Raw genomic sequence first — 56,001 nt, forward strand, 5'->3', positions numbered from 1 at the left:
CAGCCGCCATGAACGCCCACATCCCCACCCCCGAGGACACCGGCCGTCGACGCGTGCTGCTGAAGCTCTCCGGCGAGGCCTTCGGCGGCGGCCAGCTCGGCGTGAACCCCGACACGATCAACGCGATCGCCCGCGAGATCGCCGAGGCCGCGAAGTCGGTCGAGATCGCGATCGTCGTCGGCGGCGGCAACTTCTTCCGCGGCGCCGAGCTCAGCCAGCGCGGCATGGACCGCAGCCGCGCCGACTACATGGGCATGCTGGGCACCGTCATGAACGCCCTCGCCCTGCAGGACTTCCTCGAGCAGGCCGGCGCGGAGACCCGCGTGCAGTCGGCCATCGAGATGACCCAGGTCGCCGAGCCGTACATCCCGCGCAAGGCCGTGCGCCACCTGGAGAAGGGCCGCATCGTCATCTTCGGCGCCGGCGCGGGCCTGCCCTACTTCTCCACCGACACGGTCGCCGCGCAGCGCGCGCTCGAGATCGGCGCCGACGCCGTGCTGGTGGCCAAGAACGGCGTCGACGGCGTCTACTCCGCCGACCCGCGCACCGACCCGACCGCGGTCAAGCTCGACGAGCTGACCTACCAGGACGCGCTGGTGCGCGGTCTCAAGGTCGTCGACTCGACCGCCTTCAGCCTCTGCATGGACAACCGGATCGACATGGTCGTCTTCGGGATGGAGCCCGGCGGCAACGTCGCGGCCGCCATCCGGGGCGACAGCATCGGCACGCTCGTCCGCAGCTGAACGCCCCGGGTCGCCCAGGGCGGCCTGGCTACGATGGAACCGAACGAAGGAGCACCATGATCGCGGATGTGCTGTCCGACACCAAGGACAAGATGAGCAAGGCCGTCGAGGTCGCCAAGGACGACTTCGGCACCGTGCGCACGGGACGGGCCAACCCGGCCCTGTACCAGAAGGTCCTCGTCGACTACTACGGCAGCCCGACTCCGCTCGGCCAGCTCGCCGGCTTCCAGCAGCCCGAGGCGCGCGTGCTCGTGATCACGCCCTTCGACAAGTCCGCGCTCAAGGACATCGAGAAGGCGCTCGTCGCCGCCTCGCACCTCGGCGGCAACGTCAGCAACGACGGCACGATCATCCGCACCGTGCTGCCCGAGCTCACCGAGGAGCGCCGCAAGGAGTACGTGAAGCTCGCCCGCGACAAGGGCGAGGCCGCCCGCGTGGTCGTGCGCAACCTGCGCCGCAAGGGCAAGGACGACCTCGACGCGCTCAAGAACGAGGTCGGCGAGGACGAGATCGCCCGGGCTGAGAAGGAGCTCGACGCGGCGACGAAGTCGACGATCGACGCCATCGACGAGGCGCTGAAGAAGAAGGAAACCGAGCTGCTCGCGGTCTGAGCGCTCGAACGAGGGGTGGGGATGTCGGAACCGTCCGATGACGGCCGTGGAGTCGAGGGCGCCGCGCCGCCATCGGTCGACCCCGTGAACGCGTCCGATCCGACGGCCGCGGCGCCCGCCCTCGAACCGCATCCGCAGGACCCCGGCGCCGTCGCCCACGCGCAGCGCCGGGGCACGCGCGCCGAGTTCGAGCAGTTCGCGCAGGACCGTCGCGCCGAGATCGAGGCGCAGCTGGTCGCCAAGCGGGCGCAGCTCGACGCCGTGAACGAGCGGATCGAGGCCCGCACCGGCCGCAACCTCATCATGGCGATCGTCATCGGCGTCGCGCTCGGCGGCAGCATGCTGCTGAGCCTCGTCTTCGTCAAAGAGCTGTTCATGCTCGTGGCGGTCGTGCTCATCGCGTTCACCACCTCCGAGCTCTCGACGGCCCTGCGGGCGGCGGGGCGCGACGTGCCCCGCATCCCGACCGTGGTCGGCGGCGTGCTGGTCGTGCCCGCGGCCTGGTTCTTCGAGGGGCCGGGGCAGTGGTACGGCGTGCTCGGCGCGATCGCGCTGGTCAGCGTCTGGCGACTGGTCGAGACGGCCGTGCCGACCGCGCGGGCCACCCGGCGCAACCTCGTGCTCGATCTCGCCGCGGGCGCCTTCGTGCAGGCGTACATCACCCTGCTCGGCACCTTCGCCGTGCGGCTCACAGCCGCGGAGGGCGGCCAGTGGTGGACGCTGGGCTTCATCATCCTCGTGGTGCTCGTCGACACGGGCGCGTACGCGAGCGGGCTGCTGTTCGGCAAGCACCCGATGGCGCCCCGGATCAGCCCGAAGAAGACGTGGGAGGGCACGATCGGCGCCACGCTGATCACCCTCGTCGGCGGTGTGCTCATCGCGCAGTTCATGCTCGGCCAGCCCTGGTGGGTCGGCCTGGTCCTGGGCGGTTCGATCGTGGTCGCTGCCACGATCGGCGACCTCAGCGAGTCGCTCATCAAGCGCGACCTCGGGGTCAAGGACATGAGCACGTGGCTGCCCGGCCACGGCGGCTTCCTCGACCGGCTCGACTCGCTGTTCCCCTCCGCGGTGATCGCATATGCGATCTTCCTGCTGGTGGCATGATGGTGCCGTGACCGACACCTTCCCCCGCGTGCGCAAGCACGAGCGCGGTTACGCCGCCGAGGAGGTCGAGGAGTTCCTCGCCCGGGCCCGTGAGGCCTACGCCGCCCCGCGGGGCGAGCAGACCGCGATCGGCGCCCAGCAGATCCGCGACACCACCTTCACCATCGTGCGCCGCGGCTACTCCGCGACCCACGTCGACGCCGCGCTCGAGCGGCTCGAGGACGCCTTCGCGACCCGCGAGCGCGAGCGTGCGCTGCACGCCGACGAGGTGGGCTGGTACGGCGACGCCCGCGGCCTCGCGCAGATCGTGCTCGACCGCCTCTCCCGGCCGGCCGGCCAGCGCTTCGCGCGCTCCAGCGTCTTCGCGCAGGGGTACCGCCGCCGCGACGTCGACCGCTTCGCCAACCGCATCTCGCGGTACCTCGAGAACGGCAAGCCGCTGAACCTCGAGGATGTGCGGACGGTCACCTTCCGCGCCCAGCGCGGGGGCTACCGGGAGCGCCAGGTGGACTACCTGCTCGACAGCGTCGTCTCGGTGATGCTGGCCGTGCGCGCTTCTTGAGCGAATCCGGATCCCGGCGTCCGGGAACCGTCCAGGTGCATCCGTTCACCGATTTGTTACCATTGGGGCACTGTGGGTAAGCATGCACTGACGCGCGTCCCCCAGACCGACCCGAGCTCGACCCGACGGGGACTGGTCCGTGGCGGCGCCCAAGCGACCATCAGGCCGACGCGCGCGAGCGCGGCGACGGCCTCCATCATCGACCGCCGGGGCAACCCGGCACAGCGTTTCGGGTTCGTCATGTTCGCGGTCACCGCGCTCGTGGCCGCACTCTTCGTGAGCCCGGAGCCGACCGCGTACGCGACCGCCATGTCGGCCGAGTGGCGGCCGCAGGCGCAGAGCGTCGAGGTCTCGGCCACGGCCAGCGCCGAGGTCGTCCGCGACGGCTTCACGTACACCGAGCCGGAGCCCGAGCCCGTCGTGGTCGCACCGACCACGGGCAGCACCGGCGGCAGTGGCAGCGGTGTGGCTCCGGTGGCCGGGACGCCCGACCCGGGCAGCGCCAAGGCGATCGCCGCCGACATGGTGGCCGCCCGCGGCTGGGGCACCGACCAGTACGACTGCCTCGTCTCCCTGTGGAACAAGGAGTCCGGCTGGAACGTCTATGCCCACAACACCTCGAGCGGTGCCTACGGCATCCCGCAGGCGCTGCCGGGCAGCAAGATGGCCTCGGTCGGCGGCGACTGGGCGTCGAACCCCGCGACCCAGATCACCTGGGGCCTCGGCTACATCTCGGGGCGCTACGGCACGCCATGCGGTGCCTGGGCCAAGTCGCAGGCCTCCGGCTGGTACTGACCCCGCAGCAGCTTCCCCGAACGGGCCGTCCTCGCACGAGGGCGGCCCGTTCGCGTATGCGCCGCGGCTGCCGCGCGTGCTCTCGTTCAGTGTTGGGGCGGTTCGGCGACGTCGGGGCATGCGTCCGCACGCCCCGATGTCGCCGAACCGCCCCAACGCGGGCGCCGTGGGGCGGGCGCGTGGGGCGGGGTGCAGGGTCGCTGTCTAGACTCGAGGGCATGCCCCGCTCGAACCGACCCCGTCGTCGCGCGGGCGGAGGGCACGCCGAGCCGGAGCGCGACATCGAGAGCGTGCTCATGGGCAACCGCCGCACCGAGAGCCGTCGGGGCCAGGCGTTCAGCGTGCAGCCGATCTCCGCGGCGAAGGCCGTGAAGGCCTACAGCTGCCCCGGCTGCGGCGGCGCGATCGAGGCCGGGGTCGCGCACCTGGTGGTGTGGCGCATGGACGGCGTGCTGGGCGACGCGGCGGACCTCGCCGCGCGCCGGCATTGGCACGAGCACTGCTGGAGGACCGCATGACCGAGATCCGCGGCGGCGTGGAGCTGCCCGCCCTGCGCGAGGACGTCGAGCTGCGCACGGCCGACGGCCTGACGCTCGTCGGCGAGCTGGCCGTGCCCGAGGGGCGCCCGCCGGCCGCGACGCTCGTGTGCCTGCATCCGCTGCCCACGCACGGCGGTTTCATGGACTCGCACATCCTGCGCAAGGCCGCGGCCCGGCTGCCCGAGCTCGCCGACCTGGCCGTGCTGCGCTTCAACTTCCGCGGCGTGGAGTCGCCGCGCGGTCGCAGCGAGGGCGCGTTCGGCGAGGGCGACGACGAGCGGCACGACCTCGCCGCGGCGATGGACCTCGTCGCCGAGCGCGGCCTGCCGCATCCGTGGCTGCTGGGCTGGTCGTTCGGCACCGAGGTGGCGCTCAAGCACGGCCGCGCGCATCCGATCGTCGGCGCCGTGCTGCTCTCGCCGCCGCTGCACCGCACGAGCGACGCCGAGCTCGCCGCCTGGGCCGGCAGCGGCGAGCGCCTCGGCGTCATCGTGCCCGAGCTCGACGACTACCTGCGCCCCGCCGAGGCGGCCGAGCGCTTCGCCGTCGTGCCGGAGGCGCAGCTGACCGGCGTCGAGGGCGCCAAGCACCTGTGGGTGGGGAGACCCAGACCCGTCAGGCGCTCACGGAGATCCTGCGCGTCGTGCGCCCCGAGGCGCTGCCGCTGCCGACCAGCTGGCCCTGAGCGGCTCGTCGCCGACCCGGCGAGCGGATGCGCGCATCCGCTCGCTCCGACCGGCTACAGCTCGTTCTGCCGCGGCACCCAGACCTGCTTGACGATGATCAGGATCGAGGCGGCCACCGGGATCGCGACGAGCGCGCCGAGCACGCCCGCGAGGGTGCCGCCGGCGAGGGCCGCGATGACGACGATCGCTCCGGGCACCTTGACGGCGCGGTTCATGATGTTCGGGCTGAGCACGTAGGCCTCGATCTGCATGTAGACGAGGTAGTACCCGGCCGCCCAGAGCACCGCGGGGAACGGCAGGAAGGCCGTGGTCGCGACGATGATGATCGAGCCGGTGATCGTTCCGACCAGCGGCACGAGCGAGCAGAGGAAGGCCACGAAGGCGAGCAGCGCGGCGAACGGGGAGCCGAGGATGCTGAGGAAGATGAAGCTCAGCACGCCGTTGCACGCGGCCAGCGAGGCCTGCCCGACGACGTAGCGGCCGACCGCCTGCGTGACCTGCTCGGAGATCTCGATGAAGCGCTTGCGCTTCGACGCGGCGACGAGGCCGTAGAGGCCGCGCTTGATGGTCTTCATCGACGAGGTGAAGTAGAGGGTGAGGATCAGCACCACGATCACGCCGAAGACGCCCGAGCCGATCGCGATGCCGACGGCGAGGATGCCGTTGCCGACCTCGATGATGTTCTCCGGGTCGCGGAAGAACGCGACCACGTCGTCGCGCACGTTGCCGAGGTTCACCCAGTCGCCCACGTAGCCCTGGGCCTCGTCGATGAACTCGTCGAAGGTGAAGCTCTGGAAGTAGTCGGTGATCTGCTGGATGAGGCCGGAGGTCTGATTGACGATCACCGGGATCACCGCGAAGAAGAACCCGACGAGCCCGCCGACGAACGCGGTGAGCACGATGAGGATGGCCGCCCAGCGCGGCACCCTGCGCTTCTCGAGCCAGGAGATGATCGGCTCCAGGCCGAGCGAGATGAAGAGCGCGACGGCGATGTAGGTGATGATCGTCGCCAGGCTCGACACGGCGCCGCCGATGACGAGGGCGACGAGCACACCGAGCCCGCCGAGCAGACCGACCTTGAACGCGTTGTTGATCTTCACGGACTGCTCCTCGTCGGCCTCGCGGTCAGTCCTGGTCGTCGTACTCGCTCGACGAGACCTGCTCGGCATTGCTCAGCACGCTACGCAGGTTCGTGAAGTATCCCGCGACCGCCTCGCGCTCGATGCGGATCCTGGCCAGGCGCTCCTCCGCATCCGCGACCAGCGCATCCGTGCGCTCCTGCGCCTCCGCGACGAGCGCGGCGGCGCGGGCCTCGGCGTTGGCGAGGATCTCGGTGGCGAGGTCGTCGGCGCGCTGCCGCGAGGCCCTCTCGTTCGCCTCGCCGGCGGCCTCGAGCGTGTCGGCCTCGAGCCGCTTGTCGGATGCGCGCCGCAGGGCGTCGGCGAGCTGCGCGTTCGCCTCGTCGAGGTACTTCTGCGTCTGCGCGACCGCCTCCTGGTGCTTGGCCAGATACTCCTTCTCGGCCGCGTCCCTGCGCGAGGTGAGCTCCATCTCGAGGTCCATGCGGGCCTGCTCGGTCTCGCGCTGCAGCGCGGCGCGGGCCTCGCCGTCCTGATGCTCGAAGGCGGCGCGGGCCTGCTCCTGCTCGTGCTCGGTGCCGGCCCGGCGCTCCTCGAACTCGCGCTCGAAGTCGGTGCTGCGCTGCTCGATCTCGGCCTCGAGCGCTGCGCGGCGCTGACCGAGCTCGGCCTCCTGCAGATTGCGGCGCTGGTCGAGGTCGGCGTGCTCGCGGGTGGCCCGCTCGGCGAGCTCGTTCTCGAGGGCGGTGAGGCGCTCGGCGAGTGCGTTCTCCTGCTCGTTCCGGCGCTGCTCGAACTCGGCCTCCCATTCCGAGCGGGTGCGGGCGAGCTCGGCCTCCTGCGCGTTCCTGCGCTCGGCGATCTCGTCCTCCTGCTGGTTGCGGCGCCGGTTGAGGTCGGCCTCCTGCTCGGCGCGGGCCTGCGCCAGCTGCGCCTGCTGCTCCGAGCGGATGCGCGCCAGCTCGGCCTCCTGCTCGCCGCGCGCCTGCGCGAGCTCCGCGTCCTGGCGGTTGCGGCGCTCGGTCAGCTCCGTCTCCTGCTCGGCGCGCAGGCGGGCCAGCTCGGTCTCCACCGAGGTGCGGGCAGCCTCGAGCTCGGCCTGCACGTCGGCGCGGCGGCGCTCGACCCCCGCCGTGAACTCGATGCGGTCGCGCTCGGTGTCCCGCGCGAGCTGCGCCGCAGCCTCGCGGGCCGCGACCGTCTCGCGCTCGACGACGACGCGCAGCTCGGCGGCCTCGCGCTCGGCATCGGAGCGCAGGGTGCCGGACTCGCGGGCGGCGGTGGCGCGCACCTCGGCGGCCTCCGTGGCGACGGCGCCGCGGATGGCCGCAGCCTCGCGGAGGGCGTCGTTGGTGGCGGTCTCGGCCGTGTCGCGCGAGCGGCGGAGGGCCGCCTCGCTCTCGGCACGAGCCTGCTCGAGCGTCGATGCGGCCTTCTCGGTGGCCTCGCGCACCAGGCGCTCGGCGTACTCGCGCGCCTCATCGCGCGCGGCGACGGTCTCCTTCTGCACGGCGGCGCGCAGCTTCTCCGCGTCGATGTCGGCCTGGCCGATGAGGCGGGTCGCCTGCTCCTCGGCGAGGCGCAGGGTGGTCTCGAGGCGGGAGCCGAGCCCGCTGTAGGTGGGGGTGCCGACCTCGTCGAGCTCGGTCTGCAGCTCGCCGACCTGGGCGCCCAGCTGCTTGAGCTCCCTGTTCGCCTCCGCCTTCTCGGTGTTGGCCTTGATGAGCTCGCGGCGCAGCTCCTGCATCGCCTTGTCGACCTCGTCGCGGTTGTACCCGCGCACCTGGATCGAGAAGCTCGACTCGTCTGTGGCCACCATGTCTCCTTCGGGCGCTGCGTGGGGCAGTCGTCGCGGGGCGTCCGCGGACAGGTCGAGTGTAGTCAGGGGCACCGTCGCGGGGTGACGGGGCGGGGGCCGCGGGGAGGTGGCGCCCAGGCGCATCCGCTACCGTTGCTCCGTTCTCCGCCCATCCGGGACCCCCTACCCGAGAGGATCACCCATCGTGCGCTTCGTGCTGGCCATCGTGAGCTTCGTGCTCGCGGCCCTCATGATCGGCTGGGGCATCGGTCAGCGGACCATCCTGGCGGGGCCCGAGAGCGCGACCTCCTCCGTGCGGACCGAGGCGGCGCCGCTCACGGTCGTCGACGGCGAGGCCGTCGAGCAGCTCGGCATCGAGCTCGACGCGCTCTCCCCGTCGCGCTCCATGACCGTGTCCGGCGAGGGCGAGCTGCTCGTCGCCTACGGGCGAACGGTCGACGTGCTCGCCTGGGTGGGCGACACCGACCACAACCTCGTCACCGCCGACCTCGAGTCCGGCGAGCTCGTCAGCGAGCTGGTCACCGGTGCCGAGAGCGAGGCGCCCGACCCGCGCGGCTCGGACCTCTGGTTCGACGAGGTCGACGGCGTGGACGCCGTCGAGCTGACCAGCGGCGTCCGCTCGGACATGAGCGTGCTGTTGGCCACGGACGGCACCGCCCCGGCGCCGGACGCCATCTCCGTGCAGTGGCCCATCGACGACAGCACCCCCTACGCCGTGCCGCTCATCGTCGCCGGCAGCGTCATGCTGGTGCTCGGTCTCGCCCTCTACATCTGGGCGCTCGTGCACCTGCGCCGGGGTCAGGGTCCGCGCCGCAAGACCGCCAAGCAGCCCAAGGGCCCGAAGCCGCCGAGGCGCCCGAAGCCCGGCGTGCTCGGCGCCGGCCGCCCGCCGGGGCCGCAGCTCGAGTCGCCGCGCGGACGCCGTGCGACCCGCAAGCGCATCGCGCTGCTGCCGGCCGGTATCGCCGTGGCCGCGCTCGCGGGCTGCACCGGCACGCCCTCCCTCGACGTGGACGCCAGCCCGTCGCCGTCGGCGTCCGAGTCGGCGGGGCCCGCGGTCGAGCCGCCGGTCGTCACGCAGGCGCAGGCCGAGCGCATCCTGGCGCAGGTCGCCGAGGTCGGCGCCGCGGCCGACGAGGCGCGCGACGCCGATGCCGCCTCGGCGCGCTTCGACGGCGCGGCGCTCGACGAGCGCCGCGGCTACTACGCACTCCTCGCCGCCGAGGCCGAGGAGCCCGCGCCGCCCGTCATCCCCGCGTCGGTCGTCGAGGTGACGCTGCCGCAGGCGACCGAGGCGTGGCCGCGCACCGTTTTCGCCGTGCTGCGCGACGAGGCCGACGCCGAGGCGTCGCAGGTGGCGGTCGTGCTCACGCAGAACAGCCCGCGCGAGAACTACAAGGTGCAGTACGCCGTCGCCTTCGCGCCCGGCGCCCAGTTCCCCGACGTCGCGCCCGCCAGCATCGGCGCCGCACGGCTCTCGCCCGACGACCAGCTGCTCGCCGTGCCGCCGTCGCAGCTCGGCGCCGCCTACGGCGACGTGCTCATCAACGGCGACTCGAGCGGTTCCGCCGGCCTCTTCTCGGAGGAGGCCGACGGCCTGCGGACGCAGATCGGCCAGCAGAATCGTCAGGACACCCGCGACGCGCTCGGCGAGAACGGCACCTTCGACACGCGGATCGAGGCGGGCACCGGCGAGACCATCGCCCTCGCCACGAACGACGCCGGTGCCATCGTGGCCGTCTCGCTGAAGGACGTCTACGAGGTCAAGCCCGTCGACAGCGGCGAGATCAACCTCGGCGAGACCACCGCCGCCGTGCTCGACAAGGAGTCGACGACCACGGGGGTCCGCTCGACCTACGGTCTGCAACTGCTCTTCGCCGTCCCACCGTCCACCGCCGCCGACCAGACCGTCCGGGTCCTCGGCTACAGCAACGGCTTCCTGGAAGCCTCGGAGCTCGAATGACCGACCTGCCCCCTCCGTCGCCTCGCTGCGCGGAGCCGTCGACCTCTCGTCCCTCGCACGCCGCGCCGCCCCGCCGCAGCAGGCCGCCCCGCCGGCCTCCGATGCCGCCGCCGCTCCCGGCGGGGTCGATGTCGTCGTGGAGGGCACGGATGCGGGCTTCGCCTCGATCCTCGAGCTCTCGAACACGGTGCCCGTCGTCGCCGAGCTCTACGCCGGCTGGTCCGAGCAGAGCCAGCAGCTCGGCGCCCTGCTCGAGCGCCTGGTGCGCGCCGCCGCGGGCCGTCTCGTGCTGGCCCGCATCGACGCCGAGGCCAACCCGCAGCTCGCCCAGGCGTTCCAGGCGGATGCGATCCCCACGGTCGCCGCGGTCGTCGCCGGCCGCCCCGTCTCGCTCTTCCAGGGCCTGCCGGCCGAGGAGCAGGTGCAGGGCGTGCTCGAGCAGCTGCTGGAGCTCGCCGCGCAGAACGGCGTCACCGGCAGCATCGAGCTCGATGGCGCCGAGGCGCCGGCCGAGCCCGAGCAGCCGCCGCTGCCGCCGCTGCATCAGGAGGCCTTCGACGCCATCGACCGGGGCGACTACCCCACCGCGATCGCCGCGTACAGGAAGGCCATCGCGCAGAACCCGGCCGACCACGACGCCGCCGCCGGTCTCGCACAGGTCGAGCTGCTCGAGCGCCTCGCGGGGCGCACGGCCGCGGAGATCCGCCAGGCGGCGGGTGACGCCCCGGGCGACGTCGACGCGCAGCTCGCCGTCGCTGACCTCGACCTCAGCGGCGGCCACCTCGAGGACGCCTTCGGGCGTCTGCTCGAGCTGTTCCCGAGTCTCGACGCCGCAGGCAAGGAGCAGGTGCGCGTGCGTCTGCTCGCGTACTTCCAGGTGGCCGGCGGGGACGACCCCCGGGTCGCCGCTGCGCGCCGCCGGCTCACCTCGCTCCTGTACTGAGCGCCGCGGTGGTCTTTCGCGGATCTTGAGCCTCCAGGGTGGTGACCGCGAATGCTTCCCCTTTCCTTCGGGGGGACAGCAGGCTGCATGTGGATGCGAGTGCATAGAGTCGGAGCCATCAGGCAACGAGCTGCGATCCGCTGAAGACAGCGAGCCGCGGATCGGGCCGGCCCTCGGATCGAGGGCATCCGCTTCTTCCCGGCTGCGCATCGTCTTCGGCGATCTCGCGCTGCGATCGACTCGAAAGGCATCATCATGCACAAGCTCGTCAAGGCCACCATCGCCGCCGCTGCCGGTATCGCCCTCCTGTCGGGAGGCGCGGGCACCTTCGCGATGTGGAACCAGTCGGCCAACGTGTCGGTCTCGTCCATCCAGTCCGGGTCGCTCTCGCTCACGCCCTCCTCCACCGCGGGGGCCTGGTACAACGCGGCCGGCCAGAAGATCGACATCGCGACCTACCGCATCGTCCCCGGGGACACCATCTCCTTCAAGCAGGACCTGACCATCAGCGGCACCGGCACCAACCTCGCCGCCGAGCTGTCCTGGAACGCGCTGCAGAGCACCAGCCAGATCGCCGGCGCCACCGCCGAGCTCTCGGTCACCGGCGCCGGCCTCACCAAGAAGAGCGACACGGTCTACACCGTCGCCGTCACCAACGGCACCATCTCGACCACGGCGAACGCGACCGTTACCCTCAAGTTCGACGCGAACGCCACCGGCGGGCAGAACTCGACCGCGGCCTTCAGCAACATCGCCTTCACCCTCGCCCAGGTCGCGAAGGCCTGATCCCCGGACGACAGCAGCAGCGAGCATCGGAGAGGAGGTGCGCATGTCCCGGTCACGGAGGCAGCGCCCCTCCTCTCGTTCCGCCTCCCGGCATCGCCGGGCGCGCGGCACGGTCGACATCGGCCGCTTCCTGGTGCGCGGCACCCTCGCCACGGTCGTGGTGGCGTTCGCCGCCCTCCTGGGCCTCGGCGGTACCGCCGCGCTGTGGAGCAGCACGGCGAGCGTCTCGGTGCCCTCCGTGACCGCGGGATCGATCGACATCACCCAGTCGACGCTCGCGGACGCCACGGTCGTCTACGCCAACGGCACCGCTCGCAAGACCACCTCCCTGGTCGTCAAGAACACCGGCTCGGCGTCGGCGACCGTCAGCGCGGGCGTCGCGATCGCCGGCGACACCGGACTGGCCTCGGCCATCGCGGTCAATCTGTGGCGGGTCTCCGCCGCCTCGTCCTGCACCGAGACGGCCGCCAGCTCCGGCGACGCCATGAGCTGGTCCGCACTCGGCCGGGTCTCCTCCACGGTCGCCGCGGGCGAGACCCAGGTCTACTGCCTGCGCACCTCCCTCACGTCGGCTCAGATCTCCTCCTACGCCGGCAAGGCCTACAGCGCGACGCTGACCCTGACCGCGAAGCGCGGCGGATGGACGAGCGTCGACTCGCTGGGCAAGGTCGCGCAGAGCGTCAAGGCGGTCGCCGCCTCGGCGCCGAGGTTCACGTGCAACGACAACAGCGGCTGGAACACGAACGTCGTCTGGTCGAACCCGAGCGGCGTGCCCGACACCGTGAAGTACCAGGTGCGCACCGGTTCGACCGTTCTCGGCAGCAACGGCACCTACTGGAACACGCAGGACTGGATCGAGCGCGAGGCGTTCTCCAACCTCGCCAGGAACCGCACGTACACCGTGGACGTCATCCGCACCGACACCGGTGCGACCATCGCGACCGGGGCCATCCGCTACGACTCGGAGGGCAAGACATGGTGCGCCTGAGGGCCGCTGGGCGAGCGCTCGTCGGGGTCGTGGCCGCGGCGCTGCTCGCGGGTTCCGTCGCGAGCGCCGCGCCGGCCACCGCGAGCACGACCACCGACGGTCTCGAGCTGAGCCTCGACGGCACCACCTGGTCGACGACGATCCCCGAGGCGCTCTTCGACGAGCTGCCCGTGCTGGTGCCCGGCGACACGGTCACCCGCGAGCTCATGGTCCGCAACACCACCGGCACCGACGCGCTGCTGCGCATCGACGCGGTCGAGGTGCGCATCGACAACCCCGATTTCGCCCGTTCGCTGCACATCGGAGCCGCGGTGGCGCAGGAGACGGGGCGTGCCCAGTCCCGCGCGGCCATGGTGCCGCTCGACGGCGACGGACGCTGCACGAGCGTGCTGCCGGGGGACCGGATCGAGGCGTCCGGCGTCGCGACCGTGATCGTCATGCTCGCCTTCGACGAGCACGCGCCGCCGCCCGCCCAGAACTCCTCGGCCGGCCTGTCGCTGCTGCTGTCCGCGTCGCGGGACATCGGCCAGGACATCACGGCGCAGGCCTGCCCGCTGAGCGGCATCCAGCTGCCCGTCCTCGCACTGCCCGACGACACGGAGGCCGCCGCCGCCGGCTCCGGACCGACCCGGACGGCCGCCGCCGAGCCGGATGAGCCGACCGGTGCGGCCGCGCTGGCGCTGGCGCTCACGGGGACGGCGGGCGCACCGATGCTCGCCGCCGCCGCCGCGGTCACGATCCTCGGCGTCGCCGTCGCCGTCATCGGCAGACGACGAGAGCGCCGCGAGTGAGCGGCCGTCGCAGCCGTCGCGGCGTCATCCACTTCCTGCTCCTCGGCGTCTCCGCCGGGGTGTTCGCGGTGGTCGCCGCCATCGCCGCACTCGTGCTCATCGTCCCCGCGGTCACCGGCTCGGTCGCACTGACGGTGCTCACCAGCTCGATGGAGCCCGGGCTGCCGCCGGGCAGCATGGTCGTCGTGCGTCCGACGGACCCGGCGGACGTGCGCATCGGCAGCATCATCACCTTCCAGTGGGAGTCCGGCAACCCCACCCTCGTGACGCATCGCGTCGTCGGCGTCATCACCGACGCCGACGGCGGTTACGCCTTCACCACCCAGGGCGACAACAACGACGAGCCCGACCCGAACCCGGTCGGTCAGGAGCAGTTGCGCGGGGTGGTCTGGTACTCGCTGCCGCTGCTCGGCTGGGTCGCCAACCTGACCTCCGGGGAGCTGCGTCCCATCCTGGTGCCGGTCCTCGCCGGTGCGCTCTTCGTGTACGCCGCCGTGCTGGTCGTGCAGGCGCTGCGCGGGCGGCGGCCGGCCCTCGCGCCCGAGGCGGGGGCCTCGGCCGGACGTCGTGCCCGGGTGCGAGACGGCGCGAGCGCCGCGCAGCAGCCCGAGGGCGGCCGCCGCGCCACCTTCGTCGCTCCGTCCGACGAGCCGCGGCCCGCGCACGGCCGGCGCTCCGCGTCGGCGCCCCGCGTGCGCGAGCAGGAGGCGCGGGCACCCGGCCTGCGCGAGCAGGAGGCCGCCGCGCCCATGGGCGACGCCCGCGCCGACGGCGAGCAGCCGCCCATGCGGCCGCGGGGCGCGCGGCGCGCACGTCGCTGACCGGTCCCGCATCCGCTCGTCGGACGGTCTGCCGAGCGGATGCGGGCACCGATCACTCGGCGGGCGCCAGCCAGAGCGCGCCGAGCGGCGGCAGCGTGAGCACGGCGGAGGCGGGGTGCCCGTCGTGCGCCTCGTCGAAGGCCTGCACGGCGCCGAGGTTGCCCACGCCGGAGCCGCCGTAGACCTCGGCGTCGGTGTTGAGCACCTCGTTCCACGTGCCGGCCTGCGGCAGCGCGATGCGGGCGTCGTGCACCGGGTTGCCCGAGAAGTTGAAGACCGCGACGATCGGACGGCCCTGCCGGTCGCGCCGTGCGAAGGCGAGCACCTCGCCGTCGCCGCCGAGCATCTCGAAGCCCGAGCCGTCGTGGTCCAGCTCCCAGAGCGCGGGCGTCGCCCGGTACAGCGCGTTCATGCGCGCGACCAGGTCGAAGAGGCCGCGGTGCACCGGCTGGTCGAGGATCCACCAGTCCAGCCCGCGGGACTCGCTCCACTCGCTGGGCTGACCGAACTCCTGACCCATGAAGAGCAGCTTCTTGCCCGGGTGCGCCCACATGTAGGCCAGGTAGGCGCGCACGTTGGCGAGCTTCTGCCACTGGTCGCCGGGCATCTTCGTCAGCAGCGAGCCCTTGCCGTGCACGACCTCGTCGTGGCTGATCGGCAGCATGAACTGCTCGCTGAACGCGTAGACGAAACCGAACGTCAGGTCGTTGCGGTGATGGGTGCGGTACATCGGGTCGACCGCGATGTAGCGCAGGGTGTCGTTCATCCACCCCATGTTCCACTTCAGCCCGAAGCCGAGCCCGCCCTGGTCGGTCGGCTGGGTCACGCCGGGCCAGCTGGTGGACTCCTCGGCGATCATCATGATGCCGGGGCTGCGCTTGTACGCGGTGGCGTTGACCTCCTGCAGCAGGCCGATGGCCTCGAGGTTCTCGCGACCGCCGTACTGGTTGGGCAGCCACTCCTCGCGCGAGTAGTCGAGGTAGAGCATGCTCGCCACGGCGTCGACCCGCAGGCCGTCGATGTGGAACTCCTCCAGCCAGTAGAGGGCGTTCGCGACGAGGAAGTTGCGCACCTGCGAGTCGCCGAAGTTGAAGATCTTGGTGCCCCAGTCGAGCTGCTCGCCGCGGCGCGGGTCGCTGTGCTCGTAGAGCGCCTGCCCGTCGAAGTCGGCGAGGGCCCACTCGTCCTTCGGGAAGTGGCCGGGCACCCAGTCCATGATCACGCCGATGCCCGCCTGGTGCAGCCGGTCGACGAGGTAGCGGAAGTCGTCGGGGTGGCCGAAGCGGCTCGTCGGCGCGTAGTAGCCGGTCACCTGGTAGCCCCAGCTCGGCGCATAGGGGTGCTCGGCGACGGGCATGAACTCCACGTGCGTGAAGCCCAGCTCGCCGACGTACTCGATGAGGTGGTCCGCCATCTCGCGGTAGCCGAGGCCGGGGCGCCACGAGCCGAGGTGCACCTCGTAGACGCTCGCCGGGCCCGTGTGCGGGTCGCGGGCGGCGCGTTCGCGCAGCCAGTCGCCGTCCTGCCACGCGTAGGAGCTCGTGCCGACGACGCTCGCGGTGTGCGGCGGCGTCTCGGTGTAGCGGGCGAGCGGATCGGCGCGCGTCACCCAGCGCCCGTCCTGCGTCAGGATCTCCCACTTGTAGGTGGTGCCGGCGCCGACGCCGGGGACGAAGAGCTCCCAGACGCCGTTGCCGTCGAGCCGGCGCATGGGATGGCGCGCGCCGTTCCACTCGTTGAAGGAGCCGACCACGCGCACGGCCTGGGCGTGCGGCGCCCACACCGAGAAGCCGGTGCCGACGACGCCCTCGTGCTCGCGGTGATGCGCGCCGAAGACCTTCCAGACCTCCTCGTGGCGGCCCTCGCCCCACAGGTGCAGGTCGAGCTCGCCGATCGTCGGGGTGAAGCGGTAGGGGTCCTCGGTCTCCCAGACCGGAGCGTCGCCGTAGACGGCGCGCACGGTGTACGTCCCGTCGACCGTGGTGACGAGCTCCCAGAGCCCGTCCTTCGTGTGGTCGTAGTCCGCGGTCGTGCCGTCCTCGAACACGGCGGTGACGCGGTCCGCGAGGGGGCGCACGACCCGCAGCACCCAGCGCTCGACGCCGTCGGGACCGGTGGCGAGCGGGTGGCGGCCGAGCCAGTCGTGTGGGCGCGGCTCCGCTCCGCCGACGATCCGGCCGATGAGGTGCTCGTCCAGGGCGGGCGGTGCGATGCGGGCGCTCATGCGTCCTCCTTGTCGAGCGGCGACACCGAGAAGAGGTGCACCGGGTTGTGGAAGGCGTCGAGGCGCACGTAGTTGTGCTCGCCCCAGGTCCAGACGTCGCCCGTGAGCAGGTCGGTGACGGCGAAGCGCTCGGGCAGGCCGAGCGCCTCGAGGTCGAGGTGCACCTCGGTCTCGCGCACCGAGTGCGGGTCGACGTTGGCCACGACGATGACCGTGTCCGCCGTCGCATCCGGCGAGTGCTCCGCGGCGAGGTGCTTCGAATAGACGAGCACCGCGTCGTCGTCGCTCCAGTGCACCGTCAGGTTGCGCAGCTGCTGCAGCGCCGGGTGCTCGCGGCGGATCTCGTTGAGGCGGGCGAGGTAGGGGGCGAGCGACTCGCCGCGCTCCTCGGCACCGGCCCAGTCGCGCTCCTTGTACTCGAACTTCTCGTTGTCGATGTTCTCCTCGGCACCCGGCCGGGCGACGTTCTCGACGAGCTCGTAGCCCGCGTAGACGCCCCAGGTGGGGCTGCCGGTCGCGGCGATGGCGGCGCGGATGCGGTAGGCCGCCGGGCCGCCGAACTGCAGGTACTCGGTGAGGATGTCGGGGGTGTTGACGAAGAGGTTCGGGCGCAGGAAGTCGCTCGTCTCGCGCGAGAGCTCGGTGAGGTACTCCTCCAGCTCCTCCTTGGTGTTGCGCCAGGTGAAGTAGGTGTAGCTCTGCTGGAAGCCCGCCTGCGCGAGCGACTGCAGCATCGGCGGTCGGGTGAACGCCTCGGCGAGGAACACGACGTCGGGGTGGCGCTCGTGGATCACGCCGAGCAGCCACTCCCAGAAGTCCAGGGGCTTGGTGTGCGGGTTGTCGACCCGGAAGATGCGCACGCCCTGCGCGATCCAGTGCTCGACGATCCGCAGCACCTCCGCGCGGATGCCCTCCGGGTCGTTGTCGAAGTTGACCGGGTAGATGTCCTGGTACTTCTTCGGCGGGTTCTCGGCGTAGGCGATCGACCCGTCGGGCCGGCTGGTGAACCACTCCGGGTGCGACGTGACCCAGGGGTGGTCGGGGGAGGCCTGCAGGGCGAGGTCGAGGGCGACCTCGATGCCGTTCGCCTGCGCCTGCTTGACGAAGAAGCGGAAGTCCTTGAGCTCGCCGAGGTCCGGGTGGATCGCGTCGTGGCCGCCCTCGGGCGCACCGATCGCCCAGGGCGACCCGGGGTCCCCGGGCGCCGGCGTGAGGGTGTTGTTCGGGCCCTTGCGGTGGCTCGTGCCGATCGGGTGGATGGGCGGCATGTAGAGCACGTCGAAGCCCATCGCCGCGACCGCGGGCAGACGCTTCGCCGCCGTGCGGAAGGTGCCCGACTTCCACGAGCCGTCGCGCTGGCGGCGCGCCCTCCGAGCGCGGGAAGAACTCGTACCAGCTGCCGAGACCGGCCCGCGAGCGCTCGACGCGCAGCGTCTGCTCGGCGCTGTCGGTCACCAGGGTCGCGAGCGGCTCGGCGGCGATCGCCGCGGCGGCGGCGCCGGTGCTCACGCGGTGCAGGCGCTCGAGCGGCGGCAGCGACACGTCGCGCAGCACCTTCAGCGCGTCGCGGTACGGCTTGCCCTTGCGGCTGGCGAGCAGCTGCTCGCCCATCACGAGCACCAGATCGACGTCGAGATCCGCGCCAAGCTTGATCTCGGCGGTGTGCAGCCAGGTGGCCCACTCGTCGCTGTACCCGCGTACGGTCCAGCGCCAGTCGCCGACCTCGTCGAGCCGCACCTCCGCCAGCCAGCGATCGGTGCCCTTCGCGGTCAGGCGCATCGGGATCGTCCGCTGCGTCCCATCCGGGCCCGTCAGCAGCAGGCGCACGCCGAGCTCGTCGTGGCCCTCGCGGAAGACCGTGGCGCGGAACGGCACGACCTCCCCGGCGTAGGCCTTGGGCGACCAGCGCCCTTCGGGAGAAGCGGGAGCGAGGTGGCGGATGGGGATGCGCCCGATCCGCGGCGCCGAGGTCTCTGCCATGCGCTCAACGTAGCGGAGGGGTGTCGGGGAGGGGAGGGCTCTCACGTCGCATCCATCCGCCGTCCGCCTCGGGGCCGGATGGCCGCGCCGAGCCTCAGCGACCGATCGCCGCGAAGCGTGCGCCGGTCGCCCGACGCAGGTCCTCCGGCGCGAGCTCGAGGTCGAGGCCGCGACGGCCCCCGGAGACGAGCATGCTCGGCAGGGCCTGCGCGGAGGCGTCGACGACGGTGCGCAGCCGGGTGCGCTGACCGATCGGGCTGATGCCGCCGACGACGTAGCCGGTGTGGCGCTCCGCGACGGCGGGCTGCGCCATGACGGCCTTCTTGCCGCCGAGCGCCGCGGCCAGCGCCTTCAGGTCGAGCTGGCCGCTCACCGGCACGACGCCGACGACCAACTCGCCGTCCAGGTCGACGAGCAGCGTCTTGAACACCTGCTCCTGCGGGAGGCCGAGCGCCGCGGCGGCCTCCTGCCCGAAGTCGGTGACGGCAGGGTCGTGCGTGTAGCCGCGCACCGTGAACGGGATGCCCGCCGCCGCGAGCGCGACGGTCGCCGGGGTGCCTGCGGAGCCCTTCTTCGCCATCCGCTCAGCCTAGGAGCGCGTGCGCGGCCGGCGGCCTGCGGGGCGTGAAGCCGCCGTGCGCGGCAGGCCGGCGAAGGAGGCCGGCGCCCACGTCGCGCGCATCCGGTCGCGCGGGGTCGCGGCGCGTCGCAGGCCCCGAACGACGAGCGCGCCGAGGTCGCCGGAGACGTCGCCGGTCTCGGTGCCCGGGTGCTCGGCGAAGCGCATCCGCTCGACCCGGCGCAGCAGCTCCGCCACGGCGGCGCGGGCCTCGACGTCGTCGGGGCGCAGCAGGCCGAGCAGGCGCTCGGCGCTGCCCTGCGGCGACTCCTCGCCCGCGGGCACCGAGCCGAGGTCGCGCGCCGTGGCCAGCGCCTCCCGCCACGCCGACTCGGTGCCGGAGCGCCGCGAGTCGAGGCGGTTGGAGCGCAGACCGATGCGCACGAGCATCGGGCCGAGGACGATGCCGAGGCCGATCAGCAGGATCGCCGAGATGACGCCGGTCGCCAGGTTCACGCCGTCCGACGGCGCGGGGGCAGCGCCCGCGGTGCTGCTCGGCGAGGGGCTCGGCGCGCCCGATGCGGGTGGCGGCAAGGCTTCGTCGGAGGGCTCCGGGGTGAAGCTCGGCGAGGCGCTCGGGGTGGCCGACGGCTCGGTGGTGACGTCGGCGCGGCCGGGGGTGGGCTCGAACGGCGTCCAGCCCAGGCCCTCCAGGTAGAGCTCCGGCCAGGCGTGCAGCGCGTTCGCCGGCACGACGAAGCGGTCGCCGGCCTCGAGATCGGGCAGCCCGGGCAGGTAGCCCACCGCGATCCGGGACGGGATGCCCAGCTCGCGTGCCATGACCGCCATCGCGGAGGCGAAGTGCACGCAGAAGCCGCGGCGCACCTCGAGGAAGTCCTCCAGCACCTCGATCTGGTCGTCGCGCACGCCGGGCGCCGGGGAGGACTCGTCGTAGACGAAGTCCGTCTCGCGGAAGAAGGCCTGCAGCGCCGCGCCCTGCGACGCCGCCGTCGTCGCCCCCTCGACCGCACGGCGCGCGGTCTCGCTCACGATGTCGGGGGTGTCGTCGGGCACCTGCAGGTACCGCTCCACGTCGTCGGGCTCGCCGGCGTCGGCATCGATCTGGGATGCGTCGGGCTGCAGGGCGAGGCTGGTCACCGAGTAGGTCTCGCCACCGCGCAGCTGGGCCCCGGAGACGTTGGGTCCGTCGGTCGAGAGCCGCCAGCCGTCGTCGAGCCCCTCCGCGTCGATCGGGCGCACGGGCAGGGGCAGCAGGTCGCCGCGCAGGGACTCGATGGTGATGTCGGTGCGCACCTCGTCGCGGGCCACGGCGTCGTCCAGCCCGGCGACGGGGCCGAACTCGGGCGGCCCGTCCCGACGATCGCCGCGGTCGGCGGGACCCCACACGCCTCCCTCGAACTCGTCGATGTGGCTGATCGCGAGGTACTGCGGCCCGCCCGTCGACGTGTAGCTGAGCACGGTCTGGTCGCCGGCCGCGCGCAGGTCGGCGCTGAGGTTGAGCAGCGGCGAGGCCTGGTTCGAGAGCCCGGGCAGCGCGATCTCGCTGCGGTGCGGGCCGAGGGTCGGCGCCAGCAGCCCGGCGATCGCGGCCACCGCGACCACGGCTACGCCGGGCAGCACCATGCCGCCGCCCGCGCGCCGCACCCGGTCGAGCCAGAGCAGCAGCAGGAAGGCGGCGCCGGTGGCGACGAGCACCGGCCCGTCCACCTCCCAACGGGTGACCGACGGCGGCACGATCAGCACGCCGAGCAGCGGCAGGCCGGCCAGCGCCGGCTGCCGCAGCGTGACCGCCAGCAGCTCCACGAGCAGCGCGAGCAGGCCGATGCCGGCGGTGAGCACGGGGTCGAAACCGGCGGGCACCTCGAGCGGGGCCGAGCGCACGGCGAGCTCAGCGCCCGCCTCGGCGAGGCCTCCGCGCAGCGCCGTGAGCGTCGGCGTGTTGGGCAGCAGCCCCGCGGTCGCCAGGTGCCCGAAGTGCATCGCGGTGGTCGCGACCACCACGGCGACGAGGCCGCCCAGGAACGGCAGGAACCAGGGCAGCGCACCCAGCCCGGGCACGGGCACCCGGCGCAGCAGGCTGGTCGCGGTCAGCCCGATCGCGGCGGCGACCATGCCCGCGAGCCACCAGTCCTGGCCCAGGAAGAGCATGCCCAGACCGGATGCGGCGGCGCCGGTCGCGACGAAGGACGCGAGGGTGACCGGCAGCGTGCGACGGCTGCGGGCGCGCAGGCGCTCGGCGCCCCGCTCAGCCATCCCGTCCCTCCCGCCCTCGGATCTCCGCGGCGACGAGGTCCTCGAAGAAGTCGGGGGCCTCGCGGGTCGGGTCGTCCGACCACGCGAACGCGACCTCGCTGCGCAGATCCATTACACCCACCCGCCAGCCCTGGTCGCGCAGCGCGACGGCGACCGGCTCGTCCTCGTCCATGAGCAGCAGCGTGCCCGCGCCGGCGCGCGAGCGCAGCGCGCCGAGCGCGCCGAGCTCCTCGTCGCCGTGCGCGCCGGTCACGCCGAAGACCGGCTGCGGGCCCTCGGCGAGCTCGGCCGAGACGGAGCGCAGCAGCGCCTCGTGCGCATCCGCTCGGTCGTCCGACAGGTCGACCCGGGCGAGCCGCAGCAGCACCGCTTCGAGCCCGTCGTTCCCCGTGCCGTCGCCGGTGCCCCCGTCGAGCAGGCGCACGCGCACCCCCTGCGCGTCGAGGAACGCGGCCAGCGAGGCGAGCGCCTCCACGGCCCACTCGAAGCGCGACAGCGCCGTCAGGCCGAGCAGCTCGCGGCGGTTGCGCTCGAGGCGCGGGTCCGCGGCGAGCGCGCGCTCGGCGGCCGTGAGGTAGCTCTCGGCGCGGGTGTCGAGCAGCAGCAGCGAACGGGAGCGCTCCTGGTGCTCCTCCTGCCGCACCATCAGCTCGCCGTGGTGGGCGGTGGCGCGCCAGTGCATGTGCCGCAACGGGTCGCCGGGACGGTACTCGCGGGCGGTGACGTCGCGCACCGTGCGGTCGCTGCGCAGCTGCCGCCGCGCGCTGACGCCCTGGTCGAGCTGGGCGGCGTACGCGACGTCGAGCAGCGGCGTGATGCGCGGGGTGACGACGAGCGAGGCGGAGCCCTCCGCGGTGCGCTCGGAGCGCGCGAGGCCGAGCGGATCGGTCACGACGGCGCGCAGCGGTCCGACGGTGTAGTCGCCCCGCTCGCTGGTCTCGATGCGATAGGCGATCACGGCGGCGCCCTCCCCGCGGCCGGGGATGCGCGGGGTGCGGCCGCCCGCATCCGCCGTGAAGGGGTCGTCGAAGACGTCCGTCCAGTCGCCGGGCGGCATCGGGAGCGTGCGCGGGTTGCGCAGCTGCAGCCGCACCTCCACGGCACCGCCGGCCGGTACGAGCGCGCGATCGAGGCGACGGTCCACGGTCGGCCTCGGGCGCAGCAGCAGCACGAGCAGCACGGCCGTCGCGACGGCGGCGAGCAGCAGCGCCCCGGCGTAGCCGAGCACGGTCGAGCGCTGCAGCAGGCCGACCGTCAGCAGCGCCACCCCGGCGAGCGCGAGCGCCGCGCCGCGGAGCGTCGGCCGCACCGCCCAGCGCAGCAGCGGCCGACGGGAGCGAGCGGATGCGGAACCGGCCACCCCGCGCACGCGGGCGCGTCGGCGCTCCGCCGAACGGCGGCTGCGCGGGGTGCCCGCGGGTCGCGGCACCTTCGAGGGACGGGCCACGCGGCTCAGGCCGTCGGCACGGGGACGCGGTTGAGCAGGCCTTGCACGACGACTTCGAGGAAGTCCATCTCGCCGAGCCCGCTGAGCGACAGCGACTGCCGGATGGGCAGCATGCGGTGGGCGAGCACCGGCACCGCGAGCGCGGCGACGTCGTCGGGCAGCACGAAATCGCGGCCGTCGAGCAGCGCGTGCGCCTTCACGGCGCGCACGAGGTGCAGGGTCGCGCGCGGGCTGGCGCCGAGCCGCAGGTCGGGGTGGTCACGCGTGGCGTGCACGAGGTCGACGAGGTACTGCTCGACCGGCGGCGCGATGAAGACGTCGCGCGCCGCGGCGATCATGGCCTGCAGCTGCGCGACCGTCACCACGGGCCGCACCTGGTCGAGGGGTCGACCGTGCCGCGGTGCCGCAGCATCTCGAGCTCGGCGGCCACGTCCGGGTAGCCGAGCGAGATGCGCGCGAGGAAGCGGTCGCGCTGCGCCTCGGGCAGCGCGTAGGTGCCGTCCATCTCGACCGGGTTCTGCGTGGCCACGACGAGGAACGGGTTCGGCAGCTCGTGCGTGACGCCGTCGACGGTCACCTGGCGCTCTGCCATCGCCTCGAGCAGGGCCGACTGCGTCTTGGGCGAGGCGCGATTGATCTCGTCGCCGATCACGACGTTGGCGAAGACGGCGCCGCGCTGGAACACGAAGGCGCCCTGGCGCTGGTCGTAGATCGACACGCCGGTGACGTCGCTCGGCAACAGGTCGGGGGTGAACTGGATGCGGCTGATGGTGCCGCCCACCGCGCGCGAGAGCGCCTTGGCGAGCATGGTCTTGCCCACGCCGGGCACGTCCTCGAGCAGCAGGTGCCCCTCGGCCAGCAGCACCGTGAGGGCCGTGCGGGTGGCCTCCGGCTTGCCGTCGATGACCTTGCGCACCTCGTCCAGGATGCGACCGGCCGCCTGCTGGGCTTCGGGGATGTTCAACGGGGCCTCCTGGTCAGGATGGGCAGCGCGATCGCGGCGAGGAGCGCGAGCACGCCGAGGGCGAGGGTCGTGGGGGCGAGCTGCACGAGCAGCCGCGCGAGGCCGGCGGCGGTGTCGTCCTCGGGGTGGAAGGTCATCTCGAGGAGGCCATCGGGGTTCAGCATCGTGCCGAAGCCCGAGAACTCGATGCGGCGCAGCAGGCCCTGCGACCAGATGCCGCCGAGCACGGCCAGGAGGATGAGCGCGGCGCCGAGGGCGTAGAGCGCGCCGATCGCGGGGTTGCGGCGCATGGCGGGCGCTTCGGCCGGCGCGTCGTCACCCGCGCTCTCGAGCAGCACGATGCGGTTCCCTTCGCGTGCCGACGGTGTGCGCGGCGGCGAGGCGGGGACCTCCGTGTCCGGCAGCGGGCTTCGAACGGATGGGCGCGGCGGCCGCATCGGAACGGGCGCGGTCGGCTGCCCTCCGCCCGGCTGCGTCCCGTCCGGTCGCTGGAAGGCCGCGGGGTAGCGCGGATCGCTCACGCGGACGCCCGCATCCGCATCCGCTGCTCCCAGACGACCGCCTGCAGGGCGAGCGCGCCGAGCACTGCTGCGATCCCGGCTCCGATGCACACGGGCACGAGCTCCGTGGCGAGCTGACCGGCGGCCAGGGTGCGCAGGAACTGCTCCTCGGTCATGCCGCTGGCGAGCTCGGAGCCGTATCCGGCGTACATGCCGAGCAGGTTGTCCTTCCAGAACAGCGCGTGCAGCACGATCCCCACGGCGACGAGCGCGACACCGCCCGCGTGCAGCGCGATCACCCAGGGGTTCGGCACCCGTCGGCGCCGGGCGGCGCCCTCCTGCTCGCTCATGGAACCCCCTCCGTGCAGCGTGGTCCCACTCTACGAGCCCCGGGCTGCGGGGTCCGCCCCTCGAACGGAGGATCATCCGCTGGACGGAGCGGCGGATGCGCGCTGGGGACGCGCATCCGCCGGGACCGTCAGGCGCGGTGCGCGCGGCGGCGGGCGATGACGAGACCGGTGCCGGCGGCGATCGCGAGGACGCCGAGGGTCAGGCCGGTCGCTGCTGCGGCGTCGAGGCCCGTCTCGGCGAGGCGATCGGGGTCGGTGCCGGTGCCCGGCTCACCCGTGCCGCCGGTGCCCGTGCCCGTGCCCGTGCCGGTGCCGGTGCCGGTGCCGGTGCCGGTGCCGGGGGCGGAGGGCTCGGGCGCCGGGGCGGGCGCCGACGGCTCGGGGCTCGGCTCGACCGGCAGATCGACGGCGACGAGCTGTCCGCGCACGGTGCCCGCCGTGTAGGCCGCGGTGTGCGTGTCGCCGGTGAAGCCGGCCGGGTTCGCCTCGATCTGCGCGAGCGTGAACCCGGTGCCCGTGTCGGTGCCGTCCGGTGCGACCCCGGTCGTGAACGGCCCCTGCAGGCAGCCGCTGGAGGTGCGGGTGCCGCTGCCGTCGTCCACGGGGTTCGGGAAGGCGATGCGGGGCGGGCCGGGCTGGCCGACGGCGGCCTCGTGGATGTGCGTGGCGGTCTTCGCAGGGCTCTGGTACTCGCCGGTCACACCCGTGAGCGTGATGTCGTAGCAGATGATCTCGAGGTCGCTGTTGATGCGGAACTCGAACCTGCCGCGGGCGTCGGGTTCGCCCGGGGCCGGCGCGCCGTCCGGGCCGATGACCGCGCCCGGCACGGCGTCCACCACGAAGGCGCTCGTGAACGAGTCGGGCTCGGGCACGGCGGTCTCGGCGTTGGCCGGCGTCGTCGCCGCCAACGCGAGGGCGGCGGCTGCCGCGCCGCCGATGGTCAGATTCCGGATGGTTCGCTGCTTCGACATGCTGGCTGGACCTCTCGACCGGCGCCCCCGGATGGGGCTGCTCGACAGGGCGTACGCGCGCGGGAGCCGAAGCGTTCATCCGCTGCCCGGATCCGTCGATGAACGCGTCGAGCGGATGCGGCGTACCCCTGGTGGGAGCCGCGAGCGCCGCGGATAGTCTGGAGGTCGAACGATGACGATCGTCGCGACCCCGGGCGCGGCAGGACGGAGCCCGATGAGCGAGCAGCGGCCCGCCTTCGAGCTGCGCGACGCCTTCGCCGAGCACGGCCCGTCGCTCCTCGGCTTCGCCGTCAACGCCCTCCGCGATCGCGGGCTCGCCGAGGACTGCGTGCAGGAGACGTTCCTGCGGGCCTGGCGCGCCCGCGAGCGCTTCGACGGCGATCGCGGCAGCGTGCGCACCTGGCTCTTCGCGATCATCCGCCGTGTCGTGCTCGACGCCCATCGCAGCCGCGCCCGTTCCCCGCTGCTCGTCCCCGAGCACGACGCTCCCGAATCCGTGCACGAGACCGACCCGCTCGAGCGGATCGGCATCGTGGACGGTCTCGCCCAGCTCAGCGCGCCGCACCGCGATGCGGTCGTCGCGATCCACGTGACCGGCCTCAGCTACCAGGAGCTCTCCGAGCGGACCGGCGTACCCGTGGCGACCCTCCGCACGCGCGTCTTCTACGCGCTGCGGGCCCTGCGCACCGCTCTCGACGAAGTGGACCCCACCCCATGAACGACCTCGAACCCGACCGCCGGGCGGAGCTGATCGCCGCCGCCCTCGCCGGTGAGCTCACGCCCGACGAGGGCGCCGAGCTCGACGCGCTGCGCGCCGACGACCCCACCATCGACGCCGAGTTCGCCGAGCTCTCGGCCGTCGCCCACGCCCTGCCCGCCGTCGAGCGCTGGGACGACGTCGCGCCGAGCGCGTCGCTCGCGGCACGGATCGCAGCGCTCGACGACGGGGGGATGGCGGATGCGCCGGTCACCCCCATCCGCTCGTCCCGCCGCCTGATGCGCCCGCTGCTGCTGGCCGTCGGCGCGGCCGCCTGCGTCGGCCTCGGGCTCGGCGGCGGGCTGCTGCTCGCGGCGCCGCCCGCCGCGGTCGAGGGCCCGCCCGGGACGCTCGGCGCGGTGGAGGAGGTCGCCTTCGAGGGCGCGCCGGAGTCGGTGGAGATCGACGCGGCGCTCGTCGCGCACACCTGGGGTACCGAGACGGTGCTGACCGTCGAGGGCCTCGACGCGGGCGACGCGTTCACCGTGGTCGTGGTCGGCGAGGACGGCGAGGAGGTCGAGTCCGGCACCTTCCTCGGGTCGACCGTGCCCATCGAGTGCCGGCTCAACGCCGCCGTGCTGCGCGAGGACGTTGCGGCGGTCGCCATCCGCGCGATCGACGGCGGGCAGATCGCGGTGGCCGAGGTGCCCGCCGTCTGAGCCGCTACACGCGAGCTCGGTAGAGCCGCATGGACGTGCCCGCCATCTGCAGCATCTGCCCGGGCAGGTGCTCCTCGAGGTGTCCGTCGATGTCGCGCGGCGTCTCCTCGGCGCTGTCCCAGAGCAGCTGATAGCCCTCGAAGCCGTCGTGATGGGGCAGGCGCACCAGGGTGTCGTCCTCGAGCGCGTGCACGACGAGCAGGATGCGGTCGACCGCCTCCTCCTCCGGCGTGGACTCGGCGAGGTACTGCAGCGTGCGGTTCGCCGGGTTGTTCCACTCGTCGGGGCTCATCGAACCGCCGAGCGCATCGAACCACCGCATCCGCGAGGCGCTGGGCACGACCTCCCCGGCACGGCCGTAGCGGATCGGCCGCAGGGCGGGGTGCTCGCGCCGTAACCGCAGCAGCCGCTGGGTGGTGAGCCAGAGCTCGTTCTGCCACGGCTCGCGCTCGGACCAGTCGACCCAGGCTACCGGTGAGTCCTGCACGTAGGCGTTGTTGTTGCCGCCCTGGCTGCGCCCGAACTCGTCCCCGGCCGTCAGCATCGGCACGCCCGAGCTGAGCAGCAGGGTGCCGAGCAGGTTGCGCATCGCCTTGCGACGCACGCGCTCGATGCCCTCGTCGCTCGACGGGCCCTCCCAGCCGTGGTTGTAGGAGTTGTTGTTCGTCGAGCCGTCGCGGTTGTTCTCGCCGTTGAGCAGGTTGTGCTTCACGTTGTAGCTCACCAGGTCGCGCAGCGTGAAGCCGTCGTGGGCGGTGATGAAGTTGACGCTGGCGAGCGGACCGCGCTCGTGCGCGAAGGTCATCGAGCTGCCGGCGAAGCGGGTGGCGAAGCGGCCGATGCCGCTGCCGGCGTCGCCGGTGTGCCGGGCGCGCGAGATGTCGGTGAGCCAGAAGTCCCGCATCCGGTCGCGGTAGCGGTCGTTCCACTCGGCCCAGCCGTTCGGGAAGTTGCCGGTCTGCCAGCCGCCGAGCCCCACATCCCACGGCTCGGCGATCAGGGCGAGGTCGCGCAGCTCCGGGTCGGACACGATGGCGTTGATGAGCGGATGCTCGCGGTCGAACTCCACCTTCGCGTCGCGCCCCAGCGTGGCCGCCAGGTCGAAGCGGAAGCCGTCCACGCGGCACTCGGACGCCCAGTAGCGCAGGCTGTCGAGCACCATCCGCTGCGCGGCCGGCGTCGCGGTGTTCACCGTGTTGCCGACGCCGGTGACGTCGATGTAGTCGCCCGCATCCGTCTGCCGGTAGTAGTGGGCGTTGTCGATGCCGCGCAGGCTGGAGGTCGGGCCGAGCACGCCCTCCTCGGCGGTGTGGTTGTAGACCACGTCGAGGATCACCTCGAGCCCGGCGCGGTGCAGGGCCTTGACCATGCCCTTGAACTCGCGCAGCACCTCGTCCGGGCCCACCTGCCGGGCCCGCTCGGTCGCATAGGGGGCGTGCGGCGCGAAGAAGCCGAGGGTGTTGTAGCCCCAGTAGTTGACCATGCCCATCCGCAGCAGCCGGTCCTCGCTCGTGAAGGCGTGCACGGGCAGCAGCTCGACGCTGGTGACGCCGAGGTCCTTGAGGTAGCGGATCGTCTCGTCGTGCGCGAGGCCGGCGTAGGTGCCGCGCAGGTGCTCCGGCAGCATCTCGTTGAGCTTGCTGAGGCCCTTGAGGTGCGCCTCGTAGATCACCCGGCGGTCCGGCGCGATGCGCGGGCGGTTCACGCCCTCCCAGTCGAACGCGGTGTCGACGACCTGGCTGCGCCAGCCGCCCTCGGGGAGGGCACGATCGCCTTCGCGTACGGGTCGACGAGGTGACGGTGCGGGTCGAATCGGTGCTGCGGATCGGTGGGGCCGGTCGCGCGGATCGAGTACTGCCGGCCCGGGGCGAGGCGGCTCGTGCGGGTCGACCAGACGCCGTGCGCGTCGACGGTCATGGGTTTGGTGAACTCGATGCTGGCGGGGTCGTCGGCGGCGAAGAGGCAGAGCTCCATCGCGGTCGCGGACGCGGACCACACGCGCAGCTCGGGGCCCTTCGACGTCATGACGACGCCCAGGTTCCGGAGGGGGTCTGCGGGGGACATGCGCTTTAGAGTAGTCAGCGCGCGCGACGTTCCTGTGACGCGACTGTGGAGGTGCCGTGCCCGTCTATCTCGACCACGCGGCGACCACGCCGATGCTGCCGGCGGCGATCGACGCCTACGCGGAGGCCATGCGCCTGGTGGGCAACCCGGCCTCCATCCACACCCCAGGCCAGCAGGCGAAGCGGATGCTCGAGGAGTCCCGCGAGCGGATCGCCGCCTCCCTCGGCTGCGACCCCGTCGAGGTGCTGCTGACCTCGGGCGGCACCGAGGCGGTCAACCTCGCGATCAAGGGGCTCTTCTGGGCGCGCCGCGAGCACGGGCGCCGCATCCTGGTGCCCGAGGGCGAGCACCACGCGACCATGGACACGGTCGAGTGGCTGGCGGCGTCGGAGGGCGCGATCCTCGAATGGATCCCCCTCGATGGGCGTGGTCGCATCCGCTTGGACGCCCTCGAAGCGGCCCTCGCCGCGCACGACGACATCGCCCTGCTCACGCTGCTGTGGGCCAACAACGAGGTCGGCACCATCCAGCCGGTCGAGGGCGCGGCGGCGCTCGCCGCGGCGCACGGGGTGCCGGTGCACGCCGACGCCGTGGCCGCGTACGGTCAGCTGCCCCTGCGCTTCCACGGTTCCGGGCTTGCGGCCATGAGCGTGAGCGCCCACAAGATCGGCGGGCCCGTCGGCATCGGCGCGCTCGTGCTCGCCCGCGACGCGTCGGTCGTGCCGCTGCTGCACGGCGGCGGGCAGCAGCGGCGGATGCGCTCCGGCACCCAGGACGCGGCCGCCGCGGTCGCCTTCGCGGTCGCCGCCGATCTCGCGGCCGACCCCGATGTCGACGACCTGCTCGAGCTGCGCCACCGCCTCGTGCGCGGCGTCTCGCGCGTCGTGCCGGAGGCGACCTTCCGCGGCGACGTGATCGACCGGCTGCCCGGCAACGCGCACTTCACCTTCCCCGGCACGCAGGGCGATTCGATGCTCTTCCTGCTCGACATGGCCGGCATCGCCATCTCGACCGGCTCCGCGTGCCAGGCCGGGGTCAGCGAGACCAGCCACGTGCTGCTCGCGATGGGCCTGCCGGAGGAGGAGGCGCGCGGCGCCGTGCGCGTGACCCTGGGCGCCACCACGACCGAGGCTGACGTGCAGGCCTTCCTCGACGCCCTGCCGGGCGCCTTCGCCCAGGCCGTCAAGGCCGGCTTCAGCGAGCGGGCGGTGCGCTGAGGGCGATACCGTCCTCGCGTGGCTCCGCGCACCTCCACGAGCGCCGCTCCTCTGCATGGGGGCGCTTCGGCGACATCGGGGCACGCGGGCGCGCGCCCCATCGTCGCCGAAGCGCCCCGAAGCACCATGATGAGACCCTTCCGCGGCCGCTCGGGCGACCCGAGTGCCCGGACCGGCGGATGGCTGATCGCCCCCGGACCTCGTGCGGTGCGACGACCCCGGCGCCGGCTCGCGTCCGTCGCCGCCGGCGAGCGGTGCGACGACACCGCAGCGGGCCGCGCGCCCCGCCCATCCGCTGGGCGCCGTCCTGTGACGGTCGCGTTAAACCTGCCGCGCGGGGCGTGACCCCGGCGCGGGGGTCGGGCAGACTGAGCGGATGAACGCACCGGCGCCGCTGCTCTCCATCCGCGACCTCTCGGTCGGCTTCGAGACCTCGAGCGGCTTCGCGGACGCGGTCGTCGGCGTCGACCTCGACATCGCCGTCGGCGAGACGGTCGCCATCGTCGGCGAGTCCGGCAGCGGCAAGTCGACCACGGCGATGAGCGTGCTCGGCCTGCTGCCCGGCACCGGTCGGGTCACGAAGGGCTCCATCCGTTTCGACGGCGACGAGCTCGTGGGCCTGCCCGAGGCGCGCATGCGCCAGCTGCGCGGCGGCTCCATCGGCCTGGTGCCGCAGGACCCGATGTCGAATCTCAACCCGGTCTCGAAGGTGGGCGTGCAGGTCGCGGAGGTGCTGCTCGCGCACGGGCAGGCGACGCGAGCGGATGTGGACGCGAAGGTCGTCGAGGCCCTCGAGCGCGCCGGCCTGAACGACGCCGAGCGGCGGGCCAAGCAGTACCCGCACGAGCTCTCCGGCGGTATGCGGCAGCGCGTGCTCATCGCCATCGGCCTCGCCTGCCGCCCCCGCCTGCTCGTCGCGGACGAGCCCACCAGCGCTCTCGACGTGACCCTGCAGCGGGTGATCCTCGACCAGATCGACGCGATGACCGCCGAGCTCGGCACGAGCGTGCTGCTCATCACCCACGACCTCGGGCTCGCCGCCGAGCGGGCGCAGCGCGTCGCCGTCATGCACCGCGGCCGCATCGTCGAGACGGGTCCCGCAGCCGAGATCCTCGCGAACCCGCAGCACGAGTACACGCAGCGCCTGGTCGCAGCGGCACCGGGCATCGCCGCCGCGCCGCGCGTGCGCCGCGAGCTCGCGGTGGGCGACGACATCGTGCAGCTGCGCGACCTGACGAAGATCTACCCCGTGCGCGGTCGCAAGGAGGACTTTACGGCGGCCAAGGCGGTGAGCCTCGACATCCCGCGCGGCAGCACCGTCGCGATCGTGGGGGAGTCCGGCTCGGGCAAGACCACCACGGCCCGCATGCTGCTGCAGGTCGTGGAGCCGACCAGCGGCACGATCAGCTTCGACGGCCGCGATCTGGCGACCTTCGACAAGCGCGAGCTGCGCGACTTCCGCCAGCGCGTGCAGCCGATCTTCCAGGACCCGTACTCCTCGCTCGACCCGTCGTTCACCGTCGGGCGCATCATCGAGGAGCCGCTCAAATTCCACCGCCGCGGCAGCGCCGCCGAGCGCCGCGCCCGCGTGCGCGAGCTGCTCGAGCAGGTGGCGCTGCCCGCCGGCACCGCCACCCGGTACCCGGCGGAGCTCTCCGGCGGCCAGCGCCAGCGCGTCGCGATCGCCCGCGCCATCGCGCTGCAGCCCGAGCTCATCGTCTGCGACGAGCCGGTCTCGGCGCTCGACGTGCTGGTCCAGGCGCAGATCCTCGACCTGCTCGCCGAGCTGCAGCGCGAGCTGGGCCTGAGCTACCTCTTCATCAGCCACGACCTCGCGGTCGTGCGCCAGATCAGCGACCTCGTGGGCGTGATGAAGGACGGCGAGCTCGTCGAGGCCGGCCCCACCGAGCAGATCTTCGCGTCGCCGCGCCACGAGTACACGAAGCGCCTGCTCGCCGCCATCCCGGGCGCCCGCCGCTCGGCGTAGCTCCGCCCCGCCCCTCAGCCCGGCGTCCCCCACCCTGTGCGATTCGGAGGCGTTCGGCGTGCCCCGGACCCCACCTGGCCCGGCACGGCGGGGAGCTCGGCGGGCCGAGCAGGCTGATCTCCTCCGAATCGCACGGGCGACCGGTGCGACGACCTGCGCGATCGGAGCGCCGCACGAGCGCATCGCCGTGCGATTCGGAGGACGACGGCCCCGATCGGCAGCGGAAGGCGCCGGATCACGGGCGCGCTCGGACCGAGGACCCGCCGATGTCCTCCGAATCGCACACGTCGCGGGCGGGGGTGGAGGCGGAACAGCACCGGCGAGCCGACCTGGTGGCCGCGCGCGGAGCGCGCCCCTGCCGGGCTCCCCACCGCGGGTCGAGCGCGGAGCGAGCCCCTACCGGGCTCCCGACCGCGGGTCGAGCGCCTCGCGCAGGGCCTCGCCGAGCAGCGTGAACCCAAGCGCCGTGATCGCGATGCAGATGCCCGGCAGGAAGGCCAGCTGCGGCGCGATCGCGAGCTCGTTCTGGGCGTAGGTGAGCATCCGTCCCCACTCCGCCGTCTCGGGCCGGCCGCCGCCGAGACCGAGGAACGAGAGCGCCGCCGCCTCGATCACGGCCGTCGCCAGCGTCAGCGTGCCCTGCACGATGACCGGGCCCATGCTGTTGGGCAGCACGTGGTTGACGGTGATCGCGCCCTTGCCGAGCCCGAGCGTGCGGGCCGCGAGCACGTAGTCGCTCGACGACTGGGCGAGCATGGTCGAGCGCAGCAGCCGCGCGAAGATCGGCACCTGGCTGGCGCCGATGGCGATCATCACGGCGCTGGGGGTCTGCCCCAGCACGGCGGCGATGCTCACCGCGAGCAGCAGGTTCGGCACCGAGAGCAGGATGTCGACGACGCGCATGATGACGGCGTCGACCCAGCCGCGGAAGGTACCGGCGATCGCGCCGAGCAGCATGCCGCCGATGAGCCCGAACGCCGTCGAGACGAGCCCGATGATCAGCGACGCCTGCGCGCCCCAGATGAGCTTGGAGAGCACGTCGCCGCCGAAGCGGTCGAGCCCGAGCGGGAAGCCGGGCACCTCGCCGATGCCGGGGATGCTCGTCGGCGTGATCTCGCCGCGGCCGGGCAGCGCCGTGCCGGCGTAGGGGGCCAGCACGGGCGCGAGCACCGCGACGAGCACGAAGAGCCCGACGATGACGGCGCCGGCGATGCCCTGCGGGTTGCGGCGCAGCCTGCGCCACGCGTCGCGCCACAGGCTGGTGCCGGCGTCGCCCTCGGGCGTGCCGGGGGCGGCGGGCGCGGGGGCGCCGGAGGCGGGGGAAGAGCGGTCATTGCACACGCACCCTGGGGTCGATGAGGCTGTAGCTGACGTCGACGATGAGGTTGATCAGCGAGTAGAGGATCGCGATGAAGATGATGAACCCCTGCAGCACGGGGAAGTCGCGACGGAACACCGCATCCGCCAGGAACTGGCCGATGCCGGCGAAGTTGAACACGGTCTCGGTGAGCACCGCGCCCGAGATGAGCAGGCCCAGCTGCAGGCCGATGGTCGTGACGACGGGCAGCATCGCGTTGCGCAGGATGTAGCGGTCGCGGATGATGCGCGGCAGCAGCCCCTTCGCCCGCGCGGTGCGCACGTAGTCGGCCCCGTACACCTGCAGCACGCTGGCCCGCGTGATGCGGGCGATGATCGCGAGCGGGATGGAGGCGAGCGCCAGCCCCGGCAGCACGAGGTGCACGATCGCATCCCACGCCGCGTCCAGCTCACCCGTGAGGAGGCCGTCGAGCACGTAGTAGCCGGTGGCGTGCGTGGCGTCGATGCGCGGGCTCTGCCGGCCGTCGGGCGGGAACCAGCCGAGCTGCACCGCGAAGATCCACTTGAGGATGAACGCCAGGAAGAACACGGGCACGGTCACGCCGAGCAGGCTCACGACGACCGACACGTGGTCGACGGTCTTGCCGTAGTACTTCGCGCCGAGGTAGCCGAGCGGGATGCCGACGGCGATCGCGATGGCGAGCGCCACGAGCGCGAGCTCCACCGTGGCGGGGAACCGGGTGGCGAACTCGTCGAGCACCGGGCGGTTGGTCTGCACCGAGTTGCCGAAGTCGCCGGTGAGCAGCCGCCCGATGTAGGTGAAGTACTGCTCGATGATCGGGCGGTCGAAGCCGTAGGCCTCGTTGATCTGGGCGATCGCCTCGGGCGTCGCGCGCTCGCCGAGCAGAGCGGATGCGGGACCGCCGGGCAGCGCGCGCACCCACGCGAACAGCAGGATGGAGAGGCCGAGCAGGGTGGGGACGAGCAGGAGGAGTCGCTTGCCGATGACGCGGAGCATCGGGACCTTTCGGGACGGGGGAGCGGAGGCGCCGGGCGGCGCCCGCGCTCGAGGCTGGAGCGTGGGCGGCCGCTGCGCCGCCGAGGGGCGGCGCAGCGACCGGCACGGCTCAGTCGGCGAGCTCGACGAGGTTGTAGACCTCGTCGTTCACGGGGCTCACGGGGTAGCTCTCGACGCGCGGGCTGAACGCCAGCGACGGCGCCGGGTGCGCGAGCGGCACGCCGGGGATGAACTCGGCGATCTGCTCGTTGATGGCCTCGTACTGCGACACGGCCGCCTCGGGGTCCGCGGCGGTGCGCGCCTCGGCGAGGGCGGTGAACAGCTCGGGGTTGTCGAAACCCCACTCGAAGGAGTCGCTGCCGAAGAAGACGCCGAGGAAGTTGTCGGTGTCGTTGTAGTCGCCCGTCCATCCGAGCAGGTGGATGCCGTGGTCGGTGCCGCCCTGCATGCGGTCGAGGTACTCGCCCCACTCGTTCGCCTGCGGGTTCACGGTGATGCCGACGTCCTCGAGCATGCCGCTGATCGCCGTGAACGTCGTCTCGGGGTTGGGCATGTACGGCCGCGAGATGTTCGTCGGGTAGTTGAACATGAGCTCGTAGCCCTCGGGGATGCCTGCCTCGTCGAGCAGTTCGCGCGCGCGCTCCGGGTCGTAGTCGTACGTCGTGACGTCGTCGTTGTAGCCGGCGACCACGGGCGGGATGAACTGGTCGGCGACCTCGGTGCCCTCGGGCAGCGTCTGCGAGACGAGCGCCTCGCGGTCGATCGCGAGCGTCAGCGCCTCGCGCACGCGCGGGTCCGAGAGCTCGGGGTTCGAGTCGCTGCGCTGGTTGAACGCCAGGTAGAGGATCGTGAACGGGTCACGGCTCTCGATGCGGAAGTCATTCTCCTCGAGTACGCCGACGTCGGAGGGCGACACCAGGTCGTAGCCGTCGATCGTGCCGGCCTCGAGCGCCTGGCGGCTCGCGGTCGGGTCGCCGGAGACCTGGAAGGTGATGTCGGTGACGTCGCCCTGCTCGCCCCAGTAGTCCTCGTAGGCGCTGAGGGACACGGAGGCGCCGCGGTCCCAGGAGTCGAAGACGAACGGACCCGTGCCGGTCGGGTGCTCCTGCGCGTACTCGGTCATGGTGGGCGCCTCGAGCGTGCCACCGAGGTCGTCGGCCTGGTACTCCTCGAGCGCCGTGGGGCTCTGCATGGCGAACGCGGGCAGCGAAAGGGACGGGATGAATCCGGCGAAGGCGCTGCTGAGGGTCACCGACGCCTCGAGGTCGCCGGTCGCCTCGCAGGTCACCTCGAGGCCGACGTCGCGGAAGAGGTTGCCGTAGTAGTACGAGGCGGCGGGCGACGCCGCCGGGCCCTCGAAGTCGCGCCAGCGGTCGAAGTTGAAGCAGACGGCGGCGGCGTCGAAGGCGGTGCCGTCGTGGAAGGTGACGCCCTCCTTCAGGGAGAAGACGTAGTTCAGGCCGTCGTCCGAGATGTCCCACTCCTCGGCGAGCAGCGGCTCGGGGTCGGCGCTGCCGGCCTGCACGCCGACGAGCCCCTCGAAGATCTGCCGCGAGACGCGGAAGGACTCGCCGTCGCTGGCGAAGGCCGGGTCGAGGCTGACGGGCTCGCCCGAGACGCCGAAGACGAAGGCACCCGCGTCGCCGCCGCCGCCGCCCTCCTCGCGCTCGCTCTGCACGCATCCGGTGAGGGCCACGGCCCCGGTGGTCAGCACTGCGGCGGCGATGAGCCCCCGTCGTCGTGCGCTGTGTCGCATCGTTCCTCCGTCGGAGGGAGCATTCGATCTCGGAGCCACGCTGCTCCCCATCCCGGGGCCCCTCGGCGACGACGCTAGGCGTCGCACGTTTCGCGGCGGTTTCCTGCCTCGAACGGGGGTGCAACATCGCGGGGTCGTCCCCCATGAGCGTGGCACGCTCATCCGCTCGTGTCCATGCGGCTGCTTACACTGGACGGATGCGGGTGCTGGCGGCTATGAGCGGAGGCGTGGACAGCGCCGTCGCGGCCGCGCGAGCCGTCGAGGCCGGTCACGACGTGGTCGGCGTGCACCTGGCGCTGAGCCGCATGCCCGGCACGCTGCGCACCGGCAGCCGCGGGTGCTGCACGATCGAGGACTCGATGGACGCGCAGCGGGCCGCGAACGTGCTCGGCATCCCGTACTACGTGTGGGACTTCAGCGAGCGCTTCAAGCTCGACGTCGTCGACGACTTCGTGGCCGAGTACACCGCCGGCCGCACCCCCAACCCCTGCATGCGGTGCAACGAGCGCATCAAGTTCGCCGCCCTGCTCGAGAAGGCCGTCGACCTGGGCTTCGACGCCGTCGCCACCGGCCACTACGCGAACATCGTCACGGATGTGCACGGCAACCGCGAGCTGCACCGCGCCTCGGCCTGGGCCAAGGACCAGTCGTACGTGCTCGGCGTGCTCACGAGCGAGCAGCTGGCGCACGCCATGTTCCCGCTCGGCGACACCCCCTCGAAGGACCTCGTGCGGGCGGAGGCGGAGCGTCGCGGCCTCGGCGTGGCCGCCAAGCCCGACAGCCACGACATCTGCTTCATCCCCGACGGCGACACCCGCGGTTGGCTCGCCGATCGTCTCGGCGCCGAGGACGGTCCGATCCTCGACCGCTCGGGCGCGCAGCTCGGCACGCACTCCGGTGCCCATGCCTTTACGGTCGGGCAGCGCAAGGGCCTCGACATCGGCTACCCGAGCGCCGACGGCCGCCCGCGCTTCGTGCTCGAGGTGCGGCCGAAGACCAACACGGTCGTGGTCGGTCCGAAGGAGGACCTGGAGGTCTCGCTGCTCGCCGGCCGCAAGGTCAGCTGGGCCGGGCTCGACCCCGTGGCGTCGGGCTTCTCCGCGGGCCTCGAAGCGGGCGAGACCGCCGAGTTCGCCTGCGAGGTGCAGATCCGGGCGCACGCCGACCCCGTGCCGGCCCGCGCCCGCATGGCGCTGGTCGACCCCGCCGACTACGCGGACGGAGCGGATGCGATCAGCGCCTCCCGCGCCGACCAGACCGACGCGCGCCTCGAGCTGCGCATCGTGCCGGACGCCCCGCTCGGCGCGGTCGCCCCCGGCCAGACCGCGGTGCTCTACGTCGGCACGCGCGTGCTGGGGCAGTGCACCATCGACCGCACGGTCAGCGCGGTGCCGGCGGGCGCATCCGCCTGACCGGATGCGGGGTAGGCGCTTCCTGAGCGCCGCCTCCCAGCGCGCGCGGCTGCGCGAGGGCGCGGGCGTAGGTTCCGAGCCGTGAGCGAGACGACGAGCGTGCGCAGCCTGGTCCCGGCCCGGATGGACCGCCTGCCCTGGACCCGCTTCCACTGGATGATGGTCATCGGTCTCGGCTTCAGCTGGATCCTCGACGGCCTCGAGGTGCAGATCGTGTCCCTCGGCGGCTACGAGGCCTCGCTCGGCATGACGGCGCAGGACGTGGGCATCGCCGGGTCCGTGTACCTGGCCGGGCAGGTGGTCGGCGCGCTGGTCTTCGGCCGCCTGGCCGACAGCCTGGGGCGCAAGAAGCTCTTCATCCTCACCCTCGCCATCTACCTCGGGGCGAGCGCCATCGCGGGCCTCTCCTTCGAGCCGTGGTTCTTCTTCATCTTCCGCTTCTTCGCGGGCATGGGCATCGGCGGCGAGTACGCGGCCATCAACTCGGCCATCGACGAGCTGATCCCGGCGAGGTACCGCGGTCGCGTCGACATCGCGATCAACGGCACCTACTGGGGCGGTGCGGCGCTCGGCTCGTTCGCCGGCATCTTCCTGCTCGACACGAGCCTGTTCGCGGAGGACCTCGGTTGGCGCATCGCCTTCTTCATCGGTCCCGTGCTGGGCCTCGGGCTCATCGTGCTGCGGCGGCACATCCCCGAGAGCCCGCGCTGGCTGATGACGCACGGGCGCGAGGAGGAGGCCGAGGCGACGGTCACCGAGATCGAGCACCACGTCGAGCACCAGACGCATCACACGCTCGAGCCTGTGCCCGACTCGAAGGCGATCGACATCACGCCCGAGAAGAGCACCTCGTTCCGCACGCTGGCGCGCACGGTGCTGCGCGAGCATCCGACCCGGCTGCTGCTCGGCATGACGATGATGGTGACGCAGTCGTTCCTCTACAACGCCATCTTCTTCACGTACTCGCTCGTGCTGCAGAACTTCTACGACCTGCCCGTGGCGAGCGTGCCGCTCATGTTCTTCCCGTTCGCCATCGGCAACCTGCTCGGCCCGCTGCTGCTCGGTCCGCTGTTCGACACGTGGGGCCGCCGGCAGATGATCTTCACGACCTACACGCTCTCGGCGGTCGTGCTCGCGATCAGCGCCTTCCTGTTCAGCCAGGAGGCGATCTCGATGGGCGTGCACATCGCGTTCTGGTGCGTGTCGTTTTCTTCGCCTCGGCCGGCGCCAGCTCGGCCTACCTGACGGTGAGCGAGATCTTCCCGCTCGAGATCCGCTCGCAGGTGATCGGCTACGTCTTCGCCGTCGGCCAGGGTGCCGGCGCGATCGCCCCGGTGCTCTACGCCTCGCTCATCGGCGACGGCAGCGACCGCGGGCCGCTGACGATCGGCTACTACATCGGCAGCGGCGTCATGATGATCGGTGCGCTCGTAGCGGTCGTCTGGGGCGTCGCCGCCGAGCGCAAGGGGCTCGAGGACATCGTCGACCCGCTCACCAAGTCGACGCCGACGGCGAAGTAGGCGCCGCTGGGCGGGGACTCGACGAGCGGATGCGCGTCGGTGGTCGCTCCTAGAATCGGTCCGTGACCGAGGAACCCAGCCTGGAGCAGGCGCGCGACGAGGCCGAGGGTCTGACGGCCCGCATCCTGGAGCTGCGCGCGGCGTATTACGACCGCGACGCGCAGATCGCCAGTGATGAGGAGTACGACGGCCTCGTGCAGCGGCTCGAGGAGATCGAGCGGCTGTTCCCCGAGCTGCAGAGCCAGGACAGCCCGACGCAGACCGTCGGCGGCGGCGTCTCGGAGCTGTTCGATCCGGTCGTGCACGCCGAGGCGATGCTGAGTCTCGACAACGTGTTCAGTGAGGAGGAGTTCCTCGACTGGGCCACCAAGGTCGAGCGCGACTCCGGGCGCAAGGTCGCCTTCCTCTGCGAGCTGAAGATCGACGGGCTGGCCATCAACCTGCGCTACGAGCGGGGCCGCCTAGTCAGCGCGGCGACGCGCGGCAACGGCCAGGTGGGCGACGACGTGACCGCCAACATCCGCTACGTGCCCGGCATCCTCGAGGAGCTGCAGGGGAGGGGCACCCCGAGCTCGTCGAGATCCGCGGCGAGATCTTCCTCGCCACCGCGGCTTTCGAGCGGCTGAACGAAGGGCTGGTGCGGTTCCGCGAGCGCTACGTCGCGCGCGCCGAGCAGCGCGCAGCGGCCAAGGGCCGCCCCTTCGACCGCGAGAAGGCGGAGGATGCGGCGAAGCGCCGCTTCCCGGCCCTCGCGAACCCGCGCAACGCGGCCAGCGGCGGACTGCGGCAGCAGATCGACAAGAAGGACGACGAGCTCGACCGGGAGGCCGGTCTCGCCCGCCTCGAGTCGCTCTCGCTGTACGTGCACGGCATCGGCGCCTGGCCCGACCCGCCCTTCGCCGCGCAGTCCGAGGTGTACGGCCTGATCAGCGGATGGGGGCTGCCGACGAGCCCCTATTTCCGGGTGCTGCCGGATGCCTCGGGGGCCGCGGAGTTCATCCGCGCCTACGGCGGCGAGCAGCGGCACAGCGTCGAGCACGAGATCGACGGCGTCGTCGTCAAGGTCGACGAGCTCGCCCTGCACGCGGAGCTCGGCGCCACCAGCCGCGTGCCGCGCTGGGCGACGGCCTACAAGTACCCGCCCGAGCAGGTGAACACGAAGCTGCTCGACATCGTCGTGAGCGTCGGGCGCACCGGCCGCGCGACGCCGTTCGCCGTGATGGAGAAGGTGCGCGTCGCGGGCAGCGAGGTGCGTCAGGCGACGCTGCACAACCAGGACGTCGTGAAGGTCAAGGGCGTGCTCATCGGCGACACCGTCGTGCTGCGCAAGGCCGGCGACGTGATCCCGGAGGTGCTCGGGCCGGTCGCCGAGCTGCGCGACGGCACGGAGCGCGAGTTCGTCATGCCGAGCGACTGCCCCGAGTGCGGCACCGCGCTGCGCCCGATGAAGGAGGGCGACAAGGACCTGCGCTGCCCCAACGCGCGCAGCTGCCCGGCGCAGGTGCGCGGTCGGGTCGAGCACATCGGCAGCCGTGGCGCGCTCGACATCGAGGGGCTCGGCGAGGTCGGCGCGGCGGCGCTGACGCAGCCGGAGGTGCCCGAGGTGCCGCCGCTCGTGACCGAGGCACGGCTCTTCGAGCTGACCGCCGACGAGCTCATCGGCATCGAGGTCATCGTGCGCGACGCCGAGACCGGGCTCGAGAAGGAGGACGACGACGGCGTCGTCCGTCGCCGTCTGCCGTTCCAGAAGGTGCGCTACGACTACGCGCCTGAGGCGGTCGATTTGACGAAGGCGGAGCGCCGGGCCGGGAAGCACACGAAGACGCACCCGTACGTCGAGCCGAGCGCCCAGCTCGTCAAGCTGCTCGCCGAGCTCGAGAAGGCCAAGACCAAGGACCTCTGGCGTCAGCTCGTCTCGCTCAACATCCGCCACGTCGGCCCCGTCGCCTCGCGCGCGCTGGCCCAGTACTTCGGCTCGCTCGACGCCATCCGGGCGGCGACCCGCGACGAGCTCGCCGCCGTGGACGGTGTGGGCGGGATCATCGCCGATGCGCTCGTCGAATGGTTCGAGGTCGACTGGCACCAGGAGATCGTCGAGCGCTGGAGCGCCGCGGGCGTGCAGTTCGCGATTCCCCGGCACCCCGGGCCCGGCGCCGCGGCCGCTGCGGGCGGTGTGCTCGCGGGGCTCACCGTCGTCGCCACCGGCTCGCTCGAGGGCTACACCCGCGAGGGCGCGCAGGAGGCGATCCTCGCCGCGGGCGGCAAGGCCGGCTCGAGCGTGAGCAAGAAGACCGACTTCGTCGCCGCGGGCCCCGGTGCGGGCTCGAAGCTCGCCAAAGCGGAGGCGCTCGGCCTGCGCATCCTCGACGCGGCGGCGTTCAAGCTGCTCGTCGAGCAGGGGCCCGACGCGCTGCCGCCGGCGCCCGGCGCCGAGGGGGCCCCGGCGGACGGCGCCGCGCAGGACGGCACCGAGGGGACCGAAACCGCGGAGGAAGGCACTGCCGAGAACAGCGACGCGACGACGGAGTCCGAGCGGTAGCGAGATCGGGCGTCACCGCATCCGCTGCTCGACCGGGCCGGAGCGACGTCAGCCCTGCGAGCCGCCCCGCCGCGTCGCCGCGGCCGCGGCGCGCACCGCCGAGGCGACGCCGAGCCCGGTGAACGTCAGCACCGCGCCGAGCACGAGCAGCAGCGGCAGCGTCCACGCCCCGGTGGCGTCGTGCGCGACGCCGAGGACGGCCGGGGAGGTCGCCGCCACGGCGTAGCCGATGCCCTGCACGATGCCGCTGAGGGCCGCGGCGTGCCGGTTCGAGACGGCGAAGCTCACGATGACCACGAACACCGTCGTGAAGCCGCCGCCCTGGGCGATGCCGCCGAGCGTGCCCCACAGCGTCCAGAGCTCCGGGGCGAGCAGCAGCCCGAGCGGCACCGACGACCACAGCACGCCGAGCACGAGGAACGTGCCGAGCGGACGGATGCGGGCCAGCAGCAGCGGCGTCAGCAGCGAGCCGATCACGGCGGCGAGCTGGAACAGCGAGGCGCTGGCGCCGGCGGAGACGGTGTCGGCGCCGGTCTCGTCCCGCAGGATCGTCGGCGCCCACGCCGTCGTCGCGTAGTAGGCGAACGCCTGCCCCGAGAAGGCGAAGCCGACGAGCAGCACGGTGAGGCTGCGCCAGCTGCGGGGCGGGGCCGCGGGCTGGGTCGCCGGCGCAGGCGCTGCGGCGGGCAGCACCGCGCGGCGCGGGCCGACGAAGAGGGTCCATGCGACGAGGGCGACGACCGCGAGCGCGATCCAGGCGAGCACCGCCAGCTGCCAGCCCAGCGTCGCGGCGATCGGCGCGGTGCCGAGCGACGTGATGGCGGAGCCCACGTTGAGGGCCGCGGTGTACACGCCGGTCGCGAGGTTCACGCGCGCGGGCGGCACGTCGCGGCGGATCACCACCGGCAGCACGACGTTGCCGATCGTGATGGCGGCACCGATCACGACCGTGCCCGTGATCGCCCAGCCGACGCCGTCGATCGAGCGCACCGCGGTGCCGATGCCCACACCGACGAGCGTCACCGTGACGGCGGCGTCGATGCCCAGCCGCCGGATGAGCAGCAGCGAGAACGGCACGAGCACCGAGAAGCAGAGGATCGGCAGGCTCGTCAGCAGGCCCGCGGTGCCCGCATCGATACTCAGGTCGGCCTGCACGGCGTCGATGACCGGCGCGATCGCCACGATCGGGCCGCGCAGGTTCAGCGCCACCAGCACGACGACGAGGATCACCAGCCACGGCGAGGCGCGGCGCAGGGTGCGGCCGTCACGAGGTGAACGTCGCGACGAGTCCGAACTCGGCGTTCTCGACGGTCAGCACGCCGTCGGTGGTGTCGGCCGGGAACCCGAAGCCGAGCAGGGTGAAGAGCACGTCGTCCTGGGCGGCGGTCTCTGCGGGGCACTCCGGGGTCTCGGCTGGGAAGCCGTCGAACTGCACCTGGCCGTCCGTCACCGCGTAGTCGAGCGCGATGTCGCGGCAGCCCGTGCTGCCGCTCGTGCGACCGTCCGCCCCGAACGTCAGCGAGGGGGCCGCGCCGTCGGGTCCGGGTGCGATGGGCACCTCGGCGCCCTGGGCGGTGACCGACTGGAGGTTCCAGGTGGTGCCGGCCAGCGCATCCGCTGCTCCGCCGGTCGGTGCGGGGTCGAAGCGCAGCTCGCCCTCGTCGCCGGCGAGCACCAGCTGACCGTTGTCGCGCGCCGCCGTGGTCGCACCGAGCAGCAGGCCGAAGTAGGCCGTCTCGAGCTCCATGACCGCGTCGTCGCAGGTCTCCTCGGCGGGGATCAAGCTCAGCACCTCGAGGTTGGCGGTGTCGCCGGCGATGGCGGCGCCGTAGGCGTTGCACGGGCCGATGCCGCTGAAGCCGTCGGCGGCGGCGGTGAGCGTCACGGTGGTGCCGGCGAAGTTGAGCTGCCCGCCGCCCCGCGTCGCCGCGGCGAGGGTCCACTGCCCCTCGACCACCGGCTCGAGCGGGTCGCCGGTCGCGGCGCAGCCGCCGAGGGCGAGCGCGGCCGCGGCGAGCAGCGCCGGGGCGCCGTGGCGCAGGCGGGGCGCGGGCATGCGAGACCTCTTCCGGAGCGGGGGTTGCCACCACCTTAAGCGATGCGCGCTCCGGCTCGGTCCGCGGGCGTCACAGGAACTGTACGGAATTACGGAATACCGTAATCGCATGGACCACGAGCGGATGGACGCCCTCGAGCGCCGGATCGCGGCACTCGAGCAGCGCGGCGAAGCGGGGCCCGACGCCGCCGTCGAGGCGGGGACGTTCTGGGCGCTGCAGGGCCTCAAGGCCCGCACTCCGGAGCCCGGCGCGGTGCTGTTCACCGGAGCGGTGTCCACGCCCGCCGGCGCCGCCGAGTGGCAGCAGGGCCATGCCGTCGACGACCTGCTCGACGAGGAGTGGGCGGAGCGCTCCGCCGCCCTCGCCGCCCTCGCCCATCCGCTGCGCCTGCGCCTGCTGCAGGCGATCGTCGGCGGCACCGCGACCGCCGCCGAGCTCGGGGCTCTCGAGGGCGTCGGCACGAGCGGGCAGGTGTACCACCACCTCGGCCAGCTCGTCGCCGGCGGCTGGCTCGCCGCCCAGGGCGCGGCCGCTACACCGTTCCCGCCGGCCGGCTGGTGCCCCTGCTCGTGACCATCGCCGCCGCGCGCGGCATCTGACAGGAGGACGACATGAAGCCCGCCCGCATCATCGCCGGCATCGCCGCCGCCGGCGTCCTGGCCGCCGGACTGCTGACGATGCCCCGTCCGCCGGCCACCCCGACCGAGGCCACCGGCGACACCGCGCTGGGGGAGCGGCTGCTCGCCCTGGCCGGCGACGGCTACCACCCGCGGCTCAGCGCGGTCGTGGTCGACGATGTCAGCGGGGAGCCCTCGACGCGCGCCGCGCACCTGGGAGCCGACGACGGCACCGAGTACGAGATCGGCTCCGTCACGAAGACGATGACCGGTGCGCTGCTGGCGGTCGCCGTCGGGCTCGGCGAGGTCGAGGAGGGCACCCGGGTCGGCGACCTGCTCGAGATCACGGGCGACGCGGGCGACGTGACCCTGCTCGAGCTCGCGACGCACACGTCCGGCCTGCCGCGGCTGCCCGCCGAGCCGGGTCTGATGCTGCGCGCGATGCTCGCGCAGTTCACCGCCGCCGACCCCTACGCGGGCACGACGGCCCGCGACGTGGCGGTCGCCGCCAGCAGCAGCTCGGTGGAGGGCCGCGGCTCCTACGAGTACTCCAACCTCGGCGCGGCCCTCCTCGGCCACGCGCTCGCCGCGGCGGCCGGCACCGACTACGGCGACCTCATCCGCTCACGCCTCATCGAACCGCTCGCGCTCGATGCGACCCATTACCCGGGCGGCGAGGTCGCAGCGGATGCGCCGCTGGGCTTCACCGCATCCGGCCGCGTCGCCGACGCCTGGGCCGACGACGGCTACGGGCCGGCGGGCGGCGTGCGCGCCACCGCGCCGGACCTCGCCGCCTACGCCGTCGCGACCGTGCGTGGCGAGGCTCCCGGCTCGTCCGCGACGGAGCCCCGAGCGGATGCGGGCGGCGACCAGCGCATCGGCTACGGCTGGCACACCGACGCCGACGGCCTGCTCTGGCACAACGGCGGCACGGGCGGCTTCTCGAGCATGGTCGCCTACGACCCGGCGTCCGACCGGCTCGCGGTGGTGCTCGGCGCCTCCACCGCCTCGGTGGACGCGATCGCCGAGGGGCTGCTCTCGTGAGCGAGCTGCTGCCCAGCCTCATCGGCCTGGGCATCGCCGCCGGCTACGCCGTGATGTTCTCGCTCGCCGCCGCCGGTCGCACGAAGGGTGCGCGCAACCGCCTCGACGGGCTCGCGCAGGCCTCCTGGGCGCTCTTCGGCCTCGTCGTGGCCCACCGCGTCGTCGTCTGGACCGCCGTGCCGAACGTGCTCTGGATGCTGCCCGTCGCGATCGCCGCCGCCGGCGCGGCCCTGCTCGTGCTGCGCTGGCGCGGGCTGCCGACGCTGCCCGAGAGCCGCGGCGCGCGTGTCGCCGCGGTGGCGCAGGTCGTCGTGATGACCGCGGTCTCGGCGGCGCTCATCGCCGTCTGACCGTAGACTCGCAGGGTTCCCCCGACCCCTCGACCGTGGAGTGGCATGTCCGAATTCAGCACGGAGCAGGTGCGGCACCTCGCCGGCCTCGCCCGCATCGCCCTGACCGAGGATGAGCTCGGCCGCCTGGCCGGCGAGCTCGGCGCGATCGTCGACAACGTGGCCATCGTGCAGCGCGCTGCCGGGCCCGACGTCGTCGCGACCAGCCACCCCATCCCGCTCGTCAACGTCTACCGCGACGACGTGCCCACCGAGACCCTCACCGCGGCGCAGGCCGTCGCCGGTGCGCCCGAGCACGACGGCTCGCGGTTCAAGGTCAGCGCGATCCTGGGGGAGGAGCAGTGAGCGACCTGACGCGCCTCAGCGCCGCCGAGCTCGCCGCGTCCCTCGGCAAGGGCGAGATCAGCTCCGTCGACGCCACGCAGGCCCACCTCGACCGCATCGCCGCGGTCGACGGCGACGTGCACGCGTACCTCCACGTCAATGACGCGGCGCTCGCCGAGGCCTCGGCGATCGACGCGAAGCGCGCCGCGGGCGAGCGGCTGCCCGAGCTCGCGGGCGTGCCCGTGGCCATCAAGGACGTGCTCTGCACGATCGGCATGCCCTCCACGGCCGGTTCGAGGATGCTCGAGGGCTGGGTACCGCCGTACGACGCGACGGTGGTCGAGCGGATGAAGGCCGCCGGCCTCATCGCGCTCGGCAAGACCAACATGGACGAGTTCGCGATGGGCTCCTCCACCGAGCACTCCGCGTTCGGCCCGACCCGCAACCCGTGGAACCTCGAACGCATCCCCGGCGGCTCCGGCGGCGGCTCGGCCGCGGCCGTCGCGGCCTTCGAGGCGCCCTTCGCCCTCGGCTCCGACACCGGCGGCTCGATCCGCCAGCCCGCCGCGGTCACCGGCTCGGTGGGCGTCAAGCCCACCTACGGCGGCGTCTCGCGCTACGGCGCCATCGCTCTGGCGAGCTCGCTCGACCAGGTCGGCCCCGTCAGCCGCACCGTGCTCGACTCGGCGCTGCTGCACGACGTCGTCGGCGGCCACGACCCCAAGGACTCCACCTCGCTGACGGGCGCCTGGCCGTCCTTCGCCGAGGCCGCCCGTGCGGGCCGGCGCGACGGCTCGCTCAAGGGCCTGCGCGTCGGCGTGGTCAAGCAGATCGCCGACGGCGAGGGCTTCCAGGCCGGCGTGACGCAGCGCTTCCGCGAGTCGCTCGAGCTGCTCGCCGACGCCGGCGCCGAGATCGTCGAGGTCAGCGCTCCCAACTTCGAGTACGCGGTCGCTGCGTACTACTTGATCCTGCCGGCGGAGGCCTCGAGTAACCTGGCCAAGTTCGACAGCGTGCGCTTCGGCCTGCGCGTCACCCCCGAGGGCGGCGGCACGGTCGAGCAGGTCATGGCGGCCACCCGCGAGGCGGGCCTCGGCGACGAGGTCAAGCGGCGCATCATCCTGGGCACCTACGCGCTGAGCGCCGGCTACTACGACGCCTACTACGGCAGCGCGCAGAAGGTGCGCACGCTCATCCAGCAGGACTTCTCGGCCGCGTTCGCGCAGGCCGACGTGCTGGTCTCGCCGGCCGCGCCGACCACGGCGTTCAAGCTCGGCGAGAAGCTCGACGACCCGCTGGCGATGTACCTCAACGACATCACGACCATCCCCGCGAACCTCGCCGGCGTGCCCGGCATCGGCCTGCCGATGGGTCTCGCGCCCGAGGACGGACTGCCGGTCGGCATCCAGTTCATGGCGCCGGCTCGCGAGGACGCTCGCCTGTACACGGTCGGCGCGGCGCTCGAGCAGCTGCTCGAGGACCGCTGGGGCGGCCCGCTGCTCTCGCAGGCGCCCGACCTCTCGGCATCGTCGATGCTGGCCGTCTCCGAGGGGGCGATCTGAGCGCCGTGGCCCCCGGCTCCGACTTCGCGAGCTGGTTCTCCGACGCCCACGTGCTGCCCGACTTCACCATCGAGCCGGTCGCCTGGTCGGATGCGCGGGCCATCGCCCTGCGCGCCGTCATGGATGCGGACATGGCCACGCGCTATCCGCACGTTGACGAGGAGATCGCGGTCACCGAGGAGCGCACCGCGGCCCTCTCCGTCGACCCGGACGAGATCGTGACCGTGCTGCTCGCGCTCGACCCGGACGGCACCCCGATCGGTCACGTGGCCCTGCGCCCGCTGCGCGACGAGTGGGAGGCCAAGCGCCTCATCGTCGCGCCGTCGGCCCGCGGTCGCGGCGTCGCGACGGCGCTGCTCGCCGGCATCGTAGCCTCGGCTCGCGATCACGGGGCCTCGCGCCTGATCCTGCAGACCGGTTGGAACCAGCCGGAGTCGGTGGCGCTCTACCGCAAGCTCGGCTTCGAGGAGATCCCGGTGTACGAGCCCTACGCGGCCACGATGCCGAAGTCCCTCTGCTTCGCCCTCCCGCTGTAGCGGTCCGGCCCTTCCCGCATCCGCTCCTCCGCACTCCCGCGCAGCCCTACGGCCCTTGAGCCCCAGGCCCTCCGGGCCTCAGGCCCTCCGGGCCCCAAAATGAAGGACTTTTGAGCCCGTTACCCGCGAGTCGTTCCGGGATGCTCGGTGTGTTGTGAAAATCTCCGTGGTTTTGGAGCGGTTGGAGCGGTTGGAGCGGTTGGAGCGGTTGGAGCGGTTGGAGCGGCCCGAGGGCCGAGGGCCTGCCGGGCGGTGTGCGCGCCAGTTCTCGGGCGGGATGCAGGCGAGCGGATGCGGGAACGCGGCCGCCTGCGGCAGGCTCGTTGCATGACCGCATCCCGTCGCCGCACCGTCGGCCGCATCCTGCTCGGTTCGGCGCTCGTGTTCGCCGGCACCAGCCACCTCACCTTCGCCCGCAAGGCCTTCCGCGCCCAGGTGCCCGACTGGGTGCCGCTCGACGTCGACACGACCGTGGTCGCCTCCGGAGTGGCCGAGATCGGCCTCGGCTCGGCGCTGCTGCTCGCACCGACGAGCCAGCGCCGCCGGGTCGGTAATCTCGCTGCACTCTTCTTCGCGGCGATCTTCCCGGGCAACCTGTCGCAGTTCGCCGAGCGCCGCAGCGCCTTCGGCCTCGACACCGACATGAAGCGCTTCGTGCGCCTCTTCGGCCAGCCCCTCCTCATCGCCCTCGCCCTCTGGAGCACCCGCCGCCCGCGCCCGTGACCGCCGCGCGGGCACAGTCGCACGCCCCCGCCCGCCCGCAGCCCATCCCTTCCGTCCCGCCCGCGCCCCGTCCCGCGTGCCCCGCCCCTCCGCCCCGGCCTTTCGCCAAACGACGGAGATCAGCGCTGCTCGGATCCCCGCGTCGTTGTGCACCCCCGAGAATCCGGGGTCGGCGGCGCGCGGCACCGCCCGATCTCCGTCGTTTCGGCGACAGCTGAGGAGGGATGGGGGTGCGGGATGTCGGGTGCGGCGGACTGTGCTGAGGGCGAGCCCGATCCGCCGGGCCCGCGCAGCGGGTCGCGCCGGCCCCGCGCAGCGGGTCGCGGCGCGCCCCGCGCCTTCCAGCTCCGCCGGCACTCGGGAGACCTCACCGCCGCATCGACGCTCCATGCCCCGGGAACCCGGGGACGCATGGCCCGCGCCGGTGCGTATCCGGCTCCCAGCACCGGTGCGGGCCATCCGTCCCGCCCCTTCACCTCGACCGACCGACCGACGATCGCACCCCCGATAGGATCGACCCGTGGCACGCGCAGCAGAACTCATGGACTTCGACAAGGCACTCGACCTCTACGAGCCGGTGATCGGCCTCGAGGTGCATGTCGAGCTGAGCACCGAGACGAAGATGTTCTCGAGTGCTCCGAACCCCGCCGCCAAGGGCAACCACGGCGCCGAACCGAACACGCAGATCACCCCGGTCTGCCTCGGCCTGCCCGGCAGCCTGCCGGTGGTCAACGAGAAGGCCGTGCGCTACTCGATCAGCCTGGGCCTCGCGCTCGGCTGCGAGATCGCGCCGAGCTCGCGCTTCGCGCGGAAGAACTACTTCTACCCCGACCTGGCGAAGAACTACCAGATCAGCCAGTACGACGAGCCGATCGCCTTCGAGGGCTTGCTCGACGTCGAGCTCGAGGACGGCACCGTCATCACCGTGCCGATCGAGCGCGCGCACATGGAGGAGGATGCGGGCAAGCTGACCCACGTCGGCGGCGCCACCGGCCGCATCCAGGGCGCCGAGTACTCGCTCGTCGACTACAACCGCGCGGGCGTGCCCCTGGTCGAGATCGTCACGAAGCCGATCTTCGGCGGCGAGCACCGCGCGCCCGAGATCGCGAAGGCCTACGTGGCCACGATCCGCGACATCGTGCGCGCTCTCGGCATCAGCGAGGCGCGGATGGAGCGCGGCAATCTCCGCTGCGACGCCAACGTCTCCCTCCGCCCCCGTGGCCAGGAGAAGCTCGGCACCCGTACCGAGACCAAGAACGTCAACTCGCTCCGCTCGATCGAGCGCGCGGTGCGCTACGAGATCCAGCGCCAGGCGGCGATCCTGTCGAACGGCGGCTCGATCATCCAGGAGACCCGCCACTGGCACGAGGACACCGGCGTGACCAGCGCCGGCCGCCCGAAGTCCGACGCCGACGACTACCGCTACTTCCCCGAGCCCGACCTGCTGCCGGTCGAGCCGAGCGCCGAGCTCATCGAGGAGCTGCGCGCCGCACTGCCCGAGCCGCCGGCCGCGCTGCGCCGCCGCCTGAAGACGGAGTGGGGCTTCGGCGACCAGGAGTTCCAGGACATCGTCAACTCGGGCCTGCTCGTCGAGGTCGAGGAGACCGTCGCCGCCGGCGCCTCCGCGACCGCCGCGCGCAAGTGGTGGATGGGCGAGCTGAGCCGCATCGCCAACGCCCAGCAGGTCGAGCCGGCGACGCTGGCGACCCCGCAGCAGATCGCCGAGATCGTCGCGCTCGTCGACGGCGGCGATCTCACCGACCGTCTGGCCCGCCAGGTGCTCGAGGGCGTCGTGGCCGGCGAGGGCACCCCGGCCGAGATCGTCGAGGCCCGCGGCCTCAAGGTCGTCTCGGACGACGGCGCGCTCATCGCCGCCATCGACGAGGCGCTCGCGTCGCAGCCCGACGTGCTCGCGAAGATCCGCGACGGCAAGGTGCAGGCCGCCGGAGCCGTCATCGGCGCGGTCATGAAGGCGATGAAGGGACAGGCCGACGCCGCCCGCGTCCGCGAGCTCGTCCTCGAGCGCGCCCAGGCATAACCCGCCCCGAACGCAGCGAACGCCCCGACCGCGAGGCCGGGGCGTTCGTCGTCCGAGCGGATGCGGGCGAGCGGATGCGGCCCACCTCCGATGCCGAATGCAGTCATCTGTCGCCCGGGCCCCGGATCGGCGGGGTCGCCCCAGCTCCGACACCCGCGATCCACTGCATTCGGCACCCGGCACCCGGCACCCAGCGCCCGGCACCGGGCCCGCGCGGGACTAGCCTGGTCTGATGCCCCGCCCCGTCCTCGCGCACCGCCGTGCTGCCTGAGCTTCCCGCGGTCGCGTGGGCGCTGCTCGCGGTCAGCGCCTTCGTCGTCGGCATCTCGAAGACCGGCCTGCCCGGAGTCGGCACCGTCTCGATCGCGGTGTTCGCGGCCGTGCTGCCGGCGAAGGAGTCGACCGGGACCCTGCTGCTGCTGCTGATCCTCGCGGACGTGTTCGCGATCATCGCCTACCGCCGGCACGTCGAGTGGCGCATGCTGCTGCGCCTCGCACCCGCCGTCGTCATCGGGCTCGGACTCGGCGTGCTCTTCCTGGCCGTCGCCGACGACGTGGTCGCCCGCCGCGTCATCGGCGGCATCCTGCTCGCGGTCATCGCCATCACGCTGCTGCGCCGTCGCGCGCAGCGTGCCGTCGTGGAGCACCAGCCGCCGCAGCGGGTCGCCGCCGCGGTCTACGGCGGGCTCGGCGGCTTCACCACGATGGTCGCGAACGCCGCGGGACCCGTCATGTCGATGTACTTCATCGCCGCGCGCTTCCCGGTCAAGCAGTTCCTCGGCACCGGCGCCTGGTTCTTCTTCCTCGTGAACGTGTCGAAGGTGCCGTTCTCGGCAGGGCTCGGCCTCATCACCCCCGAGGGGCTCTGGCTCGACCTGCTGCTCGCCCCGCTGGTCTGCATCGGCGCCGTCGTCGGACTGTGGGTCGCGAAGCGCATCGACCAGGCGCGATTCGAGAGCATCGTGATCGCGCTCACCGTCGTCGGCGCGCTCTACCTGCTGCTACGGCCGTGACCGGCATGGGCCGCATCCCCGCGCAGAGCATCGAGCTGCTGCTGGACGCGGATGCGGAGGCGGGCGTCCGCGAGGACTGGCGCCGCCTGCAGGCGGCCGGCCTGTCGAGCCTCGGCGCGCACACCGCCCCGAGCAACGCGCCGCATGTGACCCTGGCCGCGGGGCCGCGCCTCGAGCCGCCGCCGACGGAGCTCTGGAGCCCGCTGCCCCTGCCGGTGCGCTTCGGCGGCCTGCTGCTCTTCGGCGAGGGGAGCGGCGCGTGCTCGCCCGCGCGGTCGTTCCGAGCGCCGAGCTGCTGGCGCTGCACGCGCGCCTCCACGAGGGGCTCGGCGAGGTCGATCCGCTGACGGCGCCCGGCGCCTGGACGCCCCACGTCACCCTGGCGCGGCGCCTGCGCCTGACGCAGCTGCCGGAGGCGCTCGCGGCGCTCGGCGACGAGCCCGCGCCCGCCGCTGAACCGGCCGCTTCCGTGGCATCGCAGCACCGCGTCCCATCCGCTCGCACGAGCATCGCGCCCGCGCTGCTCGTCGCCGCCCGCCACTGGGACCCGGTCGCCCGCGCGATCACCGCGCTCTAGCCGACCGGTCCCTCCATCCGGTGCAGCACCAGCTCGTGCAGCGCGCCATCGACGGCGGTCGCGGTCATGTAGGTGCGGTGCGGCTGACGCCGGCGGTCGGTCGGCGAGCCGGGGTTGAGCAGGCGCAGGCCGCCGGGCGACACCGTGTCCCACGGGATGTGGCTGTGGCCGAACACGAGCACGTCGGCGTCCGGATGCGCGGCCTCGCAGCGGCGCTCCCGCCCCTGCGCCGCGCCGGTCTCGTGCACGACCTCCATCCGCACGCCCTCGACGGTGCGCCGGGCCACCTCGGGCAGCCGGGCGCGCAGCTCGCTGCCGTCGTTGTTGCCCCAGACGCCGAGCACCGGCGCGCGAGCCTCGAGCTCGTCGAGCAGGGAGGTCTCGACCCAGTCGCCGGCGTGCACGACCAGGTCGGCGGCGTCGACCGCAGCCCAGACCTCGTCGGGCAGCCGACGCGCGCGCTTCGGCAGGTGGGTGTCGGCCAGCAGCAGCAGTCGCGTCGCCATGCCCCGAGCGTAGGCGCGCACGGCGGAGGGCGCGCCCCGCGATGCGGTGCGCGCCCTCCGGAGCGACTGCGCTCAGGCCACGTCGACGGCCAGCTGCACGTCGATGTTGCCCTGCGTCGCGTGCGAGTAGGGGCAGATGGTGTGCGCCAGCTCGGCCGCCCGCTGCGCCTCCTCGCGGCTGATGCCGCCGAGCTCGACGTTCAGCACGACGGCCAGCTGGAAGCCGCCCTCGCGCTCGCCGATGCTCACCTCGGCCGTGACCGCCGAATCCTCGACGGCGATGTCGAGCTGCTTGCCCGCGGCCCTGAGCGCGGAGTGGAAGCAGGCCGCGTAGCCGGCGGCGAAGAAGACCTCGGGATTGGGCGCGCCGCCGGGCCCGCCCATCTCGGTGGGGGCCGCGAGGTCGGTGTCGACGAGGCCGTCGACGCTGCGCACGTGACCGGAGCGGCCATCGCCGGTGGAGGTGGCCGCAGCGGTGTAGATGGACTGCATCAGGGGAGTGCTCCTTCGTTCGGGACCAGCCCACGCTAGGAGCGCAGTCTGGGTGCCCTCCGAGGGATCGGGCAGGGGGCCGGGCATAGGCTGGCGGGATGCGCGCCCTCGCATCCCTGCTCCTCGACGCGGCCCTGCTGCTGGCCTTCGTGCTGATCGGGCGGAGCAGTCACGACGAGCCGCTCGCCGGTGCCTGGCAGACCTACTGGCCCTTCCTCGTGCCGCTGCTCGTGGGCTGGCTGATCACCGCCGGATGGCAGGCGCCCGCCGCGGTGCTGCGCACGGGCTTCATCGTTTGGGCGGTCACGGTCGGTGGCGGCATCCTGCTGCGCCTCGCGAACGGCCAGGGCGCCGAGCCGAGCTTCATCGTGGTGACCGCGGTGGTGCTCGCGGCCTTCCTGGTCGGCTGGCGGGTCATCGCCGCGATCGTGCGGCGCGCCGCTCGCCCGCGTCGGGCCTGACCGCGGTCACCGCTCGGCCCGATCGTCGGCGGAGCACGCCGATTCAGCGCGGGTCGCGCAGCGGGTCCTCAGCGTGCGGCGGGTCTCCGGGCAGCGGCGGCGGCGCGGGGGCTCGCTGCTGCTCCTCCCACTGCGCCTGCGCCTGGTGGTTCGTGGGCTGGAAGATCTCGCCCATCGGGCCGACCCCGCCGCGGGGCCGCGACTCGGGATGGCGATGGTCCCAGCGGACGAAGGCGACGATCACCGCGAGGAGCCCGAGCACCACGCCGACGCCGATGAGGACGTCGATCACGGGACGCGGCGGATCTCGCCGGTGAAGCCGTTGACCCGCTCCGTGAGCCGCTCGGAGCGCTGGCGAACCAGGTCGCTCGGATGCATGGTGCTCTGCCCCGGTGTGATGCGGATGATCATGGAGCAGGCCAGGTCGGCGCAGATGTAGTTGCCCACGGTGTTGCCGTTCTCGCCGGCCTCGCCGGCGCGCGCTGCGGTGAAGAGCACGACCTGCGTGTAGGGCTGCTGGGTGCGGCATAGCGAGCAGATCGCGGCCGTCGCGGCGCCCTTGCGCGGCTCCACCGAGCGCAGCATCACACCCACGGGGCGGTCGCCGTCCCAGTGCACGAGGTAGCCGCGACGGCGGGTGGACGGGTCGAGCCAGCCGAGGAACTCGCGCTCGTCCCAGAGCACCTCGTGGAGTCCGGGCAGCGGCATCGCCGCGATCTCCGCCTCGCTGGCGTTGACGATGGAGGAGCGGATCTCCTCGGGAGTGAGCGGCTTCATCCGTTCCACCCTAAGCACATGTCCTGGGGCGGGGGTACCGTGTCACCGTCGCGGGAGGTGGGCCGACCGACCTCCATGCGTCGGAATGAATCGGGACGATGGCGGGTTCAGCCCACGGGCGCCACCGGCGCTCCGCGCCTCCGGCGCGCAGCAGGACGCATCCGTCGCGGATGCGCGAAGCCTCAGAAGGATCACCGTGACCTACACCGTCGGAACCATCGTCGGCAGCATCGCCAGCACCTCCATCAACCGCAAGCTCGCCAGGGCCCTGGCCGAGCTCGCCCCGCAGGCGGGCCTCGAGCTGCGCGACATCCCGATCGCCGAGCTGCCGCACTACAGCGCCGACTACGACGCCGACTACCCGGAGTCGGGCAAGGCGCTCAAGGCCTCCATCGAGTCCGTCGACGCCGTGCTCATCGTGACCCCCGAGTACAACCGCTCGATCCCGGGCGTGCTGAAGAACGCCATCGACTGGGCGAGCCGCCCCTGGGGCACCAACTCCTTCGCCGGCAAGCCCTCCGCCGTCATCGGCGCCTCGATCGGCGCCATCGGCACCGCGGTGGCCCAGCAGCACCTGCGCAGCATCCTCTCCTTCGCGGCCTCGCCCGAGCTCGCGCAGCCCGAGGCGTACATCCACTTCACCGAGGGCCTCGTCGACGACGAGGGCAACGTGACGAACCCGGGCACCGAGCAGTTCCTCATCGACTGGCTGAAGGCCTTCGCCGCGCACGTGGAGAAGCACGCGGCCTGACCGCATCCGCTCGTGCCGGGGTCCCATCCGCTGCTGCGGCCGGGACCCCGCTGCTCGCTGGGCGCGCGCTGGCGGCTCGGTCGCGCGGATGCCCGCCTCCCTACCGTGGAGGCATGAGCACGAACCCCAAGGGTGCCGCCTCGCGAGCCCGCAACACGACCGCGATGCGTGCCGGTGCGCGCATCGGCTTCGCCGCGAGCGGTGTCGTCAACGGACTGGTCGGCGTGATCGCCGTGAGCGTGGCGGTCGGCGGCGGCGATGCCGGTCAGGCCAGTCAGCAGGGTGCGCTGCGGCAGCTCGCCGGGGCGCCGTTCGGAGCGGCGCTGCTGTGGATCGTCGGCGTGGGCCTGCTCATCCTCGCCGTCTGGTACCTCGCCTCGGGCGTGCTCGCGACCGGCTCGGACGACAAGGAGCGCTGGGCGCACCGG

53 protein-coding genes and 4 pseudogenes (1 of these 57 only partly in view) are annotated in these 56,001 nt (G+C 72.9%); 35 read left to right on the forward strand and 22 right to left on the reverse strand.

Annotation, left to right across the window (positions count from 1 at the left end; all coding sequences use genetic code 11):
• Positions 1–8 precede the first annotated feature (8 nt).
• The 7 genes and pseudogenes from pyrH (at position 9) to QQK26_RS14115 (ending at position 5,039) form a co-directional block, all read left to right on the forward strand.
• Positions 9–743 (forward strand): UMP kinase, encoded by a 735-nt coding sequence (gene pyrH, locus QQK26_RS14085; RefSeq protein WP_284233875.1) that lies wholly within the window; start codon positions 9–11, stop codon positions 741–743.
• A gap of 56 nt (positions 744–799) precedes the next feature.
• Positions 800–1,354 (forward strand): ribosome recycling factor, encoded by a 555-nt coding sequence (frr, locus tag QQK26_RS14090; protein WP_284233876.1) that lies wholly within the window; start codon positions 800–802, stop codon positions 1,352–1,354.
• 21 nt (positions 1,355–1,375) lie between these two features.
• Positions 1,376–2,458, forward strand: coding sequence for a phosphatidate cytidylyltransferase (locus tag QQK26_RS14095; RefSeq protein ID WP_284233878.1), 1,083 nt, complete (start codon positions 1,376–1,378; stop codon positions 2,456–2,458).
• Positions 2,459–2,465: 7 nt separating this feature from the next.
• On the forward strand, positions 2,466–3,020 hold the full coding sequence (locus QQK26_RS14100; protein ID WP_284233880.1) for a DivIVA domain-containing protein: 555 nt from the start codon (positions 2,466–2,468) through the stop codon (positions 3,018–3,020).
• Positions 3,021–3,260: 240 nt separating this feature from the next.
• The gene (locus tag QQK26_RS14105) at positions 3,261–3,815 is read left to right on the forward strand and encodes an aggregation-promoting factor C-terminal-like domain-containing protein (protein WP_284233882.1); all 555 of its coding nucleotides are present in this window, start codon (positions 3,261–3,263) and stop codon (positions 3,813–3,815) included.
• Between the two features lie 218 nt (positions 3,816–4,033).
• Positions 4,034–4,333 (forward strand): hypothetical protein, encoded by a 300-nt coding sequence (locus QQK26_RS14110; RefSeq protein WP_284233884.1) that lies wholly within the window; start codon positions 4,034–4,036, stop codon positions 4,331–4,333.
• Positions 4,330–5,039: pseudogene (locus QQK26_RS14115) on the forward strand (alpha/beta hydrolase). Before QQK26_RS14110 ends, QQK26_RS14115 begins: the two are co-directional and overlap by 4 nt.
• A gap of 54 nt (positions 5,040–5,093) precedes the next feature.
• Here QQK26_RS14115 and QQK26_RS14120 read toward each other — a convergent pair.
• Together QQK26_RS14120 and QQK26_RS14125 are read right to left on the reverse strand one after the other, a co-directional pair.
• Positions 5,094–6,140, reverse strand: coding sequence for an AI-2E family transporter (locus tag QQK26_RS14120; protein WP_284233885.1), 1,047 nt, complete (start codon positions 6,138–6,140; stop codon positions 5,094–5,096).
• Between the two features lie 25 nt (positions 6,141–6,165).
• Positions 6,166–7,938 carry a coiled-coil domain-containing protein gene (locus QQK26_RS14125; RefSeq protein ID WP_284233887.1) on the reverse strand — a complete coding sequence of 591 codons (1,773 nt, stop codon included), beginning with the start codon at positions 7,936–7,938 and terminating at the stop codon, positions 6,166–6,168.
• Between the two features lie 184 nt (positions 7,939–8,122).
• On the opposite strand from QQK26_RS14125, the gene QQK26_RS14130 reads away from it, so the two are divergent.
• The 6 genes from QQK26_RS14130 (at position 8,123) to QQK26_RS14155 (ending at position 14,230) form a co-directional block, all read left to right on the forward strand.
• Positions 8,123–9,901, forward strand: coding sequence for a DUF8094 domain-containing protein (locus QQK26_RS14130; RefSeq protein ID WP_284233889.1), 1,779 nt, complete (start codon positions 8,123–8,125; stop codon positions 9,899–9,901).
• A gap of 136 nt (positions 9,902–10,037) precedes the next feature.
• Complete coding sequence (locus tag QQK26_RS14135) at positions 10,038–10,844, forward strand: tetratricopeptide repeat protein (protein WP_431308017.1); 807 nt, start codon at positions 10,038–10,040, stop codon at positions 10,842–10,844.
• Between the two features lie 255 nt (positions 10,845–11,099).
• Entirely contained in the window at positions 11,100–11,630 is a 531-nt protein-coding gene (locus tag QQK26_RS14140; RefSeq protein WP_284233890.1) for an alternate-type signal peptide domain-containing protein, read from the forward strand.
• Between the two features lie 43 nt (positions 11,631–11,673).
• Complete coding sequence (locus QQK26_RS14145; RefSeq protein ID WP_284233893.1) at positions 11,674–12,618, forward strand: SipW-dependent-type signal peptide-containing protein; 945 nt, start codon at positions 11,674–11,676, stop codon at positions 12,616–12,618.
• Entirely contained in the window at positions 12,606–13,409 is an 804-nt protein-coding gene (locus tag QQK26_RS14150; RefSeq protein WP_284233894.1) for a hypothetical protein, read from the forward strand. Before QQK26_RS14145 ends, QQK26_RS14150 begins: the two co-directional genes overlap by 13 nt.
• Positions 13,406–14,230, forward strand: a complete 825-nt coding sequence (locus QQK26_RS14155) for a signal peptidase I (RefSeq protein ID WP_284233897.1) — start codon at positions 13,406–13,408, stop codon at positions 14,228–14,230. Before QQK26_RS14150 ends, QQK26_RS14155 begins: the two co-directional genes overlap by 4 nt.
• A 52-nt stretch (positions 14,231–14,282) precedes the next feature.
• On the opposite strand, the gene glgB is transcribed toward QQK26_RS14155, so the two are convergent.
• The 9 genes and pseudogenes from glgB to QQK26_RS14200 all read right to left on the reverse strand — a co-directional run bounded on the left by glgB (position 14,283) and on the right by QQK26_RS14200 (position 25,499).
• Positions 14,283–16,454, reverse strand: a complete 2,172-nt coding sequence (gene glgB / locus QQK26_RS14160; RefSeq protein ID WP_284233899.1) for a 1,4-alpha-glucan branching protein GlgB — start codon at positions 16,452–16,454, stop codon at positions 14,283–14,285.
• Positions 16,451–18,434, reverse strand: a pseudogene (locus QQK26_RS14165) (maltotransferase domain-containing protein). Before QQK26_RS14165 ends, glgB begins: the two are co-directional and overlap by 4 nt.
• A gap of 94 nt (positions 18,435–18,528) precedes the next feature.
• Positions 18,529–19,014 (reverse strand): Cys-tRNA(Pro) deacylase, encoded by a 486-nt coding sequence (gene ybaK / locus QQK26_RS14170; protein ID WP_284233901.1) that lies wholly within the window; start codon positions 19,012–19,014, stop codon positions 18,529–18,531.
• 9 nt (positions 19,015–19,023) lie between these two features.
• Complete coding sequence (locus QQK26_RS14175; protein ID WP_284233903.1) at positions 19,024–21,267, reverse strand: transglutaminase TgpA family protein; 2,244 nt, start codon at positions 21,265–21,267, stop codon at positions 19,024–19,026.
• Complete coding sequence (locus QQK26_RS14180; protein WP_284233905.1) at positions 21,260–22,714, reverse strand: DUF58 domain-containing protein; 1,455 nt, start codon at positions 22,712–22,714, stop codon at positions 21,260–21,262. The genes QQK26_RS14175 and QQK26_RS14180 overlap by 8 nt, the downstream gene beginning before the upstream one ends.
• A 5-nt stretch (positions 22,715–22,719) precedes the next feature.
• Positions 22,720–23,678 (reverse strand): annotated as a pseudogene (locus QQK26_RS14185) (AAA family ATPase).
• Positions 23,675–24,016, reverse strand: a complete 342-nt coding sequence (locus tag QQK26_RS14190; RefSeq protein ID WP_284233908.1) for a hypothetical protein — start codon at positions 24,014–24,016, stop codon at positions 23,675–23,677. Before QQK26_RS14190 ends, QQK26_RS14185 begins: the two are co-directional and overlap by 4 nt.
• Positions 24,017–24,195: 179 nt before the next feature.
• Complete coding sequence (locus QQK26_RS14195) at positions 24,196–24,528, reverse strand: hypothetical protein (RefSeq protein WP_284233910.1); 333 nt, start codon at positions 24,526–24,528, stop codon at positions 24,196–24,198.
• 128 nt (positions 24,529–24,656) lie between these two features.
• On the reverse strand, positions 24,657–25,499 hold the full coding sequence (locus tag QQK26_RS14200; RefSeq protein WP_284233915.1) for a CHRD domain-containing protein: 843 nt from the start codon (positions 25,497–25,499) through the stop codon (positions 24,657–24,659).
• A gap of 214 nt (positions 25,500–25,713) precedes the next feature.
• On the opposite strand from QQK26_RS14200, the gene QQK26_RS14205 reads away from it, so the two are divergent.
• The gene (locus QQK26_RS14205) at positions 25,714–26,217 is read left to right on the forward strand and encodes a sigma-70 family RNA polymerase sigma factor (protein ID WP_284233917.1); all 504 of its coding nucleotides are present in this window, start codon (positions 25,714–25,716) and stop codon (positions 26,215–26,217) included.
• Complete coding sequence (locus tag QQK26_RS14210) at positions 26,214–26,915, forward strand: hypothetical protein (protein ID WP_284233919.1); 702 nt, start codon at positions 26,214–26,216, stop codon at positions 26,913–26,915. Before QQK26_RS14205 ends, QQK26_RS14210 begins: the two co-directional genes overlap by 4 nt.
• Positions 26,916–26,919: 4 nt before the next feature.
• Here the strand turns inward: QQK26_RS14210 and glgX are convergent, their stop codons facing one another.
• Together glgX and QQK26_RS16305 are read right to left on the reverse strand one after the other, a co-directional pair.
• Positions 26,920–28,620, reverse strand: coding sequence for a glycogen debranching protein GlgX (gene glgX, locus QQK26_RS14215; protein WP_348520026.1), 1,701 nt, complete (start codon positions 28,618–28,620; stop codon positions 26,920–26,922).
• Entirely contained in the window at positions 28,617–28,979 is a 363-nt protein-coding gene (locus QQK26_RS16305; RefSeq protein ID WP_348520027.1) for an early set domain-containing protein, read from the reverse strand. Before QQK26_RS16305 ends, glgX begins: the two co-directional genes overlap by 4 nt.
• Positions 28,980–29,035: 56 nt before the next feature.
• On the opposite strand from QQK26_RS16305, the gene QQK26_RS14220 reads away from it, so the two are divergent.
• Both QQK26_RS14220 and QQK26_RS14225 read left to right on the forward strand, forming a co-directional pair.
• Entirely contained in the window at positions 29,036–30,196 is a 1,161-nt protein-coding gene (locus QQK26_RS14220) for a cysteine desulfurase family protein (RefSeq protein ID WP_284233921.1), read from the forward strand.
• 376 nt (positions 30,197–30,572) lie between these two features.
• Complete coding sequence (locus QQK26_RS14225; protein ID WP_284233923.1) at positions 30,573–32,183, forward strand: ABC transporter ATP-binding protein; 1,611 nt, start codon at positions 30,573–30,575, stop codon at positions 32,181–32,183.
• A gap of 396 nt (positions 32,184–32,579) precedes the next feature.
• On the opposite strand, the gene QQK26_RS14230 is transcribed toward QQK26_RS14225, so the two are convergent.
• The 3 genes from QQK26_RS14230 to QQK26_RS14240 form a co-directional block, all read right to left on the reverse strand.
• On the reverse strand, positions 32,580–33,524 hold the full coding sequence (locus tag QQK26_RS14230; RefSeq protein ID WP_284233925.1) for an ABC transporter permease: 945 nt from the start codon (positions 33,522–33,524) through the stop codon (positions 32,580–32,582).
• Positions 33,514–34,518, reverse strand: a complete 1,005-nt coding sequence (locus tag QQK26_RS14235) for an ABC transporter permease (protein WP_284233928.1) — start codon at positions 34,516–34,518, stop codon at positions 33,514–33,516. The genes QQK26_RS14230 and QQK26_RS14235 overlap by 11 nt, the downstream gene beginning before the upstream one ends.
• A 109-nt stretch (positions 34,519–34,627) precedes the next feature.
• On the reverse strand, positions 34,628–36,274 hold the full coding sequence (locus tag QQK26_RS14240) for an ABC transporter substrate-binding protein (protein ID WP_284233930.1): 1,647 nt from the start codon (positions 36,272–36,274) through the stop codon (positions 34,628–34,630).
• 197 nt (positions 36,275–36,471) lie between these two features.
• On the opposite strand from QQK26_RS14240, the gene mnmA reads away from it, so the two are divergent.
• The 4 genes and pseudogenes from mnmA to ligA all read left to right on the forward strand — a co-directional run bounded on the left by mnmA (position 36,472) and on the right by ligA (position 41,745).
• The gene (mnmA, locus tag QQK26_RS14245) at positions 36,472–37,686 is read left to right on the forward strand and encodes a tRNA 2-thiouridine(34) synthase MnmA (protein ID WP_284233932.1); all 1,215 of its coding nucleotides are present in this window, start codon (positions 36,472–36,474) and stop codon (positions 37,684–37,686) included.
• Positions 37,687–37,767: 81 nt separating this feature from the next.
• Positions 37,768–38,931 carry an MFS transporter gene (locus tag QQK26_RS14250; protein ID WP_348520028.1) on the forward strand — a complete coding sequence of 388 codons (1,164 nt, stop codon included), beginning with the start codon at positions 37,768–37,770 and terminating at the stop codon, positions 38,929–38,931.
• Complete coding sequence (locus QQK26_RS16310; RefSeq protein WP_348520029.1) at positions 38,883–39,206, forward strand: MFS transporter; 324 nt, start codon at positions 38,883–38,885, stop codon at positions 39,204–39,206. The genes QQK26_RS14250 and QQK26_RS16310 overlap by 49 nt, the downstream gene beginning before the upstream one ends.
• A 62-nt stretch (positions 39,207–39,268) precedes the next feature.
• Positions 39,269–41,745, forward strand: a pseudogene (gene ligA / locus QQK26_RS14255) (NAD-dependent DNA ligase LigA).
• 48 nt (positions 41,746–41,793) lie between these two features.
• Here the strand turns inward: ligA and QQK26_RS14260 are convergent.
• Together QQK26_RS14260 and QQK26_RS14265 are read right to left on the reverse strand one after the other, a co-directional pair.
• Entirely contained in the window at positions 41,794–42,975 is a 1,182-nt protein-coding gene (locus tag QQK26_RS14260; protein ID WP_284233933.1) for an MFS transporter, read from the reverse strand.
• A gap of 34 nt (positions 42,976–43,009) precedes the next feature.
• Positions 43,010–43,801 (reverse strand): META domain-containing protein, encoded by a 792-nt coding sequence (locus QQK26_RS14265; protein ID WP_284233935.1) that lies wholly within the window; start codon positions 43,799–43,801, stop codon positions 43,010–43,012.
• 109 nt (positions 43,802–43,910) lie between these two features.
• Here QQK26_RS14265 and QQK26_RS14270 point away from each other — a divergent pair, with 109 nt between their 5' ends.
• From QQK26_RS14270 to QQK26_RS14320, 11 genes are all read left to right on the forward strand, one after another.
• Positions 43,911–44,375 (forward strand): winged helix-turn-helix domain-containing protein, encoded by a 465-nt coding sequence (locus tag QQK26_RS14270; protein ID WP_284233937.1) that lies wholly within the window; start codon positions 43,911–43,913, stop codon positions 44,373–44,375.
• A gap of 38 nt (positions 44,376–44,413) precedes the next feature.
• Positions 44,414–45,463 (forward strand): serine hydrolase domain-containing protein, encoded by a 1,050-nt coding sequence (locus QQK26_RS14275; RefSeq protein WP_284233939.1) that lies wholly within the window; start codon positions 44,414–44,416, stop codon positions 45,461–45,463.
• Positions 45,460–45,813, forward strand: coding sequence for a hypothetical protein (locus QQK26_RS14280; RefSeq protein WP_284233941.1), 354 nt, complete (start codon positions 45,460–45,462; stop codon positions 45,811–45,813). The genes QQK26_RS14275 and QQK26_RS14280 overlap by 4 nt, the downstream gene beginning before the upstream one ends.
• 45 nt (positions 45,814–45,858) lie before the next feature.
• A complete protein-coding gene (gatC, locus tag QQK26_RS14285; RefSeq protein WP_284233944.1) occupies positions 45,859–46,158 on the forward strand; it encodes an Asp-tRNA(Asn)/Glu-tRNA(Gln) amidotransferase subunit GatC in 300 nt (99 codons plus the stop codon).
• The gene (gatA, locus tag QQK26_RS14290; RefSeq protein ID WP_284233946.1) at positions 46,155–47,699 is read left to right on the forward strand and encodes an Asp-tRNA(Asn)/Glu-tRNA(Gln) amidotransferase subunit GatA; all 1,545 of its coding nucleotides are present in this window, start codon (positions 46,155–46,157) and stop codon (positions 47,697–47,699) included. The genes gatC and gatA overlap by 4 nt, the downstream gene beginning before the upstream one ends.
• A gap of 5 nt (positions 47,700–47,704) precedes the next feature.
• Positions 47,705–48,235 (forward strand): GNAT family N-acetyltransferase, encoded by a 531-nt coding sequence (locus tag QQK26_RS14295; protein ID WP_284233948.1) that lies wholly within the window; start codon positions 47,705–47,707, stop codon positions 48,233–48,235.
• Between the two features lie 327 nt (positions 48,236–48,562).
• Positions 48,563–48,958 (forward strand): DoxX family protein, encoded by a 396-nt coding sequence (locus QQK26_RS14300; RefSeq protein WP_284233950.1) that lies wholly within the window; start codon positions 48,563–48,565, stop codon positions 48,956–48,958.
• Positions 48,959–49,499: 541 nt separating this feature from the next.
• Positions 49,500–50,996, forward strand: a complete 1,497-nt coding sequence (gene gatB, locus QQK26_RS14305; RefSeq protein ID WP_284235356.1) for an Asp-tRNA(Asn)/Glu-tRNA(Gln) amidotransferase subunit GatB — start codon at positions 49,500–49,502, stop codon at positions 50,994–50,996.
• Between the two features lie 263 nt (positions 50,997–51,259).
• Positions 51,260–52,009 carry a sulfite exporter TauE/SafE family protein gene (locus QQK26_RS14310; protein ID WP_431308040.1) on the forward strand — a complete coding sequence of 250 codons (750 nt, stop codon included), beginning with the start codon at positions 51,260–51,262 and terminating at the stop codon, positions 52,007–52,009.
• Positions 52,006–52,356, forward strand: a complete 351-nt coding sequence (locus QQK26_RS14315) for a hypothetical protein (RefSeq protein ID WP_284233954.1) — start codon at positions 52,006–52,008, stop codon at positions 52,354–52,356. Before QQK26_RS14310 ends, QQK26_RS14315 begins: the two co-directional genes overlap by 4 nt.
• The gene (locus QQK26_RS14320) at positions 52,269–52,586 is read left to right on the forward strand and encodes a 2'-5' RNA ligase family protein (RefSeq protein WP_284233956.1); all 318 of its coding nucleotides are present in this window, start codon (positions 52,269–52,271) and stop codon (positions 52,584–52,586) included. The genes QQK26_RS14315 and QQK26_RS14320 overlap by 88 nt, the downstream gene beginning before the upstream one ends.
• On the opposite strand, the gene QQK26_RS14325 is transcribed toward QQK26_RS14320, so the two are convergent.
• The gene (locus QQK26_RS14325) at positions 52,583–53,092 is read right to left on the reverse strand and encodes a metallophosphoesterase family protein (RefSeq protein ID WP_284233957.1); all 510 of its coding nucleotides are present in this window, start codon (positions 53,090–53,092) and stop codon (positions 52,583–52,585) included. The genes QQK26_RS14320 and QQK26_RS14325 overlap by 4 nt on opposite strands.
• A 72-nt stretch (positions 53,093–53,164) precedes the next feature.
• Positions 53,165–53,584, reverse strand: a complete 420-nt coding sequence (locus QQK26_RS14330; protein WP_284233960.1) for an organic hydroperoxide resistance protein — start codon at positions 53,582–53,584, stop codon at positions 53,165–53,167.
• A gap of 98 nt (positions 53,585–53,682) precedes the next feature.
• Here QQK26_RS14330 and QQK26_RS14335 point away from each other — a divergent pair, with 98 nt between their 5' ends.
• On the forward strand, positions 53,683–54,045 hold the full coding sequence (locus QQK26_RS14335) for a DUF3054 domain-containing protein (RefSeq protein ID WP_284233962.1): 363 nt from the start codon (positions 53,683–53,685) through the stop codon (positions 54,043–54,045).
• A 43-nt stretch (positions 54,046–54,088) separates the two neighbouring features.
• Here QQK26_RS14335 and QQK26_RS14340 read toward each other — a convergent pair whose 3' ends face one another.
• Together QQK26_RS14340 and QQK26_RS14345 are read right to left on the reverse strand one after the other, a co-directional pair.
• On the reverse strand, positions 54,089–54,337 hold the full coding sequence (locus QQK26_RS14340) for a hypothetical protein (RefSeq protein WP_284233964.1): 249 nt from the start codon (positions 54,335–54,337) through the stop codon (positions 54,089–54,091).
• Entirely contained in the window at positions 54,334–54,822 is a 489-nt protein-coding gene (locus tag QQK26_RS14345) for an FBP domain-containing protein (RefSeq protein ID WP_284233966.1), read from the reverse strand. Before QQK26_RS14345 ends, QQK26_RS14340 begins: the two co-directional genes overlap by 4 nt.
• A 190-nt stretch (positions 54,823–55,012) precedes the next feature.
• Here QQK26_RS14345 and QQK26_RS14350 point away from each other — a divergent pair, with 190 nt between their 5' ends.
• Together QQK26_RS14350 and QQK26_RS14355 are read left to right on the forward strand one after the other, a co-directional pair.
• On the forward strand, positions 55,013–55,573 hold the full coding sequence (locus QQK26_RS14350) for an NADPH-dependent FMN reductase (RefSeq protein ID WP_284235358.1): 561 nt from the start codon (positions 55,013–55,015) through the stop codon (positions 55,571–55,573).
• 113 nt (positions 55,574–55,686) lie between these two features.
• On the forward strand, positions 55,687–56,001 hold the 5' end (the start) of the coding sequence (locus QQK26_RS14355) for a DUF1206 domain-containing protein (RefSeq protein WP_284233968.1). It continues 483 nt past the right edge of the window; 315 of the gene's 798 nt are visible here — the first part of the coding sequence; it begins with the start codon at positions 55,687–55,689; its stop codon lies off the right edge, out of view.

It is taken from the genome of Arenivirga flava (assembly GCF_030161575.1).
GTDB lineage: Bacteria > Actinomycetota > Actinomycetes > Actinomycetales > Microbacteriaceae > Arenivirga > Arenivirga flava.

What these genes read in the sequence shown, in the direction of transcription:
- pyrH (WP_284233875.1), top strand. Translation starts at nt 9, where the DNA reads ATGAACGCCCACATCCCCACCCCCGAGGACACCGGCCGTCGACGCGTG.
- frr (WP_284233876.1), top strand. Translation starts at nt 800, where the DNA reads ATGATCGCGGATGTGCTGTCCGACACCAAGGACAAGATGAGCAAGGCC.
- QQK26_RS14095 (WP_284233878.1), top strand. Translation starts at nt 1,376, where the DNA reads ATGTCGGAACCGTCCGATGACGGCCGTGGAGTCGAGGGCGCCGCGCCG.
- QQK26_RS14105 (WP_284233882.1), top strand. Translation starts at nt 3,261, where the DNA reads ATGTTCGCGGTCACCGCGCTCGTGGCCGCACTCTTCGTGAGCCCGGAG.
- QQK26_RS14110 (WP_284233884.1), top strand. Translation starts at nt 4,034, where the DNA reads ATGCCCCGCTCGAACCGACCCCGTCGTCGCGCGGGCGGAGGGCACGCC.
- QQK26_RS14125 (WP_284233887.1), bottom strand. Translation starts at nt 7,938, where the DNA reads ATGGTGGCCACAGACGAGTCGAGCTTCTCGATCCAGGTGCGCGGGTAC.
- QQK26_RS14140 (WP_284233890.1), top strand. Translation starts at nt 11,100, where the DNA reads ATGCACAAGCTCGTCAAGGCCACCATCGCCGCCGCTGCCGGTATCGCC.
- QQK26_RS14145 (WP_284233893.1), top strand. Translation starts at nt 11,674, where the DNA reads ATGTCCCGGTCACGGAGGCAGCGCCCCTCCTCTCGTTCCGCCTCCCGG.
- QQK26_RS14150 (WP_284233894.1), top strand. Translation starts at nt 12,606, where the DNA reads ATGGTGCGCCTGAGGGCCGCTGGGCGAGCGCTCGTCGGGGTCGTGGCC.
- glgB (WP_284233899.1), bottom strand. Translation starts at nt 16,454, where the DNA reads ATGAGCGCCCGCATCGCACCGCCCGCCCTGGACGAGCACCTCATCGGC.
- ybaK (WP_284233901.1), bottom strand. Translation starts at nt 19,014, where the DNA reads ATGGCGAAGAAGGGCTCCGCAGGCACCCCGGCGACCGTCGCGCTCGCG.
- QQK26_RS14175 (WP_284233903.1), bottom strand. Translation starts at nt 21,267, where the DNA reads ATGGCTGAGCGGGGCGCCGAGCGCCTGCGCGCCCGCAGCCGTCGCACG.
- QQK26_RS14195 (WP_284233910.1), bottom strand. Translation starts at nt 24,528, where the DNA reads ATGAGCGAGCAGGAGGGCGCCGCCCGGCGCCGACGGGTGCCGAACCCC.
- QQK26_RS14200 (WP_284233915.1), bottom strand. Translation starts at nt 25,499, where the DNA reads ATGTCGAAGCAGCGAACCATCCGGAATCTGACCATCGGCGGCGCGGCA.
- QQK26_RS14205 (WP_284233917.1), top strand. Translation starts at nt 25,714, where the DNA reads ATGAGCGAGCAGCGGCCCGCCTTCGAGCTGCGCGACGCCTTCGCCGAG.
- QQK26_RS14210 (WP_284233919.1), top strand. Translation starts at nt 26,214, where the DNA reads ATGAACGACCTCGAACCCGACCGCCGGGCGGAGCTGATCGCCGCCGCC.
- QQK26_RS16305 (WP_348520027.1), bottom strand. Translation starts at nt 28,979, where the DNA reads ATGTCCCCCGCAGACCCCCTCCGGAACCTGGGCGTCGTCATGACGTCG.
- QQK26_RS14225 (WP_284233923.1), top strand. Translation starts at nt 30,573, where the DNA reads ATGAACGCACCGGCGCCGCTGCTCTCCATCCGCGACCTCTCGGTCGGC.
- QQK26_RS14235 (WP_284233928.1), bottom strand. Translation starts at nt 34,518, where the DNA reads ATGCTCCGCGTCATCGGCAAGCGACTCCTCCTGCTCGTCCCCACCCTG.
- QQK26_RS14240 (WP_284233930.1), bottom strand. Translation starts at nt 36,274, where the DNA reads ATGCGACACAGCGCACGACGACGGGGGCTCATCGCCGCCGCAGTGCTG.
- mnmA (WP_284233932.1), top strand. Translation starts at nt 36,472, where the DNA reads ATGCGGGTGCTGGCGGCTATGAGCGGAGGCGTGGACAGCGCCGTCGCG.
- QQK26_RS14265 (WP_284233935.1), bottom strand. Translation starts at nt 43,801, where the DNA reads ATGCCCGCGCCCCGCCTGCGCCACGGCGCCCCGGCGCTGCTCGCCGCG.
- QQK26_RS14270 (WP_284233937.1), top strand. Translation starts at nt 43,911, where the DNA reads ATGGACCACGAGCGGATGGACGCCCTCGAGCGCCGGATCGCGGCACTC.
- QQK26_RS14275 (WP_284233939.1), top strand. Translation starts at nt 44,414, where the DNA reads ATGAAGCCCGCCCGCATCATCGCCGGCATCGCCGCCGCCGGCGTCCTG.
- gatC (WP_284233944.1), top strand. Translation starts at nt 45,859, where the DNA reads ATGTCCGAATTCAGCACGGAGCAGGTGCGGCACCTCGCCGGCCTCGCC.
- QQK26_RS14300 (WP_284233950.1), top strand. Translation starts at nt 48,563, where the DNA reads ATGACCGCATCCCGTCGCCGCACCGTCGGCCGCATCCTGCTCGGTTCG.
- gatB (WP_284235356.1), top strand. Translation starts at nt 49,500, where the DNA reads ATGGACTTCGACAAGGCACTCGACCTCTACGAGCCGGTGATCGGCCTC.
- QQK26_RS14325 (WP_284233957.1), bottom strand. Translation starts at nt 53,092, where the DNA reads ATGGCGACGCGACTGCTGCTGCTGGCCGACACCCACCTGCCGAAGCGC.
- QQK26_RS14330 (WP_284233960.1), bottom strand. Translation starts at nt 53,584, where the DNA reads ATGCAGTCCATCTACACCGCTGCGGCCACCTCCACCGGCGATGGCCGC.
- QQK26_RS14335 (WP_284233962.1), top strand. Translation starts at nt 53,683, where the DNA reads ATGCGCGCCCTCGCATCCCTGCTCCTCGACGCGGCCCTGCTGCTGGCC.
- QQK26_RS14345 (WP_284233966.1), bottom strand. Translation starts at nt 54,822, where the DNA reads ATGAAGCCGCTCACTCCCGAGGAGATCCGCTCCTCCATCGTCAACGCC.